The 57,671-nt window shown below is 64.6% G+C and carries 48 protein-coding genes and 1 pseudogene (1 of these 49 running past the window's edge); 25 read left to right on the forward strand and 24 right to left on the reverse strand.

The genetic code is table 11. From position 1 onward, the window contains the following. Positions 1–460: pseudogene (locus JWQ24_RS16990) on the forward strand (cell division protein FtsH); the annotation flags it as partial. 160 nt (positions 461–620) lie between these two features. Further along, a complete protein-coding gene (locus tag JWQ24_RS16995) occupies positions 621–1,838 on the forward strand; it encodes a glycosyltransferase family 87 protein (RefSeq protein ID WP_299810390.1) in 1,218 nt (405 codons plus the stop codon). A 166-nt stretch (positions 1,839–2,004) separates the two neighbouring features. Here JWQ24_RS16995 and JWQ24_RS17000 read toward each other — a convergent pair whose 3' ends face one another. Further along, the gene (locus JWQ24_RS17000) at positions 2,005–2,613 is read right to left on the reverse strand and encodes a response regulator transcription factor (RefSeq protein ID WP_299810392.1); all 609 of its coding nucleotides are present in this window, start codon (positions 2,611–2,613) and stop codon (positions 2,005–2,007) included. Positions 2,614–2,737: 124 nt separating this feature from the next. Between JWQ24_RS17000 and JWQ24_RS17005 the strand changes: the two genes are divergently transcribed. Next, a complete protein-coding gene (locus JWQ24_RS17005) occupies positions 2,738–4,084 on the forward strand; it encodes an ATP-binding protein (protein ID WP_299810394.1) in 1,347 nt (448 codons plus the stop codon). A 286-nt stretch (positions 4,085–4,370) separates the two neighbouring features. Here the strand turns inward: JWQ24_RS17005 and JWQ24_RS17010 are convergent, their stop codons facing one another. From JWQ24_RS17010 to purB, 4 genes are all read right to left on the reverse strand, one after another. Further along, positions 4,371–5,702, reverse strand: coding sequence for a serine hydrolase (locus JWQ24_RS17010; RefSeq protein ID WP_299810396.1), 1,332 nt, complete (start codon positions 5,700–5,702; stop codon positions 4,371–4,373). Positions 5,703–5,872: 170 nt separating this feature from the next. Beyond that, positions 5,873–6,412, reverse strand: coding sequence for an MOSC domain-containing protein (locus tag JWQ24_RS17015; protein WP_299810398.1), 540 nt, complete (start codon positions 6,410–6,412; stop codon positions 5,873–5,875). 58 nt (positions 6,413–6,470) lie between these two features. Continuing rightward, a complete protein-coding gene (locus JWQ24_RS17020) occupies positions 6,471–7,013 on the reverse strand; it encodes an MOSC domain-containing protein (RefSeq protein ID WP_299810558.1) in 543 nt (180 codons plus the stop codon). Between the two features lie 70 nt (positions 7,014–7,083). Then, positions 7,084–8,391 (reverse strand): adenylosuccinate lyase, encoded by a 1,308-nt coding sequence (purB, locus tag JWQ24_RS17025; RefSeq protein ID WP_299810400.1) that lies wholly within the window; start codon positions 8,389–8,391, stop codon positions 7,084–7,086. A 403-nt stretch (positions 8,392–8,794) separates the two neighbouring features. Between purB and JWQ24_RS17030 the strand changes: the two genes are divergently transcribed. After that, the gene (locus JWQ24_RS17030) at positions 8,795–9,130 is read left to right on the forward strand and encodes a hypothetical protein (protein ID WP_299810403.1); all 336 of its coding nucleotides are present in this window, start codon (positions 8,795–8,797) and stop codon (positions 9,128–9,130) included. Positions 9,131–9,251: 121 nt separating this feature from the next. Here JWQ24_RS17030 and rpe read toward each other — a convergent pair whose 3' ends face one another. Then, positions 9,252–9,950: a ribulose-phosphate 3-epimerase gene (gene rpe, locus JWQ24_RS17035; RefSeq protein ID WP_299810405.1), complete on the reverse strand. Its 699-nt coding sequence runs from the start codon at positions 9,948–9,950 to the stop codon at positions 9,252–9,254. A gap of 255 nt (positions 9,951–10,205) precedes the next feature. On the opposite strand from rpe, the gene JWQ24_RS17040 reads away from it, so the two are divergent. Beyond that, on the forward strand, positions 10,206–10,985 hold the full coding sequence (locus JWQ24_RS17040; protein ID WP_299810408.1) for an EF-hand domain-containing protein: 780 nt from the start codon (positions 10,206–10,208) through the stop codon (positions 10,983–10,985). A 150-nt stretch (positions 10,986–11,135) separates the two neighbouring features. Here the strand turns inward: JWQ24_RS17040 and JWQ24_RS17045 are convergent, their stop codons facing one another. Beyond that, positions 11,136–11,342, reverse strand: coding sequence for a KTSC domain-containing protein (locus JWQ24_RS17045; RefSeq protein WP_299810412.1), 207 nt, complete (start codon positions 11,340–11,342; stop codon positions 11,136–11,138). Between the two features lie 218 nt (positions 11,343–11,560). Between JWQ24_RS17045 and JWQ24_RS17050 the strand changes: the two genes are divergently transcribed. Further along, positions 11,561–12,730 (forward strand): outer membrane beta-barrel protein, encoded by a 1,170-nt coding sequence (locus JWQ24_RS17050; protein WP_299810415.1) that lies wholly within the window; start codon positions 11,561–11,563, stop codon positions 12,728–12,730. Positions 12,731–12,808: 78 nt separating this feature from the next. Here the strand turns inward: JWQ24_RS17050 and JWQ24_RS17055 are convergent, their stop codons facing one another. Both JWQ24_RS17055 and JWQ24_RS17060 read right to left on the reverse strand, forming a co-directional pair. Further along, complete coding sequence (locus JWQ24_RS17055; RefSeq protein WP_299810417.1) at positions 12,809–13,090, reverse strand: hypothetical protein; 282 nt, start codon at positions 13,088–13,090, stop codon at positions 12,809–12,811. Positions 13,091–13,283: 193 nt separating this feature from the next. Then, positions 13,284–14,279 (reverse strand): P1 family peptidase, encoded by a 996-nt coding sequence (locus JWQ24_RS17060; RefSeq protein ID WP_299810420.1) that lies wholly within the window; start codon positions 14,277–14,279, stop codon positions 13,284–13,286. Positions 14,280–14,408: 129 nt separating this feature from the next. Here JWQ24_RS17060 and JWQ24_RS17065 point away from each other — a divergent pair, with 129 nt between their 5' ends. The 13 genes from JWQ24_RS17065 to JWQ24_RS17125 all read left to right on the forward strand — a co-directional run bounded on the left by JWQ24_RS17065 (position 14,409) and on the right by JWQ24_RS17125 (position 37,354). Further along, positions 14,409–15,143, forward strand: coding sequence for a cytochrome c biogenesis protein CcdA (locus JWQ24_RS17065; protein WP_299810423.1), 735 nt, complete (start codon positions 14,409–14,411; stop codon positions 15,141–15,143). A gap of 161 nt (positions 15,144–15,304) precedes the next feature. Then, on the forward strand, positions 15,305–16,006 hold the full coding sequence (locus tag JWQ24_RS17070; protein WP_299810426.1) for a TetR/AcrR family transcriptional regulator: 702 nt from the start codon (positions 15,305–15,307) through the stop codon (positions 16,004–16,006). 1 nt (position 16,007) lies between these two features. Continuing rightward, a complete protein-coding gene (locus JWQ24_RS17075; RefSeq protein ID WP_299810429.1) occupies positions 16,008–17,201 on the forward strand; it encodes an efflux RND transporter periplasmic adaptor subunit in 1,194 nt (397 codons plus the stop codon). Positions 17,202–17,308: 107 nt separating this feature from the next. Beyond that, positions 17,309–20,413 carry a MexW/MexI family multidrug efflux RND transporter permease subunit gene (locus tag JWQ24_RS17080; RefSeq protein ID WP_299810432.1) on the forward strand — a complete coding sequence of 1,035 codons (3,105 nt, stop codon included), beginning with the start codon at positions 17,309–17,311 and terminating at the stop codon, positions 20,411–20,413. Between the two features lie 96 nt (positions 20,414–20,509). Then, positions 20,510–21,259 carry a hypothetical protein gene (locus JWQ24_RS17085; RefSeq protein ID WP_299810435.1) on the forward strand — a complete coding sequence of 250 codons (750 nt, stop codon included), beginning with the start codon at positions 20,510–20,512 and terminating at the stop codon, positions 21,257–21,259. Positions 21,260–21,537: 278 nt separating this feature from the next. Beyond that, entirely contained in the window at positions 21,538–22,326 is a 789-nt protein-coding gene (locus JWQ24_RS17090) for a DNA repair protein (RefSeq protein WP_299810437.1), read from the forward strand. Then, complete coding sequence (locus JWQ24_RS17095; RefSeq protein WP_299810440.1) at positions 22,223–23,788, forward strand: DNA polymerase Y family protein; 1,566 nt, start codon at positions 22,223–22,225, stop codon at positions 23,786–23,788. The genes JWQ24_RS17090 and JWQ24_RS17095 overlap by 104 nt, the downstream gene beginning before the upstream one ends. Next, positions 23,785–27,210 carry an error-prone DNA polymerase gene (locus tag JWQ24_RS17100; RefSeq protein WP_299810443.1) on the forward strand — a complete coding sequence of 1,142 codons (3,426 nt, stop codon included), beginning with the start codon at positions 23,785–23,787 and terminating at the stop codon, positions 27,208–27,210. Before JWQ24_RS17095 ends, JWQ24_RS17100 begins: the two co-directional genes overlap by 4 nt. A 70-nt stretch (positions 27,211–27,280) precedes the next feature. Then, positions 27,281–28,678, forward strand: a complete 1,398-nt coding sequence (locus tag JWQ24_RS17105) for a CoA transferase (RefSeq protein ID WP_299810445.1) — start codon at positions 27,281–27,283, stop codon at positions 28,676–28,678. A gap of 174 nt (positions 28,679–28,852) precedes the next feature. Further along, positions 28,853–30,070, forward strand: coding sequence for an efflux RND transporter periplasmic adaptor subunit (locus JWQ24_RS17110; RefSeq protein WP_299810448.1), 1,218 nt, complete (start codon positions 28,853–28,855; stop codon positions 30,068–30,070). A gap of 36 nt (positions 30,071–30,106) precedes the next feature. After that, complete coding sequence (locus JWQ24_RS17115; protein ID WP_299810451.1) at positions 30,107–33,235, forward strand: CusA/CzcA family heavy metal efflux RND transporter; 3,129 nt, start codon at positions 30,107–30,109, stop codon at positions 33,233–33,235. Between the two features lie 147 nt (positions 33,236–33,382). Then, positions 33,383–34,579, forward strand: coding sequence for a urate hydroxylase PuuD (locus JWQ24_RS17120; protein ID WP_299810561.1), 1,197 nt, complete (start codon positions 33,383–33,385; stop codon positions 34,577–34,579). Between the two features lie 219 nt (positions 34,580–34,798). Beyond that, on the forward strand, positions 34,799–37,354 hold the full coding sequence (locus tag JWQ24_RS17125) for an HWE histidine kinase domain-containing protein (protein WP_299810454.1): 2,556 nt from the start codon (positions 34,799–34,801) through the stop codon (positions 37,352–37,354). A 121-nt stretch (positions 37,355–37,475) separates the two neighbouring features. Here the strand turns inward: JWQ24_RS17125 and JWQ24_RS17130 are convergent, their stop codons facing one another. Beyond that, positions 37,476–38,837, reverse strand: coding sequence for a TolC family outer membrane protein (locus JWQ24_RS17130; protein ID WP_299810564.1), 1,362 nt, complete (start codon positions 38,835–38,837; stop codon positions 37,476–37,478). Between the two features lie 383 nt (positions 38,838–39,220). Between JWQ24_RS17130 and JWQ24_RS17135 the strand changes: the two genes are divergently transcribed. After that, positions 39,221–41,071, forward strand: coding sequence for an acetyl-CoA hydrolase/transferase C-terminal domain-containing protein (locus JWQ24_RS17135; protein WP_299810457.1), 1,851 nt, complete (start codon positions 39,221–39,223; stop codon positions 41,069–41,071). Between the two features lie 71 nt (positions 41,072–41,142). On the opposite strand, the gene JWQ24_RS17140 is transcribed toward JWQ24_RS17135, so the two are convergent. Then, complete coding sequence (locus tag JWQ24_RS17140; RefSeq protein WP_299810460.1) at positions 41,143–41,922, reverse strand: enoyl-CoA hydratase; 780 nt, start codon at positions 41,920–41,922, stop codon at positions 41,143–41,145. A 102-nt stretch (positions 41,923–42,024) separates the two neighbouring features. Beyond that, a complete protein-coding gene (locus JWQ24_RS17145; protein WP_299810462.1) occupies positions 42,025–42,705 on the reverse strand; it encodes a hypothetical protein in 681 nt (226 codons plus the stop codon). 247 nt (positions 42,706–42,952) lie between these two features. Between JWQ24_RS17145 and JWQ24_RS17150 the strand changes: the two genes are divergently transcribed. Both JWQ24_RS17150 and JWQ24_RS17155 read left to right on the forward strand, forming a co-directional pair. Then, entirely contained in the window at positions 42,953–43,498 is a 546-nt protein-coding gene (locus JWQ24_RS17150) for a sigma-70 family RNA polymerase sigma factor (RefSeq protein WP_299810463.1), read from the forward strand. A gap of 2 nt (positions 43,499–43,500) precedes the next feature. Further along, the gene (locus JWQ24_RS17155) at positions 43,501–44,139 is read left to right on the forward strand and encodes a DUF1109 domain-containing protein (protein ID WP_299810465.1); all 639 of its coding nucleotides are present in this window, start codon (positions 43,501–43,503) and stop codon (positions 44,137–44,139) included. Between the two features lie 166 nt (positions 44,140–44,305). Here the strand turns inward: JWQ24_RS17155 and JWQ24_RS17160 are convergent, their stop codons facing one another. From JWQ24_RS17160 to JWQ24_RS17175, 4 genes are all read right to left on the reverse strand, one after another. After that, positions 44,306–45,634 carry an FAD-dependent oxidoreductase gene (locus tag JWQ24_RS17160; RefSeq protein WP_299810467.1) on the reverse strand — a complete coding sequence of 443 codons (1,329 nt, stop codon included), beginning with the start codon at positions 45,632–45,634 and terminating at the stop codon, positions 44,306–44,308. Then, complete coding sequence (locus JWQ24_RS17165; protein WP_299810469.1) at positions 45,631–46,608, reverse strand: NAD-dependent epimerase/dehydratase family protein; 978 nt, start codon at positions 46,606–46,608, stop codon at positions 45,631–45,633. Before JWQ24_RS17165 ends, JWQ24_RS17160 begins: the two co-directional genes overlap by 4 nt. Positions 46,609–46,779: 171 nt before the next feature. Continuing rightward, positions 46,780–47,889, reverse strand: a complete 1,110-nt coding sequence (locus tag JWQ24_RS17170; RefSeq protein ID WP_299810472.1) for a DUF2336 domain-containing protein — start codon at positions 47,887–47,889, stop codon at positions 46,780–46,782. 69 nt (positions 47,890–47,958) lie between these two features. After that, complete coding sequence (locus JWQ24_RS17175; protein WP_299810474.1) at positions 47,959–49,104, reverse strand: diguanylate cyclase; 1,146 nt, start codon at positions 49,102–49,104, stop codon at positions 47,959–47,961. Between the two features lie 525 nt (positions 49,105–49,629). Between JWQ24_RS17175 and JWQ24_RS17180 the strand changes: the two genes are divergently transcribed. The 3 genes from JWQ24_RS17180 (at position 49,630) to JWQ24_RS17190 (ending at position 51,936) form a co-directional block, all read left to right on the forward strand. Beyond that, entirely contained in the window at positions 49,630–50,199 is a 570-nt protein-coding gene (locus tag JWQ24_RS17180; protein ID WP_299810476.1) for a sigma-70 family RNA polymerase sigma factor, read from the forward strand. Continuing rightward, a complete protein-coding gene (locus JWQ24_RS17185) occupies positions 50,196–50,933 on the forward strand; it encodes a hypothetical protein (RefSeq protein WP_299810478.1) in 738 nt (245 codons plus the stop codon). The genes JWQ24_RS17180 and JWQ24_RS17185 overlap by 4 nt, the downstream gene beginning before the upstream one ends. A gap of 520 nt (positions 50,934–51,453) precedes the next feature. Further along, entirely contained in the window at positions 51,454–51,936 is a 483-nt protein-coding gene (locus JWQ24_RS17190) for a TIGR03809 family protein (RefSeq protein WP_299810480.1), read from the forward strand. A gap of 78 nt (positions 51,937–52,014) precedes the next feature. Here JWQ24_RS17190 and JWQ24_RS17195 read toward each other — a convergent pair whose 3' ends face one another. From JWQ24_RS17195 to scpA, 8 genes are all read right to left on the reverse strand, one after another. Beyond that, on the reverse strand, positions 52,015–53,385 hold the full coding sequence (locus tag JWQ24_RS17195; RefSeq protein WP_299810482.1) for a TIGR03808 family TAT-translocated repetitive protein: 1,371 nt from the start codon (positions 53,383–53,385) through the stop codon (positions 52,015–52,017). A 168-nt stretch (positions 53,386–53,553) separates the two neighbouring features. Beyond that, the gene (locus JWQ24_RS17200; protein ID WP_299810486.1) at positions 53,554–53,817 is read right to left on the reverse strand and encodes a hypothetical protein; all 264 of its coding nucleotides are present in this window, start codon (positions 53,815–53,817) and stop codon (positions 53,554–53,556) included. A gap of 97 nt (positions 53,818–53,914) precedes the next feature. Continuing rightward, the gene (locus JWQ24_RS17205) at positions 53,915–55,162 is read right to left on the reverse strand and encodes a multidrug effflux MFS transporter (protein ID WP_299810489.1); all 1,248 of its coding nucleotides are present in this window, start codon (positions 55,160–55,162) and stop codon (positions 53,915–53,917) included. 140 nt (positions 55,163–55,302) lie between these two features. Beyond that, positions 55,303–55,941: a pyroglutamyl-peptidase I gene (locus JWQ24_RS17210; protein WP_299810492.1), complete on the reverse strand. Its 639-nt coding sequence runs from the start codon at positions 55,939–55,941 to the stop codon at positions 55,303–55,305. Between the two features lies 1 nt (position 55,942). Continuing rightward, positions 55,943–56,947 (reverse strand): methylmalonyl Co-A mutase-associated GTPase MeaB, encoded by a 1,005-nt coding sequence (meaB, locus tag JWQ24_RS17215; RefSeq protein ID WP_299810567.1) that lies wholly within the window; start codon positions 56,945–56,947, stop codon positions 55,943–55,945. Between the two features lie 11 nt (positions 56,948–56,958). Continuing rightward, the gene (locus tag JWQ24_RS17220) at positions 56,959–57,303 is read right to left on the reverse strand and encodes a HepT-like ribonuclease domain-containing protein (protein WP_299810496.1); all 345 of its coding nucleotides are present in this window, start codon (positions 57,301–57,303) and stop codon (positions 56,959–56,961) included. Then, positions 57,304–57,621 (reverse strand): nucleotidyltransferase domain-containing protein, encoded by a 318-nt coding sequence (locus JWQ24_RS17225; protein ID WP_299810499.1) that lies wholly within the window; start codon positions 57,619–57,621, stop codon positions 57,304–57,306. 35 nt (positions 57,622–57,656) lie between these two features. Next, a protein-coding gene (gene scpA, locus JWQ24_RS17230) for a methylmalonyl-CoA mutase (RefSeq protein ID WP_299810502.1) crosses the window boundary here: on the reverse strand, positions 57,657–57,671 show its final stretch. The gene runs 2,139 nt beyond the window's last position; only the last 15 of its 2,154 coding nucleotides appear in the window; its start codon lies beyond the right edge, outside the window; it ends in the stop codon at positions 57,657–57,659.

The following is a 57,671-nucleotide window of genomic DNA, read 5'->3' on the forward strand; positions in this document are numbered from 1 at the left end:
CCAGAAGGTCACCTCCGGTGCGTCGTCCGACATCGAGCAGGCCACGCGCCTTGCCCGCATGATGGTAACGCGCTGGGGTCTGTCGGAAGAACTCGGCACCGTGTCGTATGGCGAGAACCAGGATGAAGTGTTCCTGGGCATGTCGGTATCGCGCACGCAGAATGCTTCCGAAGCCACCGTGCAGAAGATCGACAGCGAAATCCGCCGTCTGGTCGAGGAAGGCTACAACGAGGCCACCAAGATCCTGACCGAGAAGCGCGCCGATCTGGAAGCTCTGGCCAAGGGGCTTTTGGAATTCGAGACGCTTTCGGGCGACGAGATCCAGGATCTGTTGAACGGCAAGAAGCCGAACCGCGAATCCGTGCTCGAGCCGACCGGCCCGCGCACCTCCGCGGTGCCGCCCGCCGGCAAGCCGCGCCCGCGTCCGGACACCGGCCTGGAGCCACAGCCGCAGGCGTGATGCACAATTTGAAGAATTGAGAAAACGCGGCCGAAAGGCCGCGTTTTTTGTGTGGTGTCTCGTGCCCGGGTGCGGAGGGGAAACGCTGCTCCCTTAAATCTTCCTCAACGTCGGCGATGGCATTCTGCATCCGCGCATCGGGCGCGACGAGGGATGGCCGATGGCCGCGCAACAGCTTGCACCGGTTCCGCACGACACCGCCATTCCCAAGGCGCTGCTCAACGTCTGCTTCGTGCTGGCGGTGATCAACATCGTGCTCTTTCCGGCGTTCTACGGCCGCGGCTGGATCTATGACGAGGCCGGCTTGGGCATGCCCACCGACTTCGTCAATGTCTGGTCGGCCGGCAGACTGGCGCTCGAGGGCCATCCGGCCTGGGCCTGGGACTGGGAGATCCAGAAGCGGGTCCAGGTCGCGGTGCTCGGCCAATCCTATCCCGGCAATTTCGCCTGGCACTATCCACCGCCGTTTTTGTTCGTCGCCGAAATGCTGGCGCGGTTGCCCTATGCGGTGGCGTATGCCGGCTGGGCCGCGCTGAGTTTCGTGCCGTATCTCGTCATGATGCGTGCGGTGGTCGGGCGCCCTTTCGGGCTGCTGCTGGCAGCCGCGTTTCCGGTGGTGCTGACCAATACGCTGATCGGGCAGAACGGCTTTCTCACCGCTTCGTTGATCGGCGCCACCCTGGTGCTGCTGCCGACGCGGCCGGTGCTGGCCGGCATCTGCCTCGGCCTGCTCAGCTACAAGCCGCAATATGGATTGCTGTTTCCGCTGGTGCTGATCGCCGCCTGGCAATGGCGTGTCTTTGTCAGCGCGGCGATCACGGCGGTGGCGCTCGCGGCCGTGTCGTGGCTGGCCTATGGCACCGAGAGTTGGCAGGCGTTCTTTCACTGGATGCCGATGTTCTCGCAGGCCTTCCTCACCGAGGGTCGCGCGCCCTGGGGCAAGATGCAGAGCATCTTTGGGCTTGTGCGCTACTTCGGCGGTAGCGAGCCGCTCGGCTGGATGTTTCAGGGTGTCATGACGTCGGCGGTCGCGGTGACGCTGGTCGTGATGTGGCGCAGCCGGCTGCGTTACGAATGGAAGGCCGCAGCCCTGGCCACCGGCACGCTGCTGGTGACGCCGTATCTGTTTCTCTACGACGTGATGGTGCTGGCGATCCCGGTCGGCTTCCTTGTGCGTGTCGGGCTGGCGGAAGGCTTCGCACGCTACGAACTGCCGGCGCTGGGGCTCGTCGCGTTCCTGCTGATGTTCTTTCCGCTGTTCGCGGCGCCCACCGGCTTTGGCGCCACGCTGGTGGTCGCGGCGCTGATCGCGCGACGCTGCGGCGTATGGCAAAACAAGGCGGCGCTGCTGCCCGACACAAGTCTCGTCCAGAGCTGATCTCTCGACGGCGCACGTCCGTGCCACAGATTCGCCGCAAGACGTCACGCCGCATCGACGGTGTGCTAGTCCTTGAAACTGAATGGCTTTCGACGCTTGACGGATGATCCGCCTTGATCTTGCCGCAAGACCCGAAAAAGCGGCGGGGGAACGCGAAATCAGCTCATCACAGCCGGCTCTCGATCGCCAGCCGCACCAGTTCGGCTGAAGTGCGCAGGCCGAGCTTGTGGCGCATCATCGACGAGGTATTGGCGATCGTCTTGTAGGAGGCGTGCACCATCCAGGCAATTTCGGTGAGGCTCTTGCCGGCCGCGAGCAGCCGAAGGATCTCGATCTCGCGCGGATTGAGCTTGCCGAGCCGATCGTCGGGTCGGGCGAAGGCCAGGCTCTGCGCAGTGGCCGGCGTCAGGAACACGCCGCCGCGCGCGACCTCCTGGATCGCCGCGACGAGATCCTGGGGATCGCCGGATTTCGATACATAGCCGCGGGCGCCGGCCTCGATGGCGCGGGCGGCAAATACCGGATCGTCGTTCATGCTGAACATGATGATCCGCGCCGATCCGTCGCGCGCCAGAATGCGCCGCGCCAGTTCAAAGCCGGAGACGCCGGGCAGGTTGATATCGAGCACGCAGATATCGGGGGCCTCGCGGGCGAACACGGCCTCGCCAATGTCGGCATCGGCGGCGTCGAATATTTCGATATCGGCATCGCCGGCCAGCAGCGCGCGGCAGCCGGAGGCGACGATGGGATGGTCATCGACGATCAGGATACGCATCGGCATCGGTCCCGGTAAATATGCTTGGCCTTGCCGCGCCATCGGCATCTACTACCGCCTTGAAGTAGAGCGTCGATGAATTTGCGTGTCAACGCTCACCCATGGTGCACGGCGGCAGAGACGGATGTGGCAACGACTATCCCTGCGGGCGCGACTCAACCTGCTGCTGGCGCTGGTGCTGATGCTCGGGCTGGTGATCAATATCGCCCGGCTGGCGCTGGAGGCCGGGCCGCGCGTGGCGGCGGAAGACCGCAGCGTGGTGCTGCTGGCGCGCGAGTTCATCGCGACATTGGTCGCGGGACTGAACGAGGCGCCGGATCCCGAGGCGCGGCTGCAGCGCATCGTCGCGGATCTCGCCGCGTTGCGCCATGTCAGCATCGTCCGGGAGGAGGGGACGGCGCCGGTCACGCCGGCAGCGCGCCGGGATGACGACGAAGTCAATGCGCCGCCGGCATGGTTCGTCAGGCTGATACATCCCGAGCAGACCACATTGCGGGTTCCCGTCGTCGTCAACGGACGATCGTTGGGTGCGCTGGTGATCGCCTCGCATCCCAATGACGAGATGGCGGAGATCTGGGATGGCATCGTTACCCAGCTCGAGGTCGGGGCCGCGATTGCCGCGATCATGCTGCTGATTACCATGACCGTGGTGAGCCGCGCGCTGGCGCCGATCGGGCAGTTGTCCGACGCCATGGCGCGGATCGAGGGCGGCCACTATCAGACCCGCGTCGCGCCGGCGGGGCCGCCGGAGCTGGCCGCGATCGGCGAGCGGCTGAACACGCTGGCTACTGCTCTGGGCGCCGCGGTAGAGGACAAGCGCCGGCTGGCGGAGCGGGTGGTGTCGCTGCAGGATGTCGAGCGCAAGGAAATCGCGCGCGAACTGCACGACGAGTTCGGGCCGTTCCTGTTTGCGCTGCGCGCACACGGCAGCGCGCTGCAGCGGATCGCGGGCTCTGCGACGCCGGATATCGCGGCGCTGCAAAATCATGGCAGCGCCATGCCGGCGCAGGTCAACGAGTTGCAGCAGCTCAATCGCCGCGTGCTGGAGCGGCTGCGGCCGGCAGGCTTGAGCGAACTCGGGCTGCGCGAGGCCTTGAGCGCGCTGACGCGGCTATGGCGCGAGGCGCATCCCGGCGTCGCGGTGGCGATCGCGATGGCGCCCGGCCCGATGAGCGAGACCGTCGAACTCACCATCTACCGCGTGGTACAGGAAGCTCTCACCAACGTGTTCCGCCACGCCGGCGCGACGCGCGTCGAAGTCACCATCGCGCCGACGGGCGTCGACGAAGTGTCGGTGCGGGTGCAGGACGACGGCGCCGGTCTGGCCGCCGATCACAGACTCGGCCTCGGCCTGACCGGCATGCGCGAACGCGTGCTGGCACTCGGTGGGACGATGGACGTGACCTCGACGGAGCGGGGCGTGACCGTAGAGGCGAGGGTGCCGACAGGCGTTGGCACATCGCCGGCGTGACCGGGCGCTCCAATAAACACCGCATTGTCAATCGGCACGCAAAAGTGCGCCCCGATCCTTTCGGCCTAGAGCATTTTCGTTTTGAGATGAGTCATCCTCTCCACAAGGATTCCTCATTCTGAAGAGCGGTCATCTTCGACCGCGTCTCGAAGGATGGGCGACACACGCCATGGTTCGAGACGCGCGCCAAATGGCGCGCTCCTCACCATGAGGACGGCGAGTAGGCTCAATCCAAAAAAAGCTCTAGCGTCAGTCGTAGATGCCGAGCCGGCTCCAAAGTGGATTGTCACTTCATCAGCTCCTTCGCCACCGCGGCAAAGGCCGGAAGCGTAACAGGATCATTGGCGCCATTGGCGGCGTATGGGTGCGAGGCGTAGCGCACGATCACCATCTCCGCCTTCGGATCGATGTAGATCGCCTGCCCGTAGATGCCGCGCGCCTCGAACGCGCCATTCTCATTGCGGGTTTGCCACCACATGTCGCGATAGGACCAGCCGGGCAGGGTCTTGTAGCCGGCCTTGGCAAATTTCTCCTTGTCGCCGCCCTTTACGATGTCGGCCACCGCTTCCGCCGGGATAATCTGCTGACCGTTGAAGCGACCCTTGTTGCGGATCATTTCCCCGAAGCGGGCGAGATCGCGCAGCGTCGTGTTGAGCCCGCCGCCTCCGCTTTCTGTGCCGATGCTATCAACCATGAAATAAGCGTCGTTCTCGGCACCGAGCTTTTGCCATATCTGCTGCGACAAGAGATCTGCCATCGACTGGCCAGATGTGCGCTTGACGATCCACGCCAGCACCTCGGCGTTCGAGGTCTTATAGGCAAAGGCGGCGTCGTGCTCGCCCTCCTTCTGCAAGGTCACGAGAAATTCGAAGAACGTCTTCGGCCCGGTATAACCCGGCGGCTGCGGCACCATGCCGCCCGCCCGCGCATAGTCGAACACCTCGGCCTTGGGGTCGGTGTAGTTCTCCGAGTATTTGACGCCGATGGTCATGTCCATCACCTGCCGCACGGTGCTGTCGCCGTAGGCGGAGTCCTTCAGCTCCGGCACGTATTTGACGACCCGCGCCTCAGGATCGAGCTTGCCTTGTGCTGCGAGCGTCGCCGCCAGCGTGCCGACGAACGACTTGGTGACCGAGAAGGCGATGTGCGGCCGATGCGCGTCACCCGCGCCGAAATACTTCTCGTAGACGATCTTGCCCTTGTGCAGCACCAGGAGGCCGTCGGCGTAGGTCAGCGCCGGCATGTCGCCGAAGGTGATCTGCTTGCCGTCCATCGTCGTGACAGCAATTTTGTCGAGGTCTCGCTCGGCGCGCGGCAGTTGCGCAACCGGACCTTCGCCGCGCCACACATTCGCCGTTGGCACCAGTTCGCGGATGTGGCTGAACGCCCAGCGCGTGCCCGGGAATTTGCCGCTCGATCCGTCGGAGAAGCGCACGGTCTTGTCGGCCGACGGCGGAAAGCCCCGCATCACGCTGTTGACGACGGGATCAGTCTGCGTCGCGTCAGGCAGTTTCGGCGCATCCTCGGCGCGGACGTCATGGGGAAAGGTTGCGAGCGCGAGTGCAAGCAGGCTGGCGCCAGCGAAAACGGACGCGCGGCGCGCGCTGAGACGGGTCATGGCGTTTCCTCGTATCGTTTTTGTGCCGTTGCCGCGATGGCGGTCCGGCATTCCATCTATGCCGCGCAGCGTAGCGAGAACCATGCGGGAAAGGGAAGGTTCGATTGAGCCACTTGCGAGGTTATTTTCGGATCTCGCGGAATTTGGCTACGCGCTCATGAGGCCACGCCCTACACCGCCACCAGCTTCCGATGCGGTTCTGCCGGCAATTCCACCGCGATCGCATCGCCAGGCCGCACGCAGCCATCCGCCAGCACGATGGCCATGACGCCGGCCTTGCGGATCAGGTGGCCCCCGGCGTCCTTGTCCAGGGTTGCGGCCATCAGGCCCTTCTGAAACGCGTCGATCTGGATGCAGGGATTGCGCAGCCCGGTGACTTCTATGACGGCGCTGTCACCGAGCCGCAGCCGCGTCCCTGTCGGCAGCCCGAGCAGGTCGATGCCTGCGGTGGTGACGTTCTCGCCAAGCTCCGCCGGCTGCACCACGAATCCCCTCGCGCGCAGCTCGTCGAACAGTTCGGCGTGGATCAGATGCACCTGGCGCAAATTCGGCTGGGTCGGATCGCGCTGTACCCGCGAGCGGTGCTTCACCGTCTCGCCCATATGCGCGTCGCCCCCGACGCCGAGGCCTGCGAGCAGGCGAATGCTGAGCGTCGGCGTCTTGCTGAAGTGATGGCCGTGGCGCTGGGCGACGGCGAGGACGGTGGCCATGCAAACTCCCCGGTTGTCATTCCCCGCTGCGCCGATGGAGCGTGCGGGAGAATGACAGCTACACCAGCAGCAGTGGACGGTGCGGTCCTTCGGGCGGCTCGACGCGGATGGCGTCGCCGGGGCGGACGTCGCCGCCGGTCAGCACGATGCTCATGATGCCGGCCTTGCGCACCAGCGTCTTGGTCGCGTGGTTCTTCTCGAACACTTCGGCCAGCAGACCCTTCTGGAAGTCCTCGATCTGGTGGCAGGGGTTGCGCAGCCCGGTGATCTCGATCACCGCTCCGTCGCCGAGATGGAGCCTGGTGCCGGTCGACAGCCCGAGCAGGTCGATGCCCTCGGTGGTGACGTTCTCGCCGAGGTCGCCGGGATTGACGTCGAAGCCCTTGGCGCGAACCTCGTCGAACAGTTCGCGGTGTATCAGGTGCACCTGGCGCAGGTTCGGCGCATCAGGGTTCTTGCGTGCGAGGTAGGGGTGCATGACCTTCTCGCCCATATGCGCGTCGCCCTCGACGCCGAGGCCTGCGAGCAGGCGAATGCTGAGCGCCGGCGGCTTGCTGAAGTGGTGCCCCTTGCGGAAACAGACGGCGACGACGCGACCCATGCACATTCCCTTCATTGTCATTCCGGGGTCGCCCGCAGCTTGGGCTGCGCGCGACCCGCAATGACAATGCTTAATTCGTGCCAAACACGCGGTTGAAGATCGTATCGACGTGCTTGAAGTGATAGCCGAGGTCGAACTGTTCCTCGATCTCGGCGTCAGATAGATACTTCGTAACGTCGGCGTCGTTCTTCAGCAGCGTCTGGAAGTCGCCTTCGCCGCGCCACACCGGCATCGCGTTGCGCTGTACGAGCTTGTAGGCGTCCTCGCGCGAGGCGCCCTTCTGCGTCAGCGCGATCAGCAAGCGCTGCGAATGCACGAGGCCGCCGAGGCGATCCAGGTTCTTCTGCATGTTGGCGGGATATATCAGGAGCTTCTCGATCACGCCGGCCATTCGGTTCAGCGCGAAGTCGAGCGTCACGGTGGCATCGGGGCCGAACATGCGCTCGGCCGAGGAATGCGAGATATCGCGCTCGTGCCACAGCACCACGTTCTCCATCGCCGGCACGACATAGGCGCGGACCATGCGGGCGAGGCCGGTGATGTTCTCGGTCAAGACCGGGTTGCGCTTGTGCGGCATCGCCGACGAGCCCTTCTGGCCCTCGGAAAAGAACTCTTCGGCTTCCAGCACTTCGGTGCGCTGCATGTGGCGCACTTCGGTGGCCAGGCGCTCCATCGACGAGGCGATCACGCCCAGCGTGGCGAAGAACATCGCGTGGCGGTCGCGCGGGATCACCTGCGTCGAGATCGGTTCGACGGCAAGGCCCATCGCTTTCGCAACATGCGCTTCGACGCGCGGATCGATCTGCGCGAAAGTGCCGACCGCGCCGGAGATCGCGCAGGTCGCGACTTCCTTGCGCGCGGTAATGAGACGTTCGCGGGCGCGCGTAAATTCGGCATAGGCGTAAGCGAGCTTCAGGCCGAAGGTGACCGGCTCGGCGTGGATGCCATGCGAGCGGCCGATGGTCGGGGTCATCTTGTGTTCGAAGGCGCGGGTCTTCAGCGCCGCCAGCAGACGATCGACGTCGGCAATGAGAAGGTCGGCGCAGCGCGTCAGCTGCACGTTGAGGCAGGTGTCGAGCACGTCGGAGGAGGTCATGCCCTGATGCACGAAGCGCGCTTCCGGGCCGACGATTTCGGCCAGGTGGGTCAGGAAGGCGATGACGTCGTGCTTGGTCTCGCGCTCGATCTCGTCGATGCGGTCCACGTTGAAGGTGACGTCCTTGGCCTTGGCCCAGATGGTCCTGGCGGCTTCCTTCGGGATGGTGCCCAGCTCCGCCAGCGCATCGGCCGCATGGGCCTCGATCTCGAACCAGATCTTGAAGCGGGTCTGCGGCTCCCAAATGGCAGCCATTTCGGGACGGGTATAGCGGGGGATCATGGGCACTCGCGGGGTTTGGGGGATTACGCCGCGCTTTAGCAGAAAGGGGCGGGGGAGGCCAGAACGGATGGCGGTGCGGGAGGGGGCGCGGAAAGTCGCCGGACGCGGCCACCCACGCTGTCATTCCGGGGCGCGCTCGGCCGGCGAAGCCGGCGCAGCGAGAACCCGGAATCTCGAGATGGCGAACCGCACTTCTGGATTCCGGGTTCGCAAATCCATCGCCTGACGGCGCCGGATTTGCGCCCCGGAATGACAGCGGTGGGCGATGTGCCCGGGCCTCAAGGTCGAAATGGTAGTATGGCCAAAGCGAAGCGTGTCCACCCCTTTCAATCTCGGTGCACGATGGTGGGCACGGCGCAAGAGCGCGCTTGTTCCCTACGCTTCCTGTGTTGAGGCTTTAATCATGTCGAACGCCATGCAGCGCATTTTGAAACTCCGAGACGGCGCCGGATTCGTCGATGTCACCGTGGGCATTTCGTGGCCCGAGCAGCGCGAAAATTCGTGGTTCTCGGACTGGACGATCGGCTGGCCCGACCGCGAGCGGAAAGGTTCAGCGGGTGGGGCGGACGCCATTCAGGCGTTGCTTGTTGCGTTGAATATCGTCGGCACCGAGCTCCATTGTAGTGCGGAGCACCAGGCGGGACGGCTGAGCTGGGCCGATGACTGGTCCGGTTACGGCTTTCCGGTGCCGAACGGGATGCGCGATGCACTGAAGGGCGACGATGCGCGGTATCTTTGAGACCGCGAGAAGCCCGTGGCCCTGCAGGATGGGTTGAGCGCAGCCAGGTAGCTCGCATGACGCTGCGCTCATGCGGGCTACGCGCTTCATCCGAAAGGACGGAGGCAACCCACCCTGAGGCTTAAATCGCTTCTCCGCGCGCCTGCAGCGCAGCTCCGCGGATTCCATCGATATTCGCCTTGTAGCTCTCCACCGTGCCGCCCTTGAACACCGCCGAGCCCGCGACGAACGCATTCGCGCCGGCAGCCGCCAGTTGGCCTGATACCGCCGACGTAACGCCGCCGTCGACTTCGATATCGATCGGGCGGCCCGCGGTCATGGCGCGCAGGTCGGAGATCTTGCCGAGCGCGGAGGGGATGAAGGCCTGGCCGCCGAAGCCGGGGTTGACGGACATGATGAGCACGATGTCGAGGAGGTCGATGACGTATTCGATCGCCGACAGCGGCGTGCCGGGATTCAGCGAGACGCCGGCCTTCTTGCCGAGCGCGCGGATCGCCTGCAGCGAGCGGTGCAGATGCGGGCCGGCCTCGGCATGCACGGTGATGTGGTCGCAGCCGGCTTTCGCGAAGGCTTCCAGATAGGCGTCGCACGGCGCGATCATCAGATGCGCGTCAAAGATCTTCTTGGTGTGCGGCCGCATCGCCTTGATGACATCCGGGCCGTAGGAAATGTTCGGCACGAAATGGCCGTCCATCACGTCGAGATGCAGCCAGTCGGCGCCGGCTTGATCGACGGCGCGGACCTCTTCGCCGAGTTTCGAGAAATCCGCGGCCAGGATCGAGGGCGCAATGACGAGGGGGCGGGGCGCGAAGCTGGACATCGGGTTTCCTGGGCGTTCCTGCGGAGGGGAGGACCCCGCGTAACATGGGCTTCGCGCAGCGGCAACGCGCGCGGTCGATCAGCACGGCCGATCGGTCCCGGCACATTCTGCCGCAACGGCATGATTTGCCGGGATTCTTCGCCCGCTGAAGCGGAAATGTTGTTGTTTTTACGGGGTTATTTCGCTGGCACGTGACTTGCTCCCTCTAAAGCTGCGAATTCAGGCCGCACGCCGCGGCATGGACAGGAGTTTTCGATGTTGCCAGCCCTCGCTGCCGCCACCACCGCCATCGACGCGCTTCAGGCGCTGACCGCCTCGAAGAAAAAGAGCGCGGCGACCAGCACCGGCACGTCAAGCGCCAACACGCCGTTCACCACGGCGGCGACCTCCAGTGCCACCGCCACGCCGGTGATCAGCAGCAGTTCGAGCAGCTCCGGTACGCTGTCGACCAGCACGATGAGTGCGGCGATCGCGGCGCAGTGCGACGCTTCCAACGCCAGCACGACATCGGCCTCCAGCGGCAAGTCGGATCCGTTGAAGAAGCTGTTCAGCCTGCTCGACAGCGACGGCAGCGGCGGCATCAGCAAGGCCGAGTTCGAGGACAAGCTCGGCGCCGGCGGCACCAACGTCGCCAATGCCGACAAGGTGTTCGCCAAGCTCGATACCAACGGCGACGGCTCGGTCAGCCAGGATGAGCTGTCGGTGGCGCTGAAGGGCAAGGGCGCCGCCAGCTCGGCCGCAGCGGCGCTAAAAGGCGGCGGCGGTGGCGGCGGCGGCGATAGCGACACCAAGGACGCCACCTCCACGACCACGATGAATCCCGACGGCACCACGACGACATCGACCACCTATGCCGATGGCTCCGTGGTCTCGATGACGTCCGCGCCGACCCCGACCGGCAGCGCATCGACGACCGCGAATGCCACGTCGTCGAAGGCCAGCTCGTCGTATAATTTCATCGAGCAGATGATCCAGCGCCAGGCGCAGGCGATCCAGGCCTCCAAGGCCACCTCGACGCTGTCGATCAGCGCCTGATCGTAGTTTCCTCTCGTGCCCCGGACGCGATGCGATACGAAGTATCGTTTCGCAGGGCCGGGGCCGTCACGCACGCCGGTGTCTGGCATGATCCCGGCTCTGCGCGACAGCGCTTCGCGCTGCGGCGCGTCCGGGACAAGAGGGGGCCATTCATCGCCGCCGTTCCAGCTCCCGATACGCATAGGCGTCCCGGATGTGCGCGTTGAAGAACGTGCCTTGCGACGGCGTCGTCGAAATTGCCGTGAACATTTCCGGCGCGACATCCGCATAGGCATAGCGGCGGCCACTGACGAAGGTCACGGTGAGTTCGCGCGTGGCAGCATCGTAGGCGAGGTGTCGTATGGCTGACGAAGGCATGGCGGCCGGTCCGGTGAAGCCCTGCTGGTAATAACTACCACCGTCATTCGTTGCGCGCGGCCCGGTGGTACACATCGGCGCGACGGTGGTAGGCGGCGGCGCGGGCTTTCGAAGGGCGTCGATTAATCCCGCCGCCGGGAAGGAACTTCATTCTTTGCTTACTATAACGCGACACGCTTCCCTCGATTGTAAAGTATTTCGGGTGGCGTATGTTGCGTATGAAAGTATTCATCGCGGTCGTCGGTATTTATTTACTTGGCGGGCCGGCCTTCGCCGAGGACGACTTTCTGGCCTCGGTGCGGCTGCGCGGCGGCTATGACAGCAATCCGCAATTCGGCTCCGGCCACGGCTCGCCGGGCAGCGCCTTCATTGCCACCGATGTCGCGCTCGCCGCCGGCAGCAAGGACGACAGCGGCAGTTGGGGCGTCACCGCGGAAGGCAGCACCACGCGCTACGCCAATCCGTTGCTGCTGCCGATGACCAACGGCAAGGTGATGCTGCGGGGAACGACGGGCAACGATGAGTTGCGCGTCACTTCGACCACCACGCTGTCCGATTTCAACAGCTACAATCTGCGCGCCAGCGATCTGTTGCAGACCGTCAAGCTCGAGTCGCTGCAGGACAAGGTCAAATTGTTCGTCACCGCGGAAGGCGGGCGCTCGACGCTGAACCAGACCAACGCAATCTTTGAGGATTTCCTGCCGACGCCGCTGTCGTACTGGCGCGGCGCGATCATTCCCGGCGTCAGCGTGATCCGCGGCAAGGCCGAGCTCGGCGTCTCCGTGAATCTGTCGGCGCGGCGCTACGCCGAGGAGCTCGACGTGTTCGGCTATCGCCGCGACAACGAGCGCGTGCAGCCGTTTGTGTTCGCGAAGTATGATGCCGACGAAGTCACCGCCTTTGCCTCGGTCTCGAAACTGTACGGCAAATGGCACGACGTGGATTTCAGCAATGTCGAGCGCACGCTGTTCGACGCCAGTGTGAGCTGGCGGCCGGCCAGATGGAAGACGGTGACGCTGGATCTGAATGCCACGCGCCGCGCCGGCGAGACCACCTTTCCGGTCTCGCCGATCACCATCGATACGCTCTACTCGGCCAAGGCGGGCTGGCAGGTCGATCCGAAGCTGCTGCTGACGGCGGCGGCCGGCTATGCGTCGATCGAATATCTGGATTCGCCGTTCCGGCAGACCACCACCACGTTCGGCGTCGGCATGTCGCGAGAGATCACCAAGGATATCAAATGGGGCATGGACCTGTCGCGCACGACGGGCACGCTGATCAATGGCGAGAGGGCCAATGCGATCATCGTAGCGTCGTCGCTGACCAAGACCTTTGCGCCGAACGAGGCCCGGGCGAAGGCGGAAGACAAGGCCAAGGTGGCCAAATAAGATGACGAAGTGAAATCGTGAAGTGAAACCAGGAAGTACAAAACGAGCGGGGCGTCCCCCGTTCGTTCCAGTGTGATGTCAGCAGCCGCAGCCGCCGCCGGAATGGCCGCCGGAATTGCCGCGCCCACCGCCGAGGATGGCGCCGAGGATGCCGCCCTTGCCGGTGTTGACGCTGGCGCCGATGCCCAGGCCGCTATTGCCGCGGCCACCGCCGCCGAGCAGGCCGAGCACGCCGTTCGAACCCGTCACAACGCTGGCATTGATGATCAGGCCTCGTCCACCACCACCACCACCGCCAGCAAAGGCCGGGGCGGAGAGCAATGCGGTAGCCATCGCAGCGAGAACGACGATCTTCTTCATGACGCTTCTCCTTGTTGCGCGCTCTTTTGTGAAGCGCATCGACAAGGTGACGCCGGGTTTTACGTCCGGCAAGTTAAACGGATTTTTAACCTTAGTATACTTGGATTTATCATATACCACCAAAGTAAATAGGTAGTTTTATGTGTTCGTGCGGAAATATATACCCGGATGATCTTGGCGGTGACGGGAGCGCCTAGCCGAATTTGTCGCGCCATGCGGGCTGCGCGCCTTCGAAGGGCAGCGCGGTGGCGTGATAGACGCCCCGCGCAATGGCGCGTGCGGTAACGTGACCGGCGACCATGCCGAGTTCGGTCAGGCCGACGAGCGGATCGATCGGCTTCTCGCCGGTCGCCGCCGCGAACACGATGTCGCCGTCGAGCGGCGCGTGCACCGGGGTGATGGCGCGCGCAAAGCCGGTCTGCGCCATCATCGCCAGCCGCTTTGCCTGCGGCTTGCTGAGCATCGCGTCGGTGACGACCACCACCAATGTGGTGTTCTCGATCGCGGAGGCCGCCGTGCCGCCCTTGATGCGCATCGCCAGCATGTCCGGCGTGAAATGCGCGGGCAGGCCCCGCTGGCCGAATTCGTCGGAGACCTCGAACGGCGCCGACCAGAACCACGGCCCGTCGCCCACGGTGACGCTGCCGATCGCATTGACCACGGCGAGCGCCGCGACGCGCACGCCGCCGGAGGTGATCGCCGAAGCGGAGCCCAGCCCGCCCTTGAAATTCGCCGTGGTGGCGCCGCGGCCGGCGCCCACGCTGCCGAGCGCAAAGCTGTCGCCGGCGGCCTCCGCCGCGGCGTAGCCGAGGTCGCGGTAGGGGGCGAAGCGGCCCCATTTCTTGTTGCCGCCGTTCAGCAGGTCGAAGCACACCGCGCCGGGCACGATCGGGATCACGGCGTCGCCGATGCGAAAGCCGCGGCCCTGTTCGGCGAGCCAGGCCTGCACGCCGCCGCCGGCCTCAAGGCCAAAGGCCGATCCGCCGGACAATGCGATGCCGTTGATGGTCTCCACGGTATTGACGGGGTCGAGCAGCGTGGTGTCGCGGGTGCCGGGCCCGCCGCCGCGCACATCCATGGCCGCCACCGCGGGGTGGTCGAACAGGATCGCGGTGACGCCGGAGGCGAGGGCAGCGTCGTCGGCGTGGCCGACGCGGACGCCGGCAATGTCGGTCAGGAGGTTGTGCATCGGTGATTCCAATCTGGCGCCCATGATCGCCGCGCGGCGCGGCGGGTCAACCGATCACGCCGCGATCACAACGCGGCGAGGCGCCGCACGGGCCTTGCATCCCGCAGCGCCCGGGGTGCATCTAGCCGTATGATCCATGATGTCTCGATCCCCGCAGCGCTGCTGGCCGGCCTTGTCAGCTTCCTGTCGCCCTGCGTGCTGCCGCTTGTGCCGCCCTATCTGATCTATCTTACCGGTGCGACCATCGAGCACGTCGCCGCCGACGAGGCTGACCGCGCCTCGAAGCGCGCGGTAATCATCTCGGCGTGCATGTTCGTGCTCGGCTTTTCCACGGTGTTCGTCGCGCTCGGCGCCAGCGCCAGCCTGATCGGCGGCCTGATCCGGGCTTATTCGGCCGAACTGTCGATCGTCGCCGGAATCATCATCATCCTGATGGGGCTGCATTTCCTCGGCCTCACCCGGATCGGCCTGCTGATGCGCGAGGGCCGGTTGGCGATGGCCAAGCCGGTCGGGCTGTGGGGCGCCTATGCGATGGGGCTGGCCTTTGCGTTTGGCTGGACGCCGTGCATCGGCCCGATCCTCGCCGCGATCCTGTCGGTCGCCGCCGCCGAGGCCACCGTCGCCAAGGGCGCGATGCTGCTGGCGGTCTATTCCGCCGGGCTGGGCATTCCGTTCCTGATCGCGGCGCTGATGGTCGAGCAGTTCTCCACGATGTTCGCCCGCATGAAGCGGCATCTGTTGCAGGTCGAGCGCGTGATGGGCGTGCTGATGGTCCTCACCGGCATCGGCTTCCTCACCGGCGCGGTGTCCAGCGTCAGCATCTGGCTGCTGGAGACGTTTCCGGCGCTGCAGAATTTCGGCTAGCGGCGGTACCCGGACGCGCTGCTGCGTAGACTCGGGAACTCGCGAGCCCTTCAGCCCATCCGCCTGCACATGATACCTATACCGGCGCCGGGCCCCAAAATCCGCCTTCCGCGACGCACCAAATTATTGACAATTCGCAAGGTGAGTGCTTACTCACGACGATGAGCACCTTACGAATGACCCATGATCTCAGGCGCGAGCTGATTCTCAGCGCGGCGAAGCGATGCTTTGCGCAACACGGATTCGCCGGCACCACGACCAAGAGCGTGGCCGCGGCGGCGTCGATCTCCGAAGGCTTGCTGTTCAAGCATTTCCCGACCAAGTCGGCGCTGTACGCCGAAATCCTCGCCGAGGAATGCGAGGCCGATCCGGGCCTGCACAAGCTGCTTGGCCTGCCGCCATCCACCGAGACGCTGGTGATCCTGATTCGCGGCATGGTCGGACACTTCCAGGAAGTGCTCGCCGCGCCCGAGCAGGAAGAAGCGCAGCGGATGCGGCTGATGATCATCAGCCATCTCAACGACGGCGAATTCGCCCGGCTGCTGTTCGAGAAGGTTGGCAGGCTGATCGGCGCGGCCTTCACCGGGGCGCTGGAGCAGGCGATCGCGCAGGGCGACGCCAGCCGCGTCGGCAATACGCCGCTGAACCTGTTCTGGTTCGCGCACCACACCGCGATGATGGCCTCGCTGGCGAGGCTTCCCCCGGTTCCCACTTTGCCCTATGGCAACGATCCCGGTCTCGAGCGGCAGCTCTGCGAGTTCATTCTTCGCGGCATCGGCCTCACCGAAGCGGCCATCGCCCGATATATCGACCTAGAAATTTCGCCGGACCTGCTGCCCGCGGTAACGACAGAAAGCGCCTGACATGACCCTCACGACCGAAGCCAATACGGCGCCGCGCGCGCCTGTCGAAAAACCCCGTCCGCGCCCGGTGCGGATGGGGCGCTGGTTCATCATCATCGGCATCCTGCTCGGGGTGCTGGTCGGGGCCATCGTCGGATTCAACTACATCCGCGCCAACGCCATCAAGAATTTCTTCGCCACGATGAAGCCGCCGCCGACCAACGTCACGGTGGCCGCGGCCAAGTCGGAAGTGATTCCGAACCTGATCAACGCGGTCGGCGACCTCGCCGCCGTGCACCAGGTCAACGTCACCTCCGACCTCAACGGCCGCATCACCCAGATCATGTTCGAGGCCGGCGCTTCCGTGAAGGCCGGCATGCCGCTGGTGCAGCTGTTCGACGGACCGGAGCAGGGCGACCTCGCCAGCTTCAAGGCGCAGGCCAAGGTCGCGGAACTCAACCTCGACCGCGCCAAGCAGCTGGCGTCGCGCCAGTTCGGCCCGCAGGCCACGGTGGACACCGCGCAGGCGGCGTTCGACCAGGCCCAGGCCGGCATCGCCAGGACCGAAGCCGTGATCTCGCAGAAGCTGGTGCGCGCGGCGTTCGATGGCGTGCTCGGCGTGCGCCGCGTCGAGATCGGACAGTACCTCACCGCCGGGACCCAGATCGTGACGCTGACGGACCTCTCGGCGGTGTATGCCAACTTCACCGTGACCGAGAAGGATTCCGGCACGCTCAAGGTCGGCCAGACCGTGCGCATCGGGGTGGATGCCTATCCCGGCCGTAAATTCGAAGGCAAGCTGACCACGATCGAGCCGCAGATCGCCAGCGAGACCCGCAACATCCGGGTGCAGGCGACGATCCAGAATCCCGAGGGCATCCTGAAGCCCGGCATGTTCGCGACCACCACGGTGGTGCTGCCCGACAAGCCGGCCGTGATCACCGTGCCGGAGACCGCGGTCGACTACACGCTGTACGGCGACTCGGTTTACCTGATCACCGAGAAGAAGCTCGATGACGGCAAGACCGATCTGACGGCGGTGCGTTCCTTCGTGCAGACCGGCGACCGCATCGACGGCCGTGCCGTCATCGTCCGCGGCCTCAAGGCCGGCGACCGTGTCGTGCAGGTCGGGCAGCTCAAGCTGCAGTCCGGCGTCGCGGTGGTGATCTCGAGCGATCCCGGTCCGCAGATTCCGGCGAAGGCGCCGCTGAACTAACAAGAGAGCGACGGGCTGCGGATCGCCGCAGCCCGTCTCACAATCGAGATTTCCTGCATCGCCGCGGCCGATCCGTTCGGCGCCGATGCCGCTGACGGAGCACCGCGATGGTTTTTACCGATATTTTCATCAAGCGGCCGGTGCTGGCGGTGGTCGTCAGCCTGTTGATCCTGCTGATCGGCTTCAAGGCCGCAACCTCGCTGCCGATCCGGCAGTATCCGAAGCTGTCGAACACCGTGATCACCATCACCACGGTGTATCCCGGCGCGTCGCCGGACCTGATGCAGGGCTTCATCACCACGCCGATCGAGCAGGCCGTCGCGGCAGCCGAAGGCCTGGACTACATGACCTCGGCCTCGACCCAGGGCCAGAGCCTGATCTCGGTCTACATCAAGCTCAACAACGACCCCAACGCCGCGCTCACCGAAGTGCTGTCGAAGGTCAATTCGGTCAAGTACCTGATCCCGAAAGAGGCCAACGATCCGGTGATCGTGAAATCGACCGGCTCGACCACGGCGGTGATGTATCTCGGCTTCTCCAGCGAGGAACTGTCCGGTTCGGCGATCTCCGACTACCTGACGCGCGCGGTGCAGCCGGTGCTGTCCACCGTTGCGGGCGTTGCCTCGGCCGACATTCTCGGCGGCCAGACCTTTGCGATGCGGCTGTGGCTCGATCCGGTCCGCATGCAGGGGCGTGGCGTGTCGCCGGATGACGTGGCGGCGGCGATCCGCGCCAACAACTTCCAGTCGGCGGCCGGCCAGACCAAGGGCTATTTCATCATCTCCAACGTCACGGCCAATACCGACCTGCAGAACGTCGAGCAGTTCAAGCGGATGACGGTGAAGGCCAAGGACGGCGGCTTCGTCCGCATGGAGGACATCGCCACCGTGCAGCTCGCGGCGCAAAGCACCGACGCCAGCGTGGCGTTCTCGGGCGAACGCGCGATCTTCATCGGCGTGCAGTCGACACCGGAAGGCAATCCGCTCAACATCGTCGAAGGCGTGCGCAAGCTGTTCCCCGAACTGCAGCGCAACCTGCCGCCCTCGCTGAAGATGAAGGTGGCCTACGATTCCACCATGTTCATCACCTCGTCGATCAACGAGGTCGAGCACACGCTGATCGAGGCCGTCGGCATTGTGATCGTGGTGATCTTCCTGTTCCTGGCTTCTTTCCGCTCGGTGATCATCCCGGTGGTGACGATCCCGCTGTCGCTGATCGGCGTCTGCAGCCTGATGCTGGTGATGGGATTCAGCATCAACCTGCTGACGCTGCTGGCGATGGTGCTGGCGATCGGACTGGTGGTCGATGACGCCATCGTGGTGGTGGAGAACATCCATCGGCATCTGGAGGAGGGCAAATCGCCGGTCCAGGCCTCGCTCGAAGGCGCGCGCGAAATCGTCGGCCCGGTGATCTCGATGACCATTACGCTGGCGGCGGTGTACGCGCCGATCGGCTTCCTCGGCGGCCTCACCGGCGCGCTGTTCCGCGAATTCGCCTTCACGCTGGCCGGCTCGGTGATTGTTTCCGGCATCATCGCGCTAACGCTGTCGCCGATGATGTGCTCGGTCCTGCTGAAGCAGGAGGAGCCGAGCTGGTTCGGCAAGAAGGTCGACAAGGTGTTCGGCGCCACCACGCGCTGGTACGGCCGCCAGCTCGACCGTTCGCTCGACTACCGCCCGATCACCGCTTTGTTCGCGGTGGTGATCCTCGGCCTCGTCGTGTTCATGTACCAGCACACGTCCAAGGAGCTGGCGCCCGAGGAAGACCAGGGCATCCTGTTCGCGGTGGTCAAGGCGCCGAAATACGCCAACATCGACTACTCGGATTTCTACGGCGACAAGATGGACAAGGTGTTCGAGAAGTTCCCGGAGACCGACCTGCGTTTCATCATCAACGGCATCAACGGCCCGAGCAACGGCATCGCCGGCATGCTGCTGAAGCCGTGGGACGAACGCACCCGCTCCTCCACCAAGCTGAAGCCGCTGGTGCAGGCCGAGCTCAGCAAGATCGAGGGCGTGAACGCCTTCGCCTTCAACCTGCCGGCGCTGCCAGGCGGCCCCGGCGGCCTGCCGATTCAGATGGTGATCAACTCCACCAACGGCTTCCAGTCGGTCTATGAGGAGATGAACAAGCTGAAGGACGCCGCGCGCAAGAGCGGGTTGTTCATCGTCGCCGACAGCGATCTCGACTACAATCAGCCCGTGGTGAAGGTGAACATCAACCGCAACAAGGCCAACGACCTCGGCGTCACGATGGCGAGCATCGGCAGCACGCTGTCGACGCTGCTCGGCGGCAACTACACCAACCGCTTCAACCTCGAAGGGCGCTCCTACCAAGTGATCCCGCAGGTGCCGCGCGCGATGCGGATCTCGCAGGATTCGCTGCAGAACTATTACGTGCCGACGTCCACCGGCCAGCAGGTGCCGCTGTCGACGTTGGTGACGGTGGAAACCGCCACCAACCCGAACGCGCTGTCGCACTACAACCAGCTCAACTCGGCGACCTTCCAGGCCGTGCCGATGCCCGGCGTCACCGTCGGCGCCGCGGTCGACTTCCTGGAGGGAGCGGCCAAGCAATTGCCGGCCGGCTTCAACCACGATTATCTCGCGGATTCCCGGCAGTATGTGCAGGAAGGCAACCAGCTCGCGGTGGCGTTCGGCTTCGCGCTGATCATCATCTTCCTGGTGCTGGCGGCGCAGTTCGAATCGATGCGCGATCCGCTGGTCATCATGATCTCGGTGCCGATGGCGATTTCGGGTGCGCTGATCCCGCTGTTCTTCGGCGTGGCGACGATCAACATCTACACCCAGGTCGGGCTGCTGACACTGGTCGGGCTGATCTCGAAGCACGGCATCCTGATGGTGGAGTTCGCCAACGAGCTGCAGCTCAAGGAAGGGCTCGACAAGCGTTCGGCGATCGAGATGGCGGCGCGGGTCCGGCTGCGTCCGATCCTGATGACGACGGCGGCGATGGTCACCGGCCTGCTGCCGCTGCTGACCGCGGCGGGTGCGGGTGCGGCGAGCCGGTTCTCGATTGGCCTCGTGGTGGTGTCCGGCATGATGATCGGCACGCTGTTCACGCTGTTCGTGCTGCCCGCGGTCTACGTGGCGATCGCCACCGACCACCGCGCCGGCCGCGAGACCAAGCGCGCCAAGGAGATCGAGGCCTTCGATCTGCAGGATGGCGCTGTGCCGGCGCTGCGCACGAGCTGAGCTTGTCGAACATGAGCCTTTGAGCTTTGATGGCGGATCGAGAAATCGATCCGCCATTTTCGTATGCTGCGCCCGCAGCCCTCACAGGAAACACCCATGACGCTTGATTTTGCGGCCGGCAACTATCGCTACATTCCGGCAGGATTCCAGTTCTCCAGCGGTGTCGCAGCTCATGCGGATTTCGAAATCGAACGCGTGCGCTTCGACAAGTTGGTGCCGCTGGCGGATGGTTTCTCGTTGATCGCCGATTACATCCTCGGCGCCGGCCGTCCGCTGACCGCGCTGTGCGCCTGCGAATTGCGTTCGCCCGCCGCGGTGGATAGCGACGGCTTTCGTGCCTTCAACCAGCATTACGTCAAGACGCTGGTCGAATGGGGCATCTACGACGGCACGAGCGACAACAATCCCGTCGCGCGCAGCAATGTCTGTCCGGAAATCGACCCGCCGACGGAGCCGTCGTTCTACGCGTTCTCGTTCACGCGGCCGATGCTGGGCGCCAGGCCAAGCTGCGTGATTTCCGGTGGCGGCGAAGTCCGCGGCGGTCCGGGCAGCTTTGTGGAGCGGCTGGTGCGCTACCGCGATCTCAGCCCGGAAGGCTGGCAGGAGAAAGTGAATTTCACAGTCCGCTCCATCACGCAGCGTCTGGAAGCACTGGGTTTCGCCTGGAGCGACACCACGGGCACGCAGGTCTACACCGTGCATGATTTCCATGCCCTGGTCGTGGACGAACTGGTTCGCCAGGGCGCCGCGCACGCCGGCCTGAACTGGCACTTCGCGCGGCCGCCGGTGCTCGACATGGAGTTCGAGATAGACACCAGGCGCGTGATGCGGGAATTCGTGATCTAGGCTGGCGGGATCGCTGGTGATGTCGTTCCCGCGTTCGTGGGCACGACATCATCACGCGGCTCTCGCCGCCTTGCTCAGATGCTTCGCGACGCCCCTGAGGTCATCGACGAAGGGCTCGTAATCCGGAATGGTCTTGAGATGTGAACGGGCGGCTTGCCTGAATCCGATTGACTCCGCGGGCTGTCTTGGCTTTATATTAGAACATATCATGAACAATTGAGCCAATCGTTGGTTCTCTGAGAGACCTGTGATTGCCTATATTTCCAGAGGAGCGGCGCATGAGCGGCGTACGCACGGACACGCTTGCGCATCTGCGCGGCAGCATAGAGCGCATCGAGACGCACGCGGATACCTATGCGCCGGATCGCGTATCGCTGGGCCACGCCGAGGCCGACATGGCGCTGCAGGGCGGGCTGGCGCGCGGTGCGCTGCACGAGGTGTTCTGCGAGGGCCGCCAGAGCGCGGCGGCAACCGGCTTCATCGCGGGGCTGGCGCAGCGCATCAGCGCCAGGCGGCCGCTGCTGTGGATCCGGCAGGATTTTTCCGAACGCGAGACAGGCGCGCTGGCGATATCAGGCTGGCAGGAACTCGGGCTCGATCCGCGCAGCCTCGTGACCGTGCGCGCGCCCGATGTCGAGACGGCATTGCGCACCACGGCGGACGCGCTGGCCTGCGACGCGCTGGGCTGCGTGGTGCTGGAGAGTTTTGGCGAGAGCAAGCCATTCGATCTGGTGGCCAGCCGCAAGCTGACGCTGGCGGCGCGCGGCTCCGGCGTCACCGCGCTGCTGCTGCGGGTGGCGGCGACGCCGACCGCATCGACCGCGGAAACAAGATGGATCGTGCGCTCCGCGCATTCGCCGCCCGGTTCGCCCTGGCAGGCATGGGGCGCGCCGATGCTGGATGCGCAACTGGTTCGAAATCGTCATGGCCCGAACGGCCACTGGATCATGGAATGGAAGTGTGATGAGTGCCTTTTCCGTGAAGCGCCGCATTCTCAGCCTGTGGCTGCCGCGGCTGCCTACCGATCGCCTGCAACGCCTGCGCTCGCACAGCGGCGCGCCGGTTAATCATCAAGCCAGCATCGTCGTCGCCAGGCACAGCAACGCGCTGCAGATTGCCGCATTGGACGACGCCGCGGCCAAATTCGGACTCGAGATTGGCTTGCCGCTGGCGAATGCCCGCGCGGTCTGCCCGGATGTGCAGGTATTCGACGCAGATCCCGCAGCCGACAGGTTGCTGCTCAATCACATCGCGGACTGGTGCGACCGCTTCACGCCTCTGGTGGCGCTCGATGCGCCGGGTGCGCTGTTCCTCGATATCACCGGCTGCGCACATCTGTTCGGCGGCGAGGCCGCCTTGATGCAGATGCTGTGCCGCGCGCTCGTCGCGCAGGGCTTTATCGTCAGCGCCGCAATCGCCGGCACCTCGGTCTGCGCGCGCACGCTCTGCCGCCACAGTCACGGCCGCATCGTCGCGGATGGCGCGGAGGCCGAGGCGGTCCGGGCGCTGCCGGTGTTCACGCTCGGCGCCGGTCAGGCGATCACCAACGGGCTGCGCCGCGCCGGGCTGAAGACCATTGGTGATGTCGCCTCGCGCGCCCGCTTTGAGATTACTGCGCGGTTCGGCGCGGATTTCACCGCACTGCTGGAGCAGGCGCTGGGGCAATCGGACGCGCCGATCTCCCCGCGAAAACCGCTGCCGGATTACATCGTCGAGAAACGTTTCCCCGAGCCCATCGCCACCGATGGCGTGATATCGGCGACGCTCTCCAGCCTCGCGACCATGCTGGTCGGCGCGATGGACAAACAGGGCAAGGGCGCGCGACGCCTGGAGGCGAGCTTCTTCCGCACCGACGGCGCGGTGCGCTCCATTGTCGTGGAGACCGGGCAGGCCGTCACTAAGGTAGCCGTGATCGACCGGCTGTTCCGCGAGCGCCTCGATGCAATTGCCGATCCGCTCGATCCCGGTTTCGGTTTCGATCTCATCCGCCTCTCCGCGGGGCGTACCGAGATCGTGGTGCAGCAGCAGCGCGACCTCGACGCCAATGTGCATGACAATGACGAGTTGGCCGCCTTGATCGACCGCATCGCGGCGCGGGTCGGCCCCCGCCGCGTCATCGTGCATCTGCCGGTCGATACGCACATTCCCGAACGCGCGATGCGGGCCGCACCTGCGCAGCATCATTTGATCGCGGCATCGACGGCGGTATGGCCGGCGCGTACCGAGGACGAACCGCCATTGCGGCCACTGCGATTGTTCGAGCATCCCGAATTGATCGATGTTGGCCTCGTTGAAGCGCCCGACAAGCCGCCGAAACATTTCACCTGGCGGCGTGCCTTTCACAGGATCGTTCATGTGGAAGGACCCGAGCGGGTGAGTATGGAATGGTGGCGCGCGCAGGACGCAATGCCGACGCGCGATTATTTCCGGATCGAGGATGAAGCAGGGCAGCGGTTCTGGCTTTTCCGAAACGGTCTGTATGGGGAAGTCGTCGAACCGAAATGGTTCATGCACGGGCTGTTCGCATGAAGGCGTCCGCGCCCGGTGGCACGAATGTGCCTGGCGGCGCTGGCGCGCCTGACGGCAGCAAGTTGCCTCGCGGCGCTGGCGCGCCTGACTATGCCGAGATCGGTGTCACCAGCAATTTCTCGTTCCTGCGCGGCGCATCGCATCCGCAAGATTATGTGCATCAAGCCAGTGAATACCGGCTGCATGCGATCGGCATCGCCGACCACAACACCTTGGCCGGCGTGGTGCGTGCCTATGCCGAGCTGGATAACAAGGATCTGACGCATAAGCCAAAATTGCTGATAGGGACGCGGCTCGTCTTTAATGACGGGACGCCGGATATCCTCGCTTATCCCCGGGATCGCGAGGCCTATGGCCGGCTGTGCCGGCTGCTCAGTCAAGGCAAGCTGCGCGCCGGCAAGGGCGAATGCCATCTGCAGTTCGGCGACCTCGCCGAATTCAGTGAGGGTCTGCTGCTGGTGCTGATGCCGGCCTATCGCTTCGATGTCAGTCTGACGGTAAGCGTGCTCGCCGCGTTGTCGCATCTGCCTGCGGAAGGCGTCTGGCTCGCGGCCTGCCTGTTTCATCGCGGCGACGACAAGCGGCGCCTGGCCAGATTGCAGCGCGTCGCGTCGACCGCCCGCCTGCCTGTCATCGCGACCAACGATGTGCTCTATCACACGCCCGATCGCCGCATGCTGCAGGATGTGGTCAGTTGCATTCGCGAAAAGACCACCATCGAGAGCGCCGGTCGGGTGCTGGAGATGAATGCCGAGCGGCATCTGAAACCTGCCGCTGAGATGGCGAGGCTGTTTCGCGATTATCCCGAAGCGATCCACGAGACGATCGGCTTTGCGGATCGCATCACGTTTTCGCTCGACCAGCTTCAATACCAGTATCCCGACGAGCCGGTGCCTCCCGGCAAGACCGCGCAACAGCATCTGGAAGATCTGACATGGGAGGGTTTGGAGCGGCATTTCCCGGGGATCATCGACGAGAAGCTGGAGAAAACCCTGAAAAAGGAACTCGCGCTCATCGCCGAACTCGATTACGCGCATTATTTTCTGACAGTCCACGACATCGTTCGATATGCGCGCAGCCAGAACATCCTGTGCCAGGGCAGGGGATCGGCGGCGAATTCCGCAGTCTGCTACATGCTGGATATTACCTCGGTCAATCCCGCCGAGGTAAATCTGCTGTTCGAACGTTTCATTTCAAAGGAGCGTCTTGAACCACCGGATATCGATGTCGACTTCGAGCACATTCGGCGCGAGGAGGTGATGCAATATGTCTATCGCCGTTACGGCCGGCATCGCGCGGCCATCATCGCCACTGTGATTCACTATCGACCGCGCTCGGCGATCCGCGATGTCGGCAAGGCGCTGGGCCTCACCGAGGACGTCACCTCGGCGCTGGCCGACACCGTGTGGGGAAGCTGGGGCACTGGCCTCAACGAGATGCAGGTCAAGCAGGCCGGGCTCGATCCGCAGAACCCGATGATTGCGCGCGCCATCGCAATGGCCACCGAGTTGATCGAATTTCCCCGCCATCTTTCGCAGCATGTCGGCGGTTATGTGCTGACCCAGGACCGGCTCGATACCTATGTGCCCATCGGCAACGCGGCAATGGATGACCGTACCTTCATCGAATGGGACAAGGACGACGTCGCGACCATGAAGATGATGAAGGTCGATGTGCTGGCGCTGGGCATGCTGACCTGCATCCGCAAGTGCTTCGATCTGATCGCCGATCACAAAGGTCCGCGTTTCCAGCTCAAGGATATCAAGGTCGAAGCCCCCGATGCCGAAGATGTTTTCAAGATGCTCCAGCGCGGCGAATCCCTTGGCGTGTTTCAGGTCGAAAGCCGCGCGCAGATGAACATGCTGCCGCGCCTGAAACCGAAGAATTTTTACGATCTCGTCATCGAGGTCGCGATCGTCCGCCCCGGCCCGATCCAGGGCGACATGGTGCATCCCTATCTCAAGCGGCGCTTGATGCGGGAGGAAGACATCGAATATCCCTTTCCCAAGGGGGGAAATAAAAACGAGTTGCGTGACGTGCTCTGCAAGACGCTCGGCGTGCCGCTGTTCCAGGAGCAGGCGATGCGGATCGCCATCGAGGCCGCAAAATTCACGCCGGAAGAAGCCAATGGATTGCGCCGGGCGATGGCGACATTCCGCAACATCGGAACAATCGGCAGTTTTGAGACCAAGATGGTCGGCAACATGATTGCACGTGGTTACGATGAGAAATTCGCGCAGAACTGCTTCGAGCAGATTAAAGGCTTTGGCAGCTACGGTTTCCCCGAGAGCCACGCCGCCGCCTTTGCGCAACTGGTCTATGTCTCGTCCTGGCTGAAGCATTACCATCCCGATGCATTTTGCTGCGGGCTTTTGAACTCGCAGCCGATGGGATTTTACGCGCCGTCGCAGATCGTGCGCGATGCGCGCGAGAACGGCGTCGTGATCCGGAATATCGACGTGTCGTTCAGCCATAGCCAGAACACGCTGGAGGAACGCTGCGGGCCCTATCACGCCGTGCGGCTGGGTTTTCGACAGATCGACGGTTTCACCTGGGCCGATCCTGACGAGGAGCGCGAGCGGGCGAAGGCCGGCAAGCCTGCTGCCGAGGATTTTGGCGCGCGCATCGTCGCGGCACGAGCGAAAACCCCTTTCACCTCGCTGGAGGATTTCGCGCGCGTCACCGCGCTGCCGAAGCGGGCGCTGATTCAGCTGGCGGATGCCGATGCGTTTGGCTCGATCGGTCTCGACCGTCGCGCGGCGCTGTGGGCTGTCAGGCGGTTGCCGGATGATGTGGCGTTGCCTTTGTTCGAGACCGCGCAGGCGCGCGAGCAGCCGGATGAAAATGCGGCTCCTTTGCCGCAGATGCCGCGCTCCGAACAGGTCGTCGCCGACTACCAGACCCTGCGGCTGTCGCTGAAGGGCCATCCGCTGGAATTTTTGCGGGAGATGTTCGACGCCGAGAAGGTCACGACCTGCCGCAGCGTCTCCGATACCAAGAGCAACGGCCGCCGGGTGCGCTGCGCCGGCGTGGTGCTGGTGCGGCAGCGGCCGGGCAGCGCCAATGGCGTGGTGTTCATCACGCTGGAGGACGAGACCGGGATCGCCAATGTCGTGGTGTGGCCGGCGATCATGGAGCAGTTCCGCAAGGAGGTGATGGGCGCGCGGCTGCTGATGGTTGAGGGACGCATCCAGAGCAGTCCGGAAAAAGTAGTCCATCTGGTAGCGGAACGGTTGTTCGATCGCAGCCACGAGATGAACGCTCTGTCCGATAATCTCGCGTCCCGGCCGGCGATCCCGATCGGCCCGGCGCTGATCGAGCCTGTTAACGACGACCGCCGCGAGCACCCCGACAACCCCGCGCAAAAAATCCGCCATCCCCGCGATGTCCGTATCCTGCCACGGTCCAGGGATTTTCATTGAGGTTTCTTGCCTCGTCCGGCGATAGGATAGTACGCATCGATAATACGCATCTCATGGAAACGTCCTCGTCATGCAATCCCCCCTCGACCTTCTAGCCGATCTCTGGGCTTCCACCGGCGGCGATGCGGCTGCGCTCGACGGCGTGACGCTGACCGGCGAAGAGCCGCAATTGCCGTCGTCGTTTCGTGTCGGGGCGGCAGCACAAATCAGCATCGCGGCGGCGGGACTCGCTGCGGCCGAGATATGGAAGCAACGCAGCGGACAGTCGCAGCAGATTTCGGTCGACATGCGTCACGCCGTCGTCGAATGCCGTTCCGAGCGCTACCTGCAACGCGACAGCGCGCCGCCGCCGTCGCTGTGGGATCCGATCGCGGGGGTCTACCAAACCGGCGATGGAAGGTTCGTCCGGCTGCACACCAACTTTCCACACCACCGCGACGCCGTCTGCCGCGTGTTGAACTGCGCGCCGGAGCGTGAAGCCGTGCAGGCGGCGCTGCGGCACTGGAACGGAGAAGCCTTCGAGACCGCGGCCTATGCGGCCGGCGGCGTGGTGGCGCTGATGCGCAGCCATGAGCAATGGATGGCGTTGCCGCAGGCCGCTTCGATCGCGGCTTTGCCACTGGTCGAAATCACGAGAACAGGCGAGGCGGCGCCGAAGCCGTGGCCGGCCGGCGACCGGCCGCTGGCGGGGCTGCGCGTGCTTGACCTGTCGCGCGTCATTGCCGGTCCCGTCGCCGGCCGCACATGGGCCGCGCATGGCGCCGAAGTGATGCTGGTGTCCGGGCCGCAACTGCCGGCGATCCCGTGGCTGACCATCGACACTGGCCGCGGCAAGCTGTCGAGCTTCATCGATCTTACGACCAGGCAGGGCTTGGATACACTTCGCGCGCTACTGCCACAGGCCGATATTTTCTCGCAGGGCTATCGCCCGAACGCGCTGGCGGCACTCGGTCTTTCGCCGCAGCACGTCGCGGCGATCAGTCCCGGCATCGTCTATGTCTCGCTGTCGGCCTATGGCCGGGCCGGGCCATGGTCGGACCGCCGCGGCTTCGACTCGCTGGTGCAGTGCGCGACCGGCTTCAATCATGCCGAGGGGCAGGCAGCCGGTGTCGCAGGGCCGAAGGAATTGCCGGCGCAGATACTCGACCACGCCACCGGCTATCTGATGGCGTTCGGCGCGATGATGGCGCGGGCGCGGCAGGCGCGCGAAGGTGGCAGCTGGCATGTCGAGGTCTCGCTGGCGCGGACCGCGCAGTGGCTTTGGCAGATGGGCCGCCTTCAGGACGGCCTGACCGCCGCAGATATCATGCGCGCCGGCATCGCGCCGTTGCTGGAAGAAACCCCTTCCGGTTTCGGCCTGCTGTCGGCTGTTCGTCATGCAGCCGTGCTATCGTGGACGCCTGCCAAATGGGTGCGTCCGGCGGTACCGCTTGGAAATGATGCAGCGCACTGGCCGGTGTTCGGCTGACCCCGTTCACTTCATTGCGAAGTTTTCACGGAAATTCGTACGCATGCATGCGTTTTTTGATTGTCTGCCCGCCCGGATACGCACTACTAGCGTTGTACTGGGACCAAACGCCGCAGATTGCCCGGCCCTTTCATAGAGGGTGTCGGGCGACGAGTTTTAAAGAAACGATTTCAAATGCTTAGTAAAAAGCACATCGTACTGGGCATGGCTGCCGCGGCGGTCGTCGGGATCGGCGTCGTCGCCTTGACGCGCGGTGGCGAAGCGCCGCGCCGCAATTCCGAAATGTCCAGCCAGTCGCGCAAGAATCCGCAGCTCTACACCACGACACCGGCCGAATGGGCCAGCCTGACCGTCGAGCCGGTCAGTGCGCGCGCGTTTCGCGCCGAGCATGTCACCGAAGGCAAGATTGCCGTCGATGAAGACAAGTCGACGCCGGTATTTTCGCCCTATGCCGGACGCGTGACCAAATTGCTCGCCAAGCCCGGCGACAGCGTCAAGCAGGGCCAGCCGCTGTTCACGATTGAGGCTGCCGACAATGTCGGCGCGCAGAACGATTTCATCAGCGCCGTGACCGGCCTCAACAAGGCGAAGTCGCAGCTCGAGCTGGCGCAGATTCAGGACAAGCGCGCCAAGGACCTGTTCGAGGGCCGCGCGGTGCCGCTAAAGGATTACCAGCAGACCCAGGCGACCCTGTTCCAGGCGCAGAACGACCAGCGCTCGGCCGAGACCGCGCTGGAAGCCGCGCGCAACCGGCTGCGGATTCTCGGCCTCACCGAGGAAGCCATCACCGCGTTTCAGGACAAGGGCCGCATCAATCCGGAAACCACCATCTACGCCCCGATCGCCGGCACCGTCGTGCAGCGCAAGATCGGCCCCGGCCAGTTCGTCAGCGCCGGCGCCGCCGATCCGGTGTTCGTGATCGGCGACCTCTCGTCGGTATGGCTGACCGCTTTCGTGCGCGAGACCGAAGCCTCCGCGGTCGAACTCGGCCAGGAGATGACGTTCAACGTGCTGGCGCTGCCCGGCCGCGTGCTGACCGGCAAGATCAACTACGTCGCCACCGCGCTCGACCCGGCGACGCGCCGGCTGCTGGTGCGCGCCACCCTCGACAATGCCAGCGGCTCCCTGAAGCCGGAAATGTTCGCCACGGTGACGATCTTTGCGCCGGGTGATCAGCCGACCGTCGGCGTGCCGCGGCAGGCGCTGATCTATGAAGGCGACCAGGTGCGCATCTGGGTCGCGCATGACGACGACAAGACAATCGAACTGCGCGTCATCAAGACCGGCCTGATCAACGGCAATCTCGTCGAGGTCTACGGCAATCTTCGGCCGGGCGAGCGCATCGTCACCAAAGGCAGCCTGTTCATCGATCGCGCGGCGTCCGCCAGCTAATCCCCAGTTCCGACTGCTCTGAAAGGTCCGATCTGGATGGATCGTCTCGTCGCCCTTGCCGTCAACCGCCGTTTTTTGATGGTGGGGATGTTCCTCGCCGTGCTGATCGGCGGCGTGATCGCCTTCAACCAGCTCAACATCGAAGCCTATCCCGATCCGACGCCGCCGATGGTCGACATCGTCACGCAGTCGCCCGGCCTGTCGTCGGAGGAGATCGAGCGCTACATCACGATTCCGATCGAGACCCAGGTCGCCGGCATCAAGAACCTCAAGACGATCCGCACGATTTCGCTGTACGGCCTGTCCGACGTCAAACTGCAGTTCTCGTTCGTCTACACTTATGACGAAGCCCTGCTGCAGGTGCTGAACCGGCTGTCGCAGCTGGCGCCGCTGCCGGGCAACGTGCAGCCCGGCATTTCGCCGTTGTCGGCGATCGGCGAAATCTTTCGCTATCGTCTCGTCGGGCCGCCGAACTACAGCGTGCTCGATCTCAAGACGTTGCAGGACTGGGTGCTGCAGCGCCGCTTCCGCTCGGTGCCGGGCGTCATCGACGTCACCGGCTGGGGCGGCAAGACCAAGACGTATGAGATCCAGGTCGATTTCAGCAAGCTCGCTGCCTACGGCCTGACGCTGCCGCAACTGCTGACCGCGGTCGGCAACGCCAACATCAACGTCGGCGGCAACACCGTCAACATCGGCGCGCAGTCCGCCGTGGTGCGCGGCGTCGGCCTGATCCGCTCGATCGAGGATCTCGGCGACACCATGATCTCGCAGACATCCGGCAACCCGGTGCTGGTCAAGGACGTCGCCACCGTCTCGGTCGGCGAGAAGCCGCGGCTCGGCATCGCCGGGCTCAACCAGGACGATGACATCGTCCAGGGCATCGTGTTGATGCGCCGCGGCGAGAAGTCTTCGCCGACCATCGCCCGCGTCGAACAGGCCGTGAAGGCGATCAACAATTCCAGCGTCCTGCCGCCCGGCGTGCATATCGAACGCATCTACGACCGCAAGGACCTGATCGACGTCACCACCCACACCGTGCTGCACAACATGGTGGTCGGCATCCTGCTGATCGTGCTGCTGCAGTGGCTGTTCCTCGGCAATCTGCGCAGCGCGCTGATCGTCGGCGCGACGATTCCGTTCGCGCTGTTCTTCGCCGTCATCATCCTGGTGCTGCGCGGCGAATCCGCCAACCTGTTGTCGGTCGGCGCGATCGACTTCGGCCTGATCGTCGACGGCACCGTGATCATGGTGGAGGCGATCTTCCGCCGGCTGTCGCATACGACCCAATTGTCGGAGGCCGAGGCCAGCCACATTTCGCCCGAGACCGTGATGGGCATGAAAAGCCACGGCATCCTCAGCGCCTCGTCCGACGTGTCGCGCTCGATCTTCTTTGCTGCGGCAATCATCATCGCGGCGTTCCTGCCGCTGTTCACGCTGTCCGGCGTCGAGGGCAATATCTTCGGGCCGATGGCGCGGACCTATGCCTATGCGCTGGCCGGCGGCCTGATCGCGACCTTCACGATCACGCCGGCGCTGTCCGCGATCATCCTGCCCGCCCATGTGCAGGAGACCGAGACCTGGATCATGCGGCAGCTGCACCGTGCCTATACGCCGATCCTGAACTGGGCCGTCGCCAGCCGCAAGATCGTGCTCGGCGCCGGCATCGCGCTGGTGGTGCTCACCGTCATTCTCGCGCGCATGCTGGGGCTCGAATTCCTGCCCAAGCTGGAGGAGGGCAACCTGTGGATCCGCGCCACCCTGCCGCCGACCATCTCGCTGCAGGAGGGCAACGGCTACGTCAACGAGATGCGCAAGCTGATCAACGCGCAGCCCGAAGTGGAATCCGTGGTGTCGCAGCACGGCCGCCCGGATGATGGCACCGATGCCGCAGGCCTGTTCAACGCCGAGTTCTTCGCCCCGCTGAAGCCCTCCAGCGAATGGCCGGCGCCGCGGGACAAGGATGCGCTGACGGCGCGGCTGCTGAAGGATCTGCAGAACAAGTTTCCCGGCGTCGAATTCAACTTCTCGCAATATTTGCAGGACAACGTCTCCGAAGCCGTGTCCGGCGTGAAGGGCGAGAATTCCATCAAGCTGTTCGGCAACGATCTGGAGGCGCTGACCGTCACCGCCAACAAGATCAAGTCGGTGCTGGCGACCGTACAGGGCGTCACCGATCTGGCGGTGTTCACCTCGCTGGGACAGCCGACCATCCAGATCGATATCGACCGCGCCAAGGCCGCGCGCTACGGCCTGTCGCCGGGCGATATCAACGCCACCATCAAGGTGGCGATCGGCGGCGACAGCGCCGGCGATCTCGACGAGCCCGGCTCCGATCGCCATTTTCCGGTCATCGTTCGTCTCGCACCGGAATATCGCAAGAGCGCTGAAGCGATCCAGAACCTGCGGATCGGTGCGGCCGGGCCGAACGGCGCTATCACCCAGATTCCGCTCAGCGAAGTCGCGACGATCAATCTGGTGTCGGGCGCGGCCTACATCTACCGCGAGGGCCAGGAACGCTATCTGCCGATCAAGTTCTCGGTACGCGAGCGCGACCTCGGCAGCGCGATCCGTGAGGCGCAGGACAAGGTCGCAGCGCAAGTGCAACTGCCGGCCGGCTCACGCGCCGAATGGGTAGGCGAGTTCGGCAACCTGCAGGATGCGATTGCGCGGCTGTCGATCGTGGTGCCGATCAGTCTGCTGCTGATCGGCGTGCTCTTGTGGTTCAACTTCGGCTCGATGGCCGATACGCTGCTGGCGATGAGCGTGATCCCGATGGCGATCTTCGGCGGCGTGGTCGGTCTGTTGATCTTCGACATTCCGTTCAGCGTCTCGGCGGCGATCGGCTTCATCGCTCTGTTCGGCATCGCCGTCATGGACGGCATCCTGATCCTGTCGCAGTACAACCAGCTGATCGATGAGGGCTATGAGCGCATCAAGGCGGTGATCCGCACCGGCGAACTGCAATTGCGCCCGGTGCTGATGACCTGCATCGTCGCCGGAATCGGATTGCTGCCGGCCGCGCTGTCCGAGGGCATCGGCTCGCAGGTGCAGAAGCCGCTGGCCGTGGTGGTCGTGGTCGGCATGATGCTGGCCCCGTTCGTGATCCTGATCACGTTGCCGGTGCTGATCTCGGTATTCTCGCGCAAGACGCAGGGGCGGTAGGGCGCTAACTTCACCTCGCCCCGCGAAGCTTCGCGCGGCGGGGGAGGTCAAGTGCCCCCTCGATTTTGATTTGCGTCAACCGGACCACGGCTGCGCCGTGCCAGAAATACGGTTTGCGCTGGATGGAATGGGGAACGATCCGCGATGCTGTGGCAATCCGTTGCGACTGAATGGGCCAGTTTGATTTTTCGCTGGCTGCATGTGGTGGCGGCGATGGGATGGATCGGCAGTTCGTTTTACTTCATCGCGCTCGACCTCAGCCTGAAGCCGGGCCAGGGCCTGCCGGATGGCGTCAAGGGCGAGGCCTGGCAGGTGCATGGCGGCGGCTTCTACCGGATCGTCAAATATCTGGTCGCACCTGCGGCGATGCCCAGTGAACTGACATGGTTCAAATGGGAGGCCTACACCACCTGGCTGTCCGGCTTCGTGCTCGTCATCATCGTCTATTACCTCGAGGCCGACCTGTTCCTGGTCGACAAGTCGGTGATGGATCTGACGCCGACCCAGGCCGGCTTGTTCAGCTTCGGCAGTCTTGTTCTGGCCTGGCTGCTCTACGAGGCGGCGTGCCGTTCGGGCCTCGCGCGCCATGAAGTGCCGTTCGCGATCGGCGGCTACCTGTTCCTGGTCGGGCTGACTTACGCCTTCACCCATGTGCTGAGCGGCCGCGGCGCCTTCAACCAGATTGGCGCCATCGTCGGCACCATCATGGTCGCCAATGTCTTCGCCACCATCATCCCGAACCAGAAGAAGATTGTCGCAGCCTTGCTGACGGGGCAGACGCCGGATCGCCGCTGGGGCGCGGCCGGGAAAGAGCGCTCGGTCCACAACAACTATCTGACGCTGCCGGTCATCGTGCTGATGATCAGCAACCATTATCCCCTGCTGTTCGCGACCCGCTACAACTGGGCGATCGTCGCCATCGTGCTGGCGCTCGGCCCGGTGATCCGGCATTTCTTCAATTCCCGCCACGCCGGCAAGCCGTCGCCGTGGTGGGTGTGGGGCGTCGCCGCCCTGGGCATGATCGCCATTTTCCTGCTGTCGGCGGCGGGCCCGCGCGACGTCCAGACCGGCGCTGTGCCGGCGAAGGTGGACTTTGCGGCGGTGGAGGAGATCGTCTTGACCCGCTGCAGCATGTGCCATGCCGCGGAACCGGTGTGGGGCTCGATCACCACTGCGCCGAAAGCCATCCTGCTCGACGACGCCCGCCATATTCAACGCTATGCCCGCCTGATCGGCCGCAACGCGGCCTGGTCGAACGCCATGCCGCCGGGCAACGTCACGGAAATGACCGCTGCCGAGCGCGCCACCATTGCCGCCTGGCTGGCCACCGGGGCGACTAACTGACCCCTATTTTGATCGGCAGGTGAGGCGCAATTTTTCTTTCTGATAGGGGGGATCAAAATCGCGCGCGCTTTGTTGTCCGATGTTCCCCATTGGGCCGTCCATGCGGCGCTCCCGTGATCCCGCCGGCGATTCGAAGAGCGCGCGAATCCGTCATTTGACAAAATTGTTCGAACTGTTCGGATAGCTGTAAGTCCGGGCGGGTGAGCTGAGAATTAATTCATGCCGGCGATCATCGATAACGTCGATCTGACGAATTGCGACCGTGAGCCTATCCACATCCCCGGCAGTATCCAGTCGCACGGTTGCCTGCTGGCTTGTGACGGCTCGGTGTCGGTGGTGCGCCGCCATTCGGTCAATACCGCCGCGGTGCTGGGTCTTGAAGGCCGCGAGATCAACGGCCGCATGCTCGACGAACTGATCGGCGAGCGGGCGACCCACGACATCCGCAACGCCGTCGCCAGATGGGGCAATCTCGCGCGGCCCGGGCTCCTGCTAGATGTCAAGCTCGCGCATTCGCCGGGCACGTTCAATATCGCGGTGCACCGCCACCAGGGCATCCACATCGTTGAATTTGAGCCGTCGATCAATGCAGAAACTCCGCCGCCGCTGGAACTGGCGCGGCTGCTGATGGGACGGATCGGCCAGATCGCCGAACTCGACGCGCTGTTCGACAGTGCGGCGCGGCTGTTGCGCGCCGCGCTCGGCTATGACCGCGTGATGATCTACCGCTTCGCCCATGACGGCTCCGGCAAGGTCATCAGCGAAGCCAGGCGCAGCGACCTGGAGAGCTTTCATGGCCAGCATTTTCCGGCCAGCGACATTCCGCAGCAGGCGCGCGCGCTCTATTTGCAGAACACCCTGCGCATCGTTTCGGATTCGAGCGGCGAGCGTGTTGCGATCGAACCGGCGATCGACGCGTCGGGCGAGCCGCTGGACCTGTCGTTTGCGCAGCTGCGCAGCGTCTCGGCGATCCATTGCGAATATCTCCGCAATATGGGGGTGGGCGCGTCGATGTCGATCTCCATCATCAGCGGCGGCGTGTTGTGGGGCCTGATTGCCTGCCACCACTATGAGCCGCGCGTCCTGCCGATGGAAAAGCGCATCGCCGCCGAAATGTTCGGCGAGTTCTTCTCGCTGCAACTGGAGGCGCTGATCCAGAAGAGCCGCATCGAATCCAGCGCTCGCGCGCGCGATTTCCTGGATCGGCTGATGCAGAACATTTCGCCGCATGGCGAGGTCGAGGACCTGCTGCGCGACAGCGTGCCGGATTTCACCAGGCTGTTGCCCTGCGATGGCATCGGGCTCTTCATCAACAAGACCTGGACGACTTTCGGCAGCGTGCCGCCGATGGTGGCGGTGCCGGCGTTGATGGCCTTCATCCGTTCGGTCGGGGAAGGCGGCGTCTGGGCCACCAGTGCCTTGAGCGAACGGTTGCCCGGTGCGGAAGATTATCGCGCGGAAGTATCCGGCGTGCTCGCGGTGCCGCTATCGCAGCTGCCGCGCGACTATCTGTTGTTCTTCCGCAAGGAAGTCGCACAGACCGTCAATTGGGGCGGCGATCCCAACAAACGCTACGAGAGCGGCCCGTTCGGCGACCGCCTGACGCCGCGCAGGAGTTTTGCGATCTGGAAGCAGGAGGTTGAGCGGCAATCGCAGCCCTGGCTCTCCAGCGAGCGCGATGCCGCCGAAGCCGCCCGCATGGCGCTGGTGGAAGTGGTGATGCGGCACGGCGAACTTCTGGCCGACGAGCGGCACAAGGCCGAGCTGCGCCAGAAGATGCTCAACGAAGAACTCAACCACCGCGTCAAGAACATCCTGGCGCTGATCAAGTCGCTGGTCTCGCATCCGGTCGAGCAGGGCCGCAGCATCGAGGATTATGTGACGTCGCTGAAGGGCCGCATCCAGGCGCTGTCGCTGGCGCATGACCAGGTGATCCGCGGCGGCGGCGGCGGCGGTTTGCGCGAGTTGCTCGAGGCCGAGCTGTCGCCCTATCAGGACCATACGGCAGGGATTACGCTCGACGGTCCCGACGTGCTGCTCGACGCGCGTGCCTTTTCCGTACTGGCGCTGGTGCTGCATGAGCTGGCCACCAACGCCGCCAAATACGGCGCGCTGTCGGTCCGCAACGGCCGGCTTTCACTGCAGTGGCAGCGCAATGCGCCGGGTGATTGCGAGGTCCATTGGCTGGAGCGCGACGGGCCGCGCCTCCGCCCGATGGCGAAACCGGGATTCGGCTCGATGCTGATCGGCCGCAGCATCCCCTACGATCTCGGCGGCGAGAGCGAAGTCGATTACGAGGAGGAGGGCGCGCGCGTGCGGATGCTGATCCCCGGCCGCTTCGTCACCTGGCCGATGTCGCAGGCGAAGCAGTCGATCCCCGTCGATGTCGCCGACCACACGCCGCAGACCTCGATGCGCGGCCTGGGCATCCTGATGGTCGAGGACCAGTTGCTGATCGCGATGGATGTGCAGACCATGCTGGCGCGCGAGGGAGCTGCCACCGTCGAGACCGCATCCTCGGTGAAGGAGGCGCTGCATGGTTTGACGATCTTCCACCCCGACGTCGCGATCCTCGATGTCAATCTCGGAAGTGGCAATTCGCTGCCGGTGGCGCATGCGCTGCTGTCGCGCAACATCCCCTTCGTGTTCGCCACCGGCTACGGCGACACCAGCCTGATCCCCCCGGAGTTCGGCCACGTGCCGATCGTGCGCAAGCCCTACGACGTCACGGCGCTGGTCGCGGCCCTGACGGTGGCAATGGGGAAGCAAGGGTAGGCGCGGCGTCACGTCCCGCGCCTCGATTGGATGGCCGACACAGGCCGTGGTTCGAGACGCGCGCCAGGTGGCGCGCTCCTCACCATGAGGATGGTGGTCGGGTCGATGGCAATGCCAGCCGCTACTGTCCCGACGGCGTGCGCAGTCCGTGCCAGGCGTCGCGGACCTGATGGTAGTGCACTTCGGGCAGGTAGTCCGGCGTGTTGAGGCCGAGCGACTTGACGTCGAGCCGGCCGATCGCGCTGAGCAGCGAATAGGAGGCGATGACGCGGTCGCGCTGCGAGCCGATCAGGCGGGCTTTCGCCGAGACCAGATCCTGCTGTGCGTTCAGGGCATCGACCGTGGTGCGCTGGCCGCTCTGGGTCTCGCGCAGCACGCCCTGCAACGCTACGCCGGCGGCGCGGACTTCGGCTTCGGCGGCGCTGACCGCCGTCTTGGCGCCTTCGTTGGAAACCCAGGCGGCAGTGGCCGCGGTGCGGGCCTGGTTGCGCACCTGATCGAGCACCAGACGGCTTTGCGTCGAGAGTTCCTTGGCCTGCCGGGTTTGGGCCGCGGCAAGGCCGCCATCATAGATCGGCGCGTTCAACTGGCCGACGATCGAGGCCTGGTCGGTGCCGAAGGTGCCGAGCGTCGGATCGGAATCGCGCGAGCGGCTGGCGCTGCCCTGCAGCGTTACGGTCGGCAGCAGGCTGCTTTCAGCGAGCTTGATCGTGGTCGTGGCGACATCGACGTCGAAACCCGCGGCGATCACCGCCGGATGGCCCTTGAAGGCCTGCGCGATGGCGTCCTCGCGGCTGCGCGGCAGCAGGCGGTCCATCGGCTCGGCCGGGCTCAGCCGCTGCGGCGCCTGGCCGATCACCTGCATATAGGTTGCCTGGCTGATCGCGAGATTGACTTCGGCGGCATTGAGGTCGGCCTGGCCGCGCGCGAGCCGCGCTTCGGCCTGCGAGGCATCGGTCGGCGTGACGTCGCCGGCATTGAGCCGCTTCTGCGCGATGCCCAGCGTTTCCTTCAACGAGGTGACGTTGGCGCGCTGCGCTTCGACCAGCGACTGGTTGGCGAGCACGTTGGTATAGGCGATCACGGCATCGAGTAGCACGCCCTGGCCGACATTGCGCAGCGCCTCGCGGCCGGACTGCACCTGCGCCTCGGCGACGCGGACGCTGTTGGCGGTCTTGTTGCCGTTGTATAACGTTTGCGTGACGGTGACGCCGATCGTCCACGGCTTCAGCGTAGCGCCTGCGATGGTATTGTCGACCAGCAGGTTGCGCACCGCCTGCAGGCCGTAGCCCAAAGTGGCGGCGATCTGCGGCCGGTAGCCGGCCATCGCCTGCGGCACGTTCTCGTCGGTGGCGCGTTGCCGCGCCCGCTCGGCATTCAATTGCGGATTGGACTGATAGGCCTTGGCGAGCGCTTCCGGAACGGTCTCGGCATGCGCCGCGGCCACAGCGAAGGCGCTGCAGCCGGAGAGGCCGATCACCATGCCTGCGCGAAGCACGCGATGTGCAGCGAGGCGAAATCTCCCGTGAACCCGAATCATTTTATCCCAAAGCAATTTTGGACATCCGCCCCGGCCGACGTCGCTTGTATATGTAGAGGGCGTTGCCATCGCAGGCAAACCATCCGGCGACCATCCCGCACGCTTTGGCGTGTTCCCCACAGGGCATTTCAATGCGCGATTTGCTTGATTGATCAAAACCCTAGCGGCAAATGCCGGGTGCGGGAATGTGACAACAAGCCGGTGTCCATACGAAGCCGTGTGTTGCTTGTCAGACACATTTCTGAATAACACGCGCGCAATGGTAACAGCGTCTGCGCAGCCGCGCGATCCCGTGCGGGCGTGCGATGTTGCCAGCTGGAATAGCCATGCCGAAACTATTTGCCGACCCCGAAGCCATCGCGGAAGACATCATTCGCGATGTCGGCACCACGCTGGTGGTCGGTCTGCCGCTCGGCCTCGGCAAGGCCAACCATGTCGTCAACGCGCTGTACCGTCGCGCGGCGGCCGACCGCAGCATCCGCCTGACCTTGTTCTCGGCGCTGACGCTGGAGAAGCCGAAGCCATCCGCCGAACTGGAGCGGCGCTTCATCGCGCCGGTGATCGATCGGCTGTTCGGCGGCTATCCCGATCTCGATTATGCCGGCGCGTTACACGCCGACGCATTGCCCGAAAATATCGAGGTGATCGAGTTCTTCTTCCTCGCCGGCAAATGGTTGCGCGTGCCGCACGCGCAGCAGAACTACATTTCAGCGAACTACACCCATGCGGCGTCCTATCTGCTCGCGCGCGGGCTCAACGTCATCACGCAGCTGGTGGCCAGGCGCATCGTCGATGGCGAGCCGCGCTACAGCTTGAGCTGCAACACCGACACCACGCTAGACCTGATGCGCGCCCGCGCGGAAGGCCGCGCCTCGTTCAAGCTGATCGGGCAGGTGAATTCAGAGCTGCCGTTCATGCCGGGGCCGGGCGATCTGGATGGCTCCGACTTCAGCGCGGTGCTCGATAGTGCTGCGACCGACTTTCCGTTGTTCGCGCCGCCGTCGGAACCGGTCAGCGACACCAAATATGCGATCGGCCTGCACGCCGCGGGTCTGGTGCGCGACGGCGGCACGTTGCAGATCGGCATCGGCCAGGTCGGCGACGCGCTGGCGCAGGGGCTGATCATCCGGCACCGCGACAATGCGGCGTATCGCGACGTCATGGCGCGGCTTTCGCCGGATGCGAGGGGTGTCGAGGTGGGGACGTTCGAGAAGGGGCTGTACGGCGTCAGCGAGATGCTGTTCGAGGCGTTCCTCGGGCTGATCGATGCCGACGTGCTGAAGCGCGAGATCGACGGCGTCATTCTGCACGGCGCGTTTTTCCTCGGCCCGAAATCGTTCTACACGTCATTGCGCGAGCGGGCGCCGGAGCGGCTGGCGAAAATCCGGATGATGCCGGTGTCGTTCACCAACGAACTGTACGGCGATGAAGCATCCAAGCGCGCCGCGCGCGTCGATGCGCGCTTCGTCAACAACACGATGATGGCGACCTTGCTGGGCGCGGCGGTGTCCGACGGGCTCGAAAACGGCCAGGTCGTCAGCGGCGTCGGCGGCCAGTATAATTTCGTTTCGCAAGCCTTTGCGCTGGAAGGCGCGCGCTCGATCCTGACGCTGGAGGCGACCCGCGCCGGCCGCAAGCCCGCGTCCAACATCCGCTGGAGCTATGGCCACGAGACCATCCCGCGGCATCTGCGCGATATCGTCATCACCGAATACGGCGTCGCCGATCTCCGCGGCAGGTCGGACGCCGAAGTGATCGCCGCGATGCTGTCGGTTGCGGATTCGCGCTTCCAGCCCGAACTGATGCGACAGGCCAAGGACGCCGGCAAGCTGCCGAAGCATTTCGAGATCGCAGCCTTGCATCGCGACAACACGCCGGAGCGCGTTGCCACGGCGCTGAAGCCGGCACGTGACGCCGGGCTGCTGCCGATGTTTCCATTCGGTAGTGATTTCACGGAAGTGGAGCAGCGCCTGATCCCGGCCTTGCAGGTGCTGAGCGCGGCACTGGATTCGCCGCAGCGTCTGGCGGCCATGCTGTGGCAAGGTGTGACGCGCAAGGCGGACGTGGAGGACGAGGCGTGTCTTGCAAGACTCGGCCTCGATGCACCGGCGACGCTGAAAGACCGCGCCTACCGCGCGCTGGTGAGCGCGGCTCTGATGCGGAGCAGGGCGAAGTAATTTGTTCGCCTCTCCACCATCGTCCCCGCTTTCGTGGGGACGATGGTGGAGAGGCTCGTCGCTTCCCGCTATCAGCGGTTCTTGTTCACCGGCTTGCGCTTCTCGATGAAGGCAGCCATGCCTTCGGAGCGGTCTTCCAGCGCGAACGTCGCGTGGAACAGGTCGCGCTCGACCTTGAGGCCTTCGGTGAGCGGCGTCTCGAATGCGCGGTTGACGGCGTTCTTGGCCATCGAGGCCACCGGACGCGACATCGCGGCGATCTTCTCCGCCATCGCGATGACTTCTTCCATCAACTTGTCGGCCGGCACGACGCGGCTGACGAGGCCCGCGCGTTCGGCTTCCGTGGCGTCCATCATGCGACCGGTGAGGCACAGGTCCATCGCCTTGGATTTGCCGATCGCGCGCGTCAGGCGCTGCGTGCCGCCGATGCCGGGAATGGTGCCGAGCGTGATTTCCGGCTGGCCGAATTTCGCAGTGTCGGACGCGATGATGATGTCGCACATCATCGCCAGTTCGCAGCCGCCGCCCAGCGCGTAGCCGGATACGGCTGCGATGGTCGGCTTGCGGCATGTCGCGACGCGGTCGCCGCCAATCTGTGTGAAGTCGCTCGAATACATGTCGATGAAGCTCTTCGGCTGCATCTCCTTGATGTCGGCGCCGGCGGCGAACGCCTTCTCGCTGCCGGTGACGATGATGCAGCCGATCGCATCATCCGCTTCCAGTTCATCGATCGCGATGCGGATTTCGCTGAACACGCCGAACGACAAAGCGTTGAGCATCTTCGGACGGTTGAGCTTGAGAATGCCGACCGCACCCTGGCGCTCGACGATGATGTGTTCGAAGTCGCTCATGTTTCTTCCCGCATGGTTCGTGGCGGCCCGGTTCGGCCGCCGCGCAATGTGGGCGAAGAAGGCGGGCGGTTCAAGGCCCGAAGGCCACCGCCCGGAACGGCGTCAGGCCATGAACATCCGCGCCGCCGAGGCCATCGTCAGCAGGCCGCCGAAGGCAATGAAAACCTTGCCGATCAGCGAGGTCTTGTCCCAGGTCGAGTTGTCGGCGGAGGTCGCCGCGACAGGCGGATCGATGGTGGCGCTGGCCAGCGTCAATGCGGGGCGGTCACTGTCGGCGTTGCGGTCGATCTCGTTGAGTTCGTCGGCGGCAACCAGCTTCGCGGCAGGATCCGTCGGGCCGATCACGTCCTGCCGGGGTTCGGCTCCGACCGATTTCAGCAGCGCGTCGGCCTGCAGCGGACCGGGCGGTACCGGCACAGCCTGTGTGAACGGATCCAGCGTCGAATCGGGGAACAGCTGTGCGTTCGCATTGGCGATAGAGGCGGGCAGCATGGCTGGGGAGGCGGTCTCAGTCGGCGTATCCGAGGGCACGGCTTCGGAGGCTTTGGTCCTGGCGCTCTTGACCTTGTCGGCGTGGCTGCTGGACGCGTCCTTCTTTCTGGAACTGTGATGCCTGGTATATTTCTTCAGCGCGATCGGCTTGCCCGCCGGCGCTTCCGAGGCCTCGGTGGTCGCGGCCGGTTCCGCATTTTGCGCCGACGCCTGCGTGACGTGACCCGCGACGCCGATCCACAACCCTGTGGCGAGGATCAAGGCCGTCCGGCCGGTGAATGTGATGTTCATGGCAATCTCCCCGAAATGCCCGCTCCCGATGGCGCCAAGGGAAGCTGCGCGCGTGTTCACAGCAGGGCAGAAAAGGGGAATTTTCGCGTAACTCCGGCGAAAACGCGGCAGTTTCCGGCGCTGTGCCGGATCACAGGAATAGTGGTATGAACCGGGTCTGTTCTTGGCCGGATCATGTTGCCGCCGTATTTTTTTGGCTGCGCGTAACAAACCGGAAATCAGACCGAATGGCTTTACAGGAGCGCGTGTGCGCGGACGCGAAGACCAATGGACCGATCTGATGCGGTCGGCCAATGCGGGCGATGATGTCGCGTATCATCGTCTGCTGAAGTCGGTCGCGCCGGTGCTGCGCGTGGGCGCGCGGAGCGGCTTGGCGCGGGCCGGCCAGCCGCCCGATCAGGCCGAGGATATCGTGCAGGACATTTTGCTGGCGGTGCATCTGAAGCGGCACACGTGGAAGCCCGAAGCGCCGTTCGCGCCGTGGCTGTTTGCGATCGCGCGCAACAAGCTGATCGACGCGCTGCGCCGGCGCGGTCGCCGGGTGTTCGTTAATATCGATGATTTCGCCGAGGTGATCCCGAGCGAGGAGCCGGCGGAGACGCTGCCGCCAGGCGAGATCGCCACGCATCTGGCGGGCCTGCCTTCGCGGCAGCGCGAGGTGCTGCAATCGATCGCGGTGGACAGCGCCTCGATCAAGGACACCGCGTTGAGGATGTCGATGACCGAGGGCGCGGTGCGCGTGGCGTTGCACCGCGCCCTGGCAAAGCTCGCGGCGGGATTGCGAAGGGAATGACCATGGACACCGAGCGCCTGATCCAGTCGCTGGCCGCCGATAACGCGCAGCGCCGCCGGCCGGTTGGCAACGGGCTGGCGCTTGCGCTGATGGTCGCGCTGCCGGTGGCAGCCGTAATGCTGCTGTCGACGATCGGGATGCGGCCGGATATCCGCCACGCGATGCGCACGCCGCTGTTCGATCTGAAATTCGTGGTGACGCTGGCGCTGGCAATTCCCGCGATCGCGATCAGCTTGCATCTGTCGCGGCCGGAGGCGTCCTTGCGCCACTGGGGCTGGATGCTGCTGGCGCCAGTGCTGATCCTCGCGCTCGGCATATCGGGCGAGATGATGATGCCGGACCGGCCGCCGATGATGATGCGCTGGATGGGCCATAACGCGATGCTGTGCATGACCGCGATCCCGCTGTTGGCACTGCCGATTCTGGCGGCAGCGCTGCTGGCGTTGCGGCAGGGCGCGCCGTCGCGCCCGGCGCTGGCTGGCGCGGTGGCGGGGCTGTTGTCCTCCGGCCTGGCGGCGACGCTCTACGCCGCGCATTGCATCGACGACTCCCCGCTATTCGTGGCGACCTGGTACACGCTGGCCACCGCTCTGGTGACCGCGATCGGCGCCTTGGCCGGCGCGCGGTGGCTGAAGTACTAGTAAACAACTTTGCAACAAGCGCGGATCCTTCCCTCGCCCGGTAAAAGCGGGGCGAGGGAAGGAACACCTCCTGCGTCAACGATCGAACCTGGCGCTTTTTCTGTTTGAGATGAATCGGGGCACTCGAAACGACGGAGCCCGCGGATCGGTTCAACCTTAAAACGCTTTAGCGGGACGAAGCTGCCGCCGCCCGCCCGCGCGCGGCGTTGGCGATGTCGCCGTTCAGCTCGCCCGAATAGTCCTTGAAATCGACTTCCAGCGTGTAGCGCGCGGAATGCCGCCAGGTGCGCTGCTTCTCCTGGTGGAAGCTGCGGACTTCGATCGCCATGTCGGCGTTCGAAGGCAACGTGACCTTGCCGGACAGCACGGCGGCGATCCAGCGCGCCTGGATTTCGACCAGCGGAATCGTCGGCCCGATCGGCTGCACCAGACCTGCGAAGAACAGGCCGGGCTGGTTCGGCGGCGTGATACGCCGGTACAGATCAACCATGCCGCCGGTCTCCGGCACGGCAAAAATCTCCGGCGCCAGAAACGGGAAGCTGGACTTGTAGCCGGTGGCGTAGACCACCGCGTCGAAGCGTTCGCTTTTGCCATCGGCGAAGGTGATGGCGTCGCCGTCGAGCGAGGTGATGTTGGGGCGGATCGAGAGCCAGCCGTGGCCGAGATAGGGCAGCAGTTCCTGGCTCAACGTGGCGTGTTCGCGCCACATCGGATGTTGCGGCTTCGGCATGCCGAACCTCGTCTGGTCGCCGACCCCGAGATAGATCAGCCGCGCCATGATCCGGCGGGCCCAAAGGGTCGGCAATTTCAGTTTCCGCGAGAAGAAGGACGACCAGCGATCGACCGGAATTCCCATCAGGTACTTCGGCATGATCCAGGCGCCGGTGCGGGTCGACAATGCGACGTGGCCGGCGCGCTTGCACAGATCCACCGCGATATCGACCGCCGAATTGCCGATGCCGACCACCAGCACCTTCTTGTCCTCGAATGGCTGGGCGGTGCGGTACTGGCTGGAGTGAATGGCGGTGCCGTTGAAGGCGCCCGGAAACGACGGCCAGCGCGGGTCCCACAGATGGCCGTTGGCGACGATCACCGCGCCGTAGTGACGTGTGCCCTCGTTGGTGGTGACGCGCCAGCCCAACCGGTCCTTCTCAAGCGCGGTGACTTCGCAATTGAAGCGGATGTGCGCGCGCGCGCCGAACCGATCGGCATAGGCTTCCAGATATTCCAGCATCTGCGCATGCGAGAGAAAATCCGGCTTGTCGGCGGAGATCGGAAAATCGGAATAGCCGAGGTTGTTGCGGCTGGTGTCGATGTGCAGGCTGCGATAGGCGCAGGACAGGCCGTTGTCGTTGCCGTAGCGCCACATGCCGCCGATGTCGGAGCCCTTCTCGAAGATGTCGAAGCTGAGCCCCTTGTCGTGCAGCGCCTTGGCCACCGCGATGCCGGATGAGCCGGCCCCGATGATGCAGATGTCGGCCGTGGTTTCGTTCATGCGGCGGATTTTCCTGATGACAGGTAAGAGAGATAGTTGAGGACGATATCATCGAAGCTCTTGTCGGCGACGATACCGACCGATGGTGCGCGGGTCGAAATTAAGCCCTTCGGCCAGCCATCGACAATCTTTTTCAGTTCGGCGTCCGGCGCAAAGGAGATGTCGGGCGCGCTGCCGGTCACACGCGTGATCGATTCCACGATGTCCGTCATGCTCACCGTCAGCGCCGGCTGGTTCAGCATGCGCTTGCCGCGCAGCCGGGCTGGCTCGGCATCGTGCAGCGCGATCAGGTTCCGTACCACGGTCTGTACCGATACGACGGCCACCTTGGCGTCCGGCCGCAGCGGACAGACGGAAGGCTTGCCGGCGGCGCTGTCGCGCAGCATGGCGGCGATCCGGTCGGATACCGACTGCGTCGGCGGGCCAGGATGGACCAGCACGATCGGCAGCCGCAGCGCGCGGGCATCGATCACGCCGTGCCGTGTGGCGTCGGCCAGTATCAGCTCGGCGATCGCCTTGTGGGTGCCGTAAGAGGTCTGCGGCCGCTGCAGATGATCGTCATCGACATCGTCCGGGAGCAAGCCGCCGAACACCGCGATCGAGCTCGGGAAGATCAGCCGCGGCGGCGCGATCTTGTTGCCGACCGCATCGATCAGTTCGGCCAGCGCCAAGACGTTGATCGCGAGGGCGCGCGCAGGATCCTGTTCGGCGGCGCTGGTTAGCACCGCGGCGAGATGAAACACGCTGTCGGGCTGCCATTGCGCGATGGCCTGCCGTGTGGCGGGCGTGGCGATGTCGGCTTGCAACGGCTTCAGCCGCGGGTCGGCGCAGGCCGGCAGATGCGTGTCGAGGAGGAGGATTTCGTCGATCGCCTGCCGCTCGCCGGCGCGGTTGGTAAGCTGGCCCGATTGCAGCAGCGCGCGGGTCAGGGCTGTGCCGATGAATCCGCCGGCGCCGGTGATTAAAACGCGCATGTATGCCGTCCCGCGAAATGATCCGTGCGCCCGCATTGCCGTGGCGCTTGCATCACTATCAATGCGACGGCGCCGAAGTCGATGCTCGCCAGCGGATGGCAGGTCAGCGCCAGAGGCGTTGCGACGCAATGGCGCAGCCATGACGAAGCGCGTGCCGCTTGCGCATTGCGATCAAACCTGAGGCAAGTTCGACGTGGCCTGTTGCATGCGGTGGAAACGCAGCACCTGCTGTGCGGTGGACAGCCGCAGCCGCTCGTAGGTGTCCTGGTCGGTGTTGTCGACCGCCAGCGCCACGCCGGAGATCGTTTCGCGCAGCCGGATGATGGCCTGGACGGTGGCCCAGGAAAATCCGGCGACCTTGGCGAGAATGAAGATACCTTCGGTGCGGGACTCGATCATCATGGTTTCGGCGACGGCCAGCGGCACGGCGGCGAGACAGGCGATGGCGGCGTTGGTCTCGTCGAACTTCCGGGCTTCGGCGAAGGCCGACACCTCGGTCTCGTCGAGCCGGCCGTCCTCGAACAGCGAGCGTACCAGGCCGTGGGCGATCGTGGTCTCGTGGCTGATCGCCGCGGGCGCCGAGCGGGCGCGCCGCGTGACTTCCGCGACGACCCGGGAGACATCGCCCGACCACTTCGGATTCGCGGCTTCGAGCCGCTGGCGCACCGAGGCCGAGGCCTTGGCGATCAGTTGCAGATAATGGTGCCGCGGGATCGACGGGCGCATGCCGACGCAGGTGGCGATGCCGTCGCTCTGCTCGGCGCGTGCCAGCAGTTTCGTGTAGCCCTTCTCGGAGAATTCGGCGCCGGGATTGGAAGCCGTGCTTCGCACCACCTCGTTATTGCCGCGCTCGACCAGTACGTCGGTGACGGCGCCGCTCAGCATTTTGCGCAGCGAGATCGCCAGCAGATGGCCCTGGCTCTTGGTGCGCGCATTCTCGATCAGCGAGTGGTCGTCGAGCCGTTCGGATTGCGTCAGCAGGGGAGCTGCGACCTCGATCATGTCGTCGAACGCCAGCGCGCGAACGATGCGCGGCGGCGCGGTGTCAACTGGCGCAAGCCGGTTTGCCAGCAGCACCCTGGCCGAAGTTTCCATTTGCGCGACGAGACACTCGAACACGTCATCGAATACGGCGAGCTGATCGTTGGAAAAATAGATCGCATTCTCGAGAAACAGATCGGTCACACGGCGCAGTGTCTCGACGCGGCGGGCCACGGTGCCGTGAGCCAGAGATGATTGAAGTTCGTCGAGCAAATCGGCTGCTAAAGTGCGTTTTGGCATCGTGTCTCTGTCCTGGAGCTCTCGGCAATACGACAGCGTTTCTTCGCTGCCGGGATAACGTAAATTCGGTCAGGCGCTGGCAATCAGGTTTCGTCCCCCGGCCTTGGCTGCATACAAAGCAGCATCGGCGCGGGCCAAAAGGGCATCGGGCGATTCGTCCGGCTCCATCGTCGCGACGCCCGCGGAAATGGTGACGATCAAGCCCTCGGAAAACGCGCTCCAGTCCAGCGTCGCGATGATCGCGCGCAGCCGATCGAGCAGCACCACGGCCATGTCATGCGGGGTATCGGGTAGCACCAGCAGGAATTCCTCGCCGCCATAGCGCCCGAACTTGTCGATCGCGCGGATGTTGGCGAACACCGCGATGGAGAAGGTGCGCAGCACTTCGTCGCCGGTCGGGTGGCCGTAGGTGTCGTTGATGCGCTTGAACCAGTCCAGATCGATCAGGGCGATCGAGCAGGGCGACTTGGTGCGATGCGCGCGGATGGTCTCGTCGCCGAGCATCCGCATGATGCAGCGGCGGTTGTACGATCCGGTCAGCTCGTCGAGCTCGGAGAGTTCCTCGATCCGCTTGTAGGCGGTTTCGAGCTCGACGCGGCGTCGGGACAGCGCGTCCTGCATCGAGCTGGCGAACACGCCGATGAAGACGATGCGGCCGAGCGTCAGCGAGAAGGTCAGCAGCGTGCCGAAGCGCTCCAGCGGGTTGCCGAGTGGCACCGAGAACGACAGACCTCCGAGCCAGTACAGCGTTGCCACGCCCGCGGTGATGACGATCCAGATGGCGAAGCCGTATCGCGGCGTCGCGCGCATGCCGGCCATCTGCGCGACCAGAAACAGTGCGGACAGGAAGACCACCGCGACTTGCGGGGCGATGGCGACGAAGCCGAGCAGCAGCGCGAAGGTGGTGGCCGCATAGGTCTGCGCAAAGGTGCGGTCCCGCCACCGGTCGGTCGCGGGGATTTCGGACAGCGCCCAGAATCCCCCCACCACGATGACGGCCCCGACTGTAAATGCCGTCGCGATGGCCACCGGGATTGTTCCTGCCGCGGCGAAGATCAGCAACAACGCCGCATTCACGACTTGGAAGGCGGCCGCGAAGACCAGCAACTGCCGCCGCCGCAGCCGCCGGCGCGTCAGCGCCTCGCTCGGCGACTCGCCGGGAACGACGGTCACGTCATCGCCGGTCGGGTCCTGGGTCGGGGAAATTGCGGTCATGATCTCGCTACCGTTGGCGTGGTTGGAACCGTAGGGGTAAATGCCTTTAGGTTTGGTATCTTTTGCTCCGTCCTGCTCCGCCGCTGCTGCGGCCAACCGGCACTATCCTTCTCTTAAAAAAGGGTAATTCGGTCTTCTCACCAGAATTTGAGAATGTCGGATTTATGACATGGTGCCGGTCACCGGCCGTCCTGACATGACGGGCCGCGGGTGACCTGATGTGGCGGGTACCCCTGTCCGAAAATAAGGGACTCCGTTCGGCCGATTTCGTTGAACCTTTGCCGGGAATTCCGAGACCTATCAAGGCTGGGGGATTGCAATGCCCAGTCTCGGGCGGTGCTGCCGGGCGATCATACTGCGCCGCGGCGGCACCGTGTTGTTTGGCCCCACGTCGTTTGGCCCAATGTCGTTTGGCTCCATGTGCCGTTGGGCAGCGTATGGCGGGATTGCAGCATGTCTGAGAAGTTTCGTCCTGCCGGTTGAACCTCTTATGTTTTCTCCCCGACCAATCCAAAGAGTGGGCCATTGAGCGCGACGCAGGCGACATCGGACGACCTGTTGATCTCGCGAATTGCACAGGGCGACCGACTGGCGATGCAAGTGCTCTATGGCCGGCACCATGTCCGGGTATTCCGTTTCGGCCTGCGGCTGGTGCGGAACGAGCAGATCGCAGAGGATTTGATCAGCGAGGTTTTTCTCGACGTCTGGCGGCAGGCAGGCAAGTTCGAAGGGCGGTCCGCCGTTTCGACCTGGCTGCTGGCCATCACCCGGTTCAAGGCGCTGTCGGCGCTGCGCAAGCGGAAGGACGCCGAACTGGATGACGAGACCGCCAATGCGATCGAGGACGACTCCGACGATCCGGAAGTCGCCGTGCAGAAGAAGGATACCGGCGTCGCCTTGCGTAAATGCCTGACGGGGCTGTCGCGGGAACATCGGGAGATCGTAGACCTTGTCTATTACCACGAGAAATCCGTGGAGGAGGTCGCCGAGATCGTCGGAATTCCGGAGAATACCGTGAAGACGCGATTGTTCTATGCGCGCAAGAAGTTGGCCGAACTGCTCAAGGCAGCCGGCGTGGAACGAGGCTGGCCATGATGGCGATGAGAAATACAGTGCAGGACCAGCAGCCCGGCGAGATCGAGGCGCTATTGCCTTGGCATGCTGCCGGCACGCTGAACGCGCGCGATACCCGCCGCGTCGACGAAGCGTTGGCCAAGGATCCCGAACTCGCTTTGCAGTATGAAGCGATCCGCGAGGAGTATGCCGAAACGATCCTGCTCAACGAGAGCCTGGGTGCGCCGTCGTCCCGGGCGATGCAGAAACTGTTCACAGCGATCGACGCCGAACCGGCGCGCGGCGGCCGGAGCTCGTTCAACGCATCGTCGCGGCTGTCGCGGTTCTTCGCTGGCCTGTCGCCGCGGACGCTGATGGCATCGGCCGCGGTCGGCGCGCTGGCGCTGCTGCTGCAGGCCGGGGTGATCGGCAGCATCGTGATGCAGCAGCGTGGCGAAGTGGCGTTCGACACCGCCGCCACCAAGGCCCCGGCCCAGCCGGGCGCTCCGGCCATCGTCACCCGTTCGATTGCTCCGGATAGTTCGACGACCGTCCAGACCGGCCCGCGCGTGCTGGTGCGCTTCACGCCGGCCGCCAAGGTGTCCGATATCACCGCGCTGCTCGATACCTATCAGGCGACCATCGTCGATGGCGGCAAGGCCGGCCTGTTCCGGCTGCAACTTGGCCACCTTCCGATGACCAAGGAACAGGTCGACGGCTGGATCGGCCGGCTCTCGAGCGAGAAGATCGTCAGCTCGGTAAGCGCTGCGCCGTAGGCGTTGCCGCGCGCTATCACTTCGTTCCCGGACGCGATGCCATACGAAGCATTGCTTCGCAGATCCGGTGGCCCGATTTCTACCAAAACAACCGGGAAACGAGTTTGTGGCGGTGCTCGCGTGACGAGCGCTTCCATCAAAATAATCACCACCGCGTTGAACGTTTGCCGGGGTTCGCCAGACTGATTGATGTGGGAGCGGTTATCCCTCCCCAACGAGGCATATCCGGCGCGAGCGCCCATCCATCCCCTGCGCCCGGTATTGCTTGACCCGCCCGGTTGTCCCCCCGGGCGGGTCTCTCGTTAACCCATTGCTAACCATCTCGCCGCTACCATCACACCCGCGACTTGACACGCAAGCGCGGGGACGGGCGTGGATTCGTGGTGTTATTTGGCGGTGTTTGTCCAATTTTGGACACCTTTCGCTAGACCCCCGGAACCTTTCCACTGATCATCATCAAGTACTGGTGATTGATTCGTTTGTTGCTTCTTGCGTCCGTTTTCCTCTTGCGGACATTTCCATGTCACACCCTCAAGCCGTCACCGGTCGCCAGATGATCGAGCGCTGGGCCGGTCTCGCCGAACGCCGTCTGGACTATCTGACCGACCTGTTCGAGAGCGGCCGCTGGCGCCGCTTTCATACCGAGGTCGATTTCCTGGACAATATCCGGGAAGCCAAAATTGCAGTGGAGCGCTGGAACGCGATGGCTGCCCAGGAGGCCACCACTGGCAACATGCCGGTGACGTGGTCGTGGCTCGACCGGCCGAACGGCGTGCCGACTTCCTATCAGGGCCGCGTGCTGCATGAGGCGCCACGCCCGCCGCGGGTGGTCGAAAAGCCCGTCGCAGCCGCGCCGGTGGCGCTGGCGCAATCGCCGGCCTTGCAGCCGCTGGCCACGCCGGTACGCGCCGCGAAGGTTGAGCCCGATCTCGACTGGAAGCGCGCGCTCGATCCCGACGTGCTCGGCGAGCGCTACCCGATGCTCCGCGCCGTCTCGATGTAGTCTGCGCTCCGGCGGTGCACTCGCTCTCCCCTCCAGCGAAGCTTCGCTTCGCGCGGGGGAGAGGGGGATGAACGACGGCTACTTCACCACATTCCCCGACAACGACACCTGCGCATATTTTTGCGCGCCGTCGTTTGTCAGGTCCGGCGTCACGGGCTTCGCGTGATCGAGCCCGACCACCGCGCCGCGCGGCGCGCCCGAAATCATATTGCCGGAGACCAAAGCCGTGCCGGCGCCCGGCATCACCGAGACGCCGATGCCGACAAAGGCGTTGCGGACCACGTTGCCGGTGATCGCGACGTCGCGCAGATATTTGCCCCAGCCGGCGACGATGCCGAACGACGGCGCATTCTCGATGACGTTGCCGGTGACCGATGCATCGGCCTCGATATAGATGCCGACGCCGGCGTCGTCGTCCGGCGCGGTGCCGATCGGGCGCTTCGGCCTGAGATTGCGCAGGATGTTGCCCTGCACGACGGCGATGCGGCCGCCTTCGTTGAAGTTGCAGACGGAGACGCCGACCGCCGCGCCATCGACGGTGTTGCCCATGATCACCGCGGCCTCGAAGGCGAATTCCGAATACAGAGCGACCTCGCGGACATCGCTGACGCTGTTGCCGGAGATCTGGATGTTCGATGCCGAATTGCCGCGCACCGCGGAGTAGTCGCAGTTGCGGATGCGGTTGCCCCTGACGATCACATTGCCGGCGCGAAAGGCGTTGATGGCGTTGCCGAACTGTCCGGAGCCGCCGGGCCCCGCCGCGATGTTCTCGATGCGGTTGTCGATCACCATCGTGCCGTCATCGCCGATCGCGCTGCGCAGGATCTCGATGCCGTTGACGCGGGTGCCGAGAATGGTGTTCTGCGACACGATCAGGCCCTGCGCGTCGAACGACACGATCGCGGTGGTGGCGATGTCGGTGAACATGTTGCCGGAGACGGCGCCTGCGACCTTCTCCAGCCAGATGCCGGCAAAGCCCGAGCGGGCGATGGCGCAGTCCCGGATGCGCAGGTCTTTTGCGCCGGTGCAATGGATCAGGCCGCGGCGGTTCGGCAGCTTGATATCACCGCCGTCGAGCGTGAGGCCGCGCAAGTCGATGTGATCGGCGCCTTCGCCTGACAGTTGCGACGCCCCGCCGGTGAATTTCAGGATGGTCGCGCCGCGCACGCCGACCAGTTGCGAGCCGGTCGAAAGTTTCAGCAGGCCGCTGCGATAGATGCCGGGCGGCAGCGCCAGCGGCACCTGCGCGCGGGCGGCCTCGTCGATCGCGCGTTGCAGCGCGCGGGTCTGGTCGTCCGGGCTGTTGGCGCGCACGCCGTATTGGGTGGCGTCGCGACCGAGTGTGGAAGTGAGAGGGGCCGCGGGCGCGGCATTGACAGGCATCGCCAGCGCGCCGGCAGCGAGGCTGGCGGCAGAGGCCTTCAGCAGATAGCGGCGATGGACGAGCATGGTCGCGTCTCCGGTTCGCCTACCTGAGTAGCGCAAAATGATGCGCATGGAGCGAAGCGGGGAGGGCGACGAAGCGGGATTGTGAGCGAAGGGTTAATTGGAAGACCGGAGCGCGTTTCTTCCCTCCCCGCAAAGGGGAGAAAACCATTCGCGCCATCGCGCCGTAACCTACTCCGGCTTGCCCATCAGCGCTTGCTGGAATTCCTCCTGGGCGCGGGCGTCGCGCTCGTTGGTTTCCAGGCACTCGCCGGGCTCCGGCTGGCACGGGCGAATCTCGTAGTCGTTGTCGAGCACGCGGCGGGGCGTGGGTTTGGCGTCCTTGGCCTCGACGTCGGTGACGAGGCCTGAATCGGCGGCGAGTTTCCAGACGTCGGCTTCGGTCGGGTAGGTCTTGCTTAATTTCGCATCGTCGCAGAACAGCGCATAGGGCATCGGATCGCTCCGGTAAAAACCAATAACGTATGAAAGGGCTGCCGGTTCGCATCAAACATGTCGTGCAGGACATGCCGGACCGGCGTCACATGAAGCGTCAGCTCACCATCTTGTGAGGCGTGAACAACCGGCCTCGTTCCGTGATGCTGACCACGGCCAGCGCCGCCAGCGTGCAGATGAAAAAGCCGATCGCAAAGGGCATCAGCGTGCCGTCGTAATCCTGGCCGATCGTGTAGCCGATGCCGATCCCCAGCAGGGTGGTGACCGAGCCGAACAGCGACGAGGCGGTACCGGCGATATGACCCTGCGGCTCCATCGCCAGCGCGGTAAAATTGGCGAACATCAGCCCGAAAGCGAACATCATCAGCACTGACAGGACCATGAACAGCGGCAGAGGCAGCATGTCGAACCGCGCCGCCAGCAGCATCAGCCCGGCCACGACGAGATGGCCGATCAATGCGCTGTGCGAGATGACGCGCATGCCGAGCCGGCCCACGAAGCGCGAATTGATGAAGCCGGCGACGGCGACGCCGATCGCGACGGCGGCAAAGGCCAGCGGAAAATAATGGCCGAGCTGGAAGATCTCGGTGAACACCTGCTGCGAGGTGAAGACGAAGGCGAACAGGCTGCCCTGGATGCCGCCGGCAGCGAGCGCATAGCCCAGCGTCTGGCGGTTGGTGATGGTCTGGCGGAACGCGCCGAGCACATTGCGTACATCGAGCGGACGCCGCTCCGACTTCGGCAGCGTTTCCGGCATCCGCAGCGCGCTCCACGCCAGCGCCAGGAAGCCGTACAGCGTCAGCGCAATGAACAGGCCGCGCCACTGCGTCATCAGCATGATGGCCTGGCCGAACGCCGGCGCGATCACGGGGACGGCGATGTAGACCATCATCGCCAGCGACATCACGCTGGCCATGCGGCGGCCGGCATAGCAATCGCGCACGATGGAGATCGCAATGACGCGCGTCGCGGCGGTGCCGAGGCCCTGCACAACACGGGCGAGCAGCAGCGTCTCGAAGGTCGGCGCCACGATCGCCAGCAGGCTGGCGGCGCAATACATCGCCATGCCGGTCAGCAGCACCGGACGGCGGCCGAAACGATCCGTCAGCGGGCCGATGAGAAACTGGGCGAAGCCGAAGCCGATCAGGAACGCCGACAAGACGGTCTGCAGCCGGTTGGCATTGCCAACGTCGAACGCCACGCCGATGTCCGGCAGCGCCGGCAGCATGATGTCCATCGCCAGCGGATTCAGCGCCATGATCGAGGCGATCACCAGCAGGAATTCCGGGAAACGCATCGGGCGGTGCGTCGAAGACACCCAGGCGTCGGCATTGATGTCGGTCACAGAAGGCGATCCTCAGGAGAACACCGCTGATATCGCGCAAATGCTGCATTGCACAAGCGAGCTTTGGGCATGGCAGCGTCGCAAAATCGGCGTTTCGCGCGAGCCGGGATGGACGCCCGGGATTACCGTCGGGTGGGACGTCATGCCTTGTGCCGGGCCGCCCGTGCCAGCCGCACGGTTTCGCGCAGCAGCGCTTCTCCGGCCAAGGTCAGTTCCTGCAGCGTCATCCGTCGCGAGGCGGTGTCGCGGGCCAGCAAGGGGACGTGGACGAAGGTGGCCAGCGCCGGGCCACCCGGCGTGCGCGCCGCCTCGATGCCACGCCAGCCAAGGTAGTTGCAGAGATAGCGGCCGGCATCGCGCGAGGCGCGGACATCGAGCCCGGTCCGCAGCGCGGCGCGCAGCAAATGGTGGGTATGCGGACCGAACGCCTGTGCGCCGGCGCCGCGGACGATCGCGGCCTGCCGCACCCGGGTGTGCTCGGCATCCGGCCACAGCATGGTGACGGCATTGCGCGCGCGGGACTCGACGCGGACGAACGTCGTGCGCGATGCCAGGCCGAACATCAGCAACGCGTCGGGACGATGCCGCGCCAGCAGTTGCGGCAATTCGCGATCGACTGCGCCGTAGCAGACCGGAAAAATATGCGCGATGCGGACGATATCGGCGAATGCCGGACGGCGTAGCACCGTCAGCCGCGCCACCAGCGCCTGCGTCGGATTGACCGGCGCGCCGGGAAACGGGCCGAAGCCGGTGATCAGGATGCGCAGGGGGGCGGCCATTTCACTCCTTCAGCAGCGCGGCAATCTGTTCGGCGGCGACGGCCGGCGTGATGCTGGCGTCGGCGACGTCCTTCTCGATCAGCCTCACTTTGGAGCGCAACGCGGGGTCGGCGCGCAGCTTCGACATCAGGCGCTGCTCCAGCATGGTCCACATCCACTTCACCTGCTGCTCGCGGCGACGCCCGGAAAAATCGCCGGAGGCGTTCATGGCGGTGCGGTGATCGAGAATTTTCTGCCAGAGTTCCTTGATGCCGGTGTGCGCCAGCGCCGAATAGGTCACGACCGGCGGATGCCAGTGCTCCGAGCGCGGCGTGAGTATATGCAGCGCGCCGCGGTAATCGCCCGCGGTGATGTTGGCGCGTGTGAGGTTGTCGCCATCGGCCTTGTTGATGGCGATCATGTCGGCGAGTTCGATCAGGCCCTTCTTGATGCCCTGCAATTCGTCGCCGCCGCCGGGCAGCATCAGGGCGAGAAAGAAATCGGTCATGTCGCAGACCGCGGTCTCGGACTGGCCGATGCCGACGGTCTCGACCAGCACGACATCGAAGCCGGCGGCCTCGCATAACAGCATGGCCTCGCGCGTCTTCGCCGCGACGCCGCCGAGCGTGCCGGAGGACGGCGAGGGGCGGATAAAGGCGTTGTCTTCCGCAGACAGCAGCGCCATCCGCGTCTTGTCGCCAAGGATCGAGCCGCCGGTGCGCGCAGAAGAGGGATCGACGGCGAGCACCGCGACCTTGTGGCCCTGTTTGATCAGGTCCATTCCGAGCACGTCGATGGTGGTCGACTTGCCGACGCCGGGCGAGCCGGTGATGCCGACGCGAATGGCCCGGCCGGTGTGCGGCAGCAGCATCTGCACCAGTTCGCGCGCCGCGGCCTGATGATCGGCGCGGCGGCTCTCCACCAGCGTGATGGCGCGGGCCAGCGCGGCGCGCGAGCCTGCGCGGAGCGAGGCGGCCAGGGTGGGGATGTCGAGCGTGCTTCGCGGAATAGCGGTGGGCCTTGGTATGTTCGACAATGTCATTTGCCGGCCGCGCGGATACGCTGTTCGGCGAAGGATTTCAGAGGTGGGATGTCGTTTTGAATGATCTCCCACACCTTATCGGCGTCGGTCGAGTGATAGGCGTGCCGCAACAGGCTGGCAAAATTGTTCATCCCGCGCCAGTTGATGTGAGGAGCCTGTTGCTTGATGCTGTCCGGCAATTTCAGCGCGGCTTCACAGACGATTTCGAGCAGGCGCTCGGTCGCGAGATGACGCATGTCGTCCGACGAGAATTCATCGAAACTGCGCCCTTCAACAAGCGTTTCGATCTTGGTCGTTGTTCGCAGGATGTCCTGATACCGGTCTTCGACGGAGGGTGGCATTCAGAACACCTCGATCAGATCGTCGGCCATGCGTTCCCTGATGCGGGGCGTCAACTCTGTCGGATACATGAGGTGTGGCCAAATTCCGATTTCGTCCTCGATCATGTTCATGACCTTGGACCAATCGAAGAACGGTCCGCCGCTAACATAAGGTTCATGTTCGATTAGGATATCCAGATCGCTGTCCGGCCGCGCATCGCCGCGCGCCCGCGAACCGAACACAGCGAGGCGTGTCACGCCCTCAGCCTTGATGGCAGGCGCAAGCTCGCGAAGTTTCGCGAGGATGGTGTCCAGAGGGATGTCGGCGACGTCGGTCATGAGCTGATATTATCATCATTGCCCGACGGCGTCAGCTACTCCGCCGCCTC

The sequence above is a fragment of the Tardiphaga sp. genome (assembly GCF_028290495.1).
Lineage (GTDB): Bacteria > Pseudomonadota > Alphaproteobacteria > Rhizobiales > Xanthobacteraceae > Tardiphaga.

What these genes read in the sequence shown, in the direction of transcription:
- purB (WP_299810400.1), bottom strand. Translation starts at nt 8,391, where the DNA reads ATGATCCCCCGCTATACCCGTCCCGAAATGGCTGCCATTTGGGAGCCG.
- JWQ24_RS17030 (WP_299810403.1), top strand. Translation starts at nt 8,795, where the DNA reads ATGTCGAACGCCATGCAGCGCATTTTGAAACTCCGAGACGGCGCCGGA.
- JWQ24_RS17065 (WP_299810423.1), top strand. Translation starts at nt 14,409, where the DNA reads ATGATCCATGATGTCTCGATCCCCGCAGCGCTGCTGGCCGGCCTTGTC.
- JWQ24_RS17000 (WP_299810392.1), bottom strand. Translation starts at nt 2,613, where the DNA reads ATGCGTATCCTGATCGTCGATGACCATCCCATCGTCGCCTCCGGCTGC.
- JWQ24_RS17110 (WP_299810448.1), top strand. Translation starts at nt 28,853, where the DNA reads ATGCTTAGTAAAAAGCACATCGTACTGGGCATGGCTGCCGCGGCGGTC.
- JWQ24_RS17100 (WP_299810443.1), top strand. Translation starts at nt 23,785, where the DNA reads ATGAAGGCGTCCGCGCCCGGTGGCACGAATGTGCCTGGCGGCGCTGGC.
- JWQ24_RS17040 (WP_299810408.1), top strand. Translation starts at nt 10,206, where the DNA reads ATGTTGCCAGCCCTCGCTGCCGCCACCACCGCCATCGACGCGCTTCAG.
- rpe (WP_299810405.1), bottom strand. Translation starts at nt 9,950, where the DNA reads ATGTCCAGCTTCGCGCCCCGCCCCCTCGTCATTGCGCCCTCGATCCTG.
- JWQ24_RS17020 (WP_299810558.1), bottom strand. Translation starts at nt 7,013, where the DNA reads ATGGGTCGCGTCGTCGCCGTCTGTTTCCGCAAGGGGCACCACTTCAGC.
- JWQ24_RS17220 (WP_299810496.1), bottom strand. Translation starts at nt 57,303, where the DNA reads ATGCCACCCTCCGTCGAAGACCGGTATCAGGACATCCTGCGAACAACG.
- JWQ24_RS17145 (WP_299810462.1), bottom strand. Translation starts at nt 42,705, where the DNA reads ATGAACATCACATTCACCGGCCGGACGGCCTTGATCCTCGCCACAGGG.
- JWQ24_RS17005 (WP_299810394.1), top strand. Translation starts at nt 2,738, where the DNA reads ATGTGGCAACGACTATCCCTGCGGGCGCGACTCAACCTGCTGCTGGCG.
- JWQ24_RS17130 (WP_299810564.1), bottom strand. Translation starts at nt 38,837, where the DNA reads ATGGTGATCGGCCTCTCCGGCTGCAGCGCCTTCGCTGTGGCCGCGGCG.
- JWQ24_RS17175 (WP_299810474.1), bottom strand. Translation starts at nt 49,104, where the DNA reads ATGACCGCAATTTCCCCGACCCAGGACCCGACCGGCGATGACGTGACC.
- JWQ24_RS17170 (WP_299810472.1), bottom strand. Translation starts at nt 47,889, where the DNA reads ATGCCAAAACGCACTTTAGCAGCCGATTTGCTCGACGAACTTCAATCA.
- JWQ24_RS17075 (WP_299810429.1), top strand. Translation starts at nt 16,008, where the DNA reads ATGACCCTCACGACCGAAGCCAATACGGCGCCGCGCGCGCCTGTCGAA.
- JWQ24_RS17010 (WP_299810396.1), bottom strand. Translation starts at nt 5,702, where the DNA reads ATGACCCGTCTCAGCGCGCGCCGCGCGTCCGTTTTCGCTGGCGCCAGC.
- JWQ24_RS17070 (WP_299810426.1), top strand. Translation starts at nt 15,305, where the DNA reads ATGAGCACCTTACGAATGACCCATGATCTCAGGCGCGAGCTGATTCTC.
- JWQ24_RS16995 (WP_299810390.1), top strand. Translation starts at nt 621, where the DNA reads ATGGCCGCGCAACAGCTTGCACCGGTTCCGCACGACACCGCCATTCCC.
- JWQ24_RS17225 (WP_299810499.1), bottom strand. Translation starts at nt 57,621, where the DNA reads ATGACCGACGTCGCCGACATCCCTCTGGACACCATCCTCGCGAAACTT.
- JWQ24_RS17135 (WP_299810457.1), top strand. Translation starts at nt 39,221, where the DNA reads ATGCCGAAACTATTTGCCGACCCCGAAGCCATCGCGGAAGACATCATT.
- JWQ24_RS17195 (WP_299810482.1), bottom strand. Translation starts at nt 53,385, where the DNA reads ATGCTCGTCCATCGCCGCTATCTGCTGAAGGCCTCTGCCGCCAGCCTC.
- JWQ24_RS17095 (WP_299810440.1), top strand. Translation starts at nt 22,223, where the DNA reads ATGAGTGCCTTTTCCGTGAAGCGCCGCATTCTCAGCCTGTGGCTGCCG.
- JWQ24_RS17080 (WP_299810432.1), top strand. Translation starts at nt 17,309, where the DNA reads ATGGTTTTTACCGATATTTTCATCAAGCGGCCGGTGCTGGCGGTGGTC.
- JWQ24_RS17085 (WP_299810435.1), top strand. Translation starts at nt 20,510, where the DNA reads ATGACGCTTGATTTTGCGGCCGGCAACTATCGCTACATTCCGGCAGGA.
- JWQ24_RS17055 (WP_299810417.1), bottom strand. Translation starts at nt 13,090, where the DNA reads ATGAAGAAGATCGTCGTTCTCGCTGCGATGGCTACCGCATTGCTCTCC.
- JWQ24_RS17210 (WP_299810492.1), bottom strand. Translation starts at nt 55,941, where the DNA reads ATGGCCGCCCCCCTGCGCATCCTGATCACCGGCTTCGGCCCGTTTCCC.
- JWQ24_RS17090 (WP_299810437.1), top strand. Translation starts at nt 21,538, where the DNA reads ATGAGCGGCGTACGCACGGACACGCTTGCGCATCTGCGCGGCAGCATA.
- JWQ24_RS17015 (WP_299810398.1), bottom strand. Translation starts at nt 6,412, where the DNA reads ATGGCCACCGTCCTCGCCGTCGCCCAGCGCCACGGCCATCACTTCAGC.
- JWQ24_RS17190 (WP_299810480.1), top strand. Translation starts at nt 51,454, where the DNA reads ATGTCACACCCTCAAGCCGTCACCGGTCGCCAGATGATCGAGCGCTGG.
- JWQ24_RS17160 (WP_299810467.1), bottom strand. Translation starts at nt 45,634, where the DNA reads ATGAACGAAACCACGGCCGACATCTGCATCATCGGGGCCGGCTCATCC.
- JWQ24_RS17060 (WP_299810420.1), bottom strand. Translation starts at nt 14,279, where the DNA reads ATGCACAACCTCCTGACCGACATTGCCGGCGTCCGCGTCGGCCACGCC.
- JWQ24_RS17105 (WP_299810445.1), top strand. Translation starts at nt 27,281, where the DNA reads ATGCAATCCCCCCTCGACCTTCTAGCCGATCTCTGGGCTTCCACCGGC.
- JWQ24_RS17140 (WP_299810460.1), bottom strand. Translation starts at nt 41,922, where the DNA reads ATGAGCGACTTCGAACACATCATCGTCGAGCGCCAGGGTGCGGTCGGC.
- JWQ24_RS17165 (WP_299810469.1), bottom strand. Translation starts at nt 46,608, where the DNA reads ATGCGCGTTTTAATCACCGGCGCCGGCGGATTCATCGGCACAGCCCTG.
- JWQ24_RS17050 (WP_299810415.1), top strand. Translation starts at nt 11,561, where the DNA reads ATGAAAGTATTCATCGCGGTCGTCGGTATTTATTTACTTGGCGGGCCG.
- JWQ24_RS17125 (WP_299810454.1), top strand. Translation starts at nt 34,799, where the DNA reads ATGCCGGCGATCATCGATAACGTCGATCTGACGAATTGCGACCGTGAG.
- JWQ24_RS17115 (WP_299810451.1), top strand. Translation starts at nt 30,107, where the DNA reads ATGGATCGTCTCGTCGCCCTTGCCGTCAACCGCCGTTTTTTGATGGTG.
- JWQ24_RS17045 (WP_299810412.1), bottom strand. Translation starts at nt 11,342, where the DNA reads ATGCCTTCGTCAGCCATACGACACCTCGCCTACGATGCTGCCACGCGC.
- JWQ24_RS17185 (WP_299810478.1), top strand. Translation starts at nt 50,196, where the DNA reads ATGATGGCGATGAGAAATACAGTGCAGGACCAGCAGCCCGGCGAGATC.
- JWQ24_RS17200 (WP_299810486.1), bottom strand. Translation starts at nt 53,817, where the DNA reads ATGCCCTATGCGCTGTTCTGCGACGATGCGAAATTAAGCAAGACCTAC.
- JWQ24_RS17155 (WP_299810465.1), top strand. Translation starts at nt 43,501, where the DNA reads ATGGACACCGAGCGCCTGATCCAGTCGCTGGCCGCCGATAACGCGCAG.